Source organism: Cytobacillus horneckiae (assembly GCF_002835735.1).
Classification (GTDB): domain Bacteria; phylum Bacillota; class Bacilli; order Bacillales; family Cytobacillaceae; genus Cytobacillus; species Cytobacillus horneckiae.
In genome coordinates this window covers 1-57671 of the sequence record NZ_PISD01000019.1, presented here as the reverse complement: position 1 = coordinate 57671, position 57671 = coordinate 1, and the positions used below count along the sequence as shown (strand labels likewise).

Below are 57671 nucleotides of genomic sequence, written 5' to 3'. Positions count from 1 at the left end.
ACAGCCTAATTCTTCATTTTTTTATCATGATGATTATCCCATTAGTAAAGATTATTATTCCAAAAAATCAGTATCCTTTAAAATCTGAATTAATTTTTTCATTCTTTATTGTCGTTTCATTGATATTAACTATAACTTATCCAGTTGAAATCTCTGATACTACCTCTTTTGATTTAAAGTTTATCCCTGTTTTTATTGCTTTTTTTTATATTAACAATAAGACCGGTATTTTTACTGTTTGTTTATTGATTTTACTAAGAGTTCATGATGTCCACAGTTTTTTAGTTCTGTTGATTAACTATTCAATCATCGTTGTTCTCTTACTTGCAATTAAAAGATACTATGTGAATGGTTCCCTTTATACAAAACTAATGATCGGCCTTCTGTTTTATGTACCGATTTCTATTACTAGAATGGTGACATTTATTAGCAATCATCAATATGTTAATATCCAAAACCTTGCCATTTTTTCTTTTATGTCCATTATTGCATTAACGGTTATTATATATTTAATTGAGCTTGATGAAATGCAAAGAGAAATGAGAAGAAAGCTGCAATCTGCAGACAAGATGAATGCGATAAGCCAACTGGCAGCTTCAGTCGCCCATGAAATTCGCAATCCAATGACGACTGTAAAAGGATTTATGCAATTAATGCAGAAAGATCAAAATTTAACAGAGTCACAAATGCAGTACATAAAAATTTCTTTAAAGGAATTAGAAAGAACAAATCAAATTATCGGAGATTTTCTTTCTTTATCAAAACCTACCTACATACTAAACGAAAAAATTCATTTAGACCCATTAATTGATGAAGTGACAAATTTCATGAAATCGTATGCACATTTTTCCAATGTAAGCTTAGATTATCAATCCGCACCGAACCTTTATATAGATGGCAACCCTAATGAATTAAAACAAGTATTAATTAACTTAATTAAGAACGCTATTGAATCGATGGAAAATGGCGGACAAGTGGAAGTGACGGTGCTACAAGAAGAAGACATTGCTATTATTAGCATTAAGGATAATGGGATAGGCATACCTGAAAAACAATTAAAAGAACTTGGCCAGCCTTATTACTCAACGAAGTCCAGAGGTACTGGATTAGGTCTAATGATTGCGTTTGATATTATTAAAAGAATGGAAGGTACATATCAAATAACTAGTAAAGAAAATACTGGGACGACTATTTCCCTTCATTTCCCTGTTTCCACCTAATGTCACAATTTGTTTAAGTTCAGGTAAAAAAATTAGGAAAAAATGTCTATTTTTGCGCTTTCCCAAGAAATATTTCCACCTATTATATAGTCAGAATCACCTCCGAAACCTTCGAAAGGTGATTCTGACTTGCCTGTTATCCACTCCCTGCCATGGATTAAAGCAGATAACGGGACAATATTTACTTTAGAGTGATATTGTGGCAAATAAGATTTTAATACTGACACCATCATTGGTCCTGTAATGCCAACATGTCCAATCGCAATCGTTTCTTTATTATTATCCAGCTCAGAAAACAGAAGTCTTGCCTGTTTATCTATATGTGCTCTTGTATATACATCATCAAAAAATAAGTTATTTTCAATGTATGGCAGTTGCAATTCCTCTGCAACCTTTGGTATCACACTATTTTCGGTTGTTTTACTGTCTAAATAATAAAGTCCTTTCTCTGCGCATACTTGCAGAACAATCCTCATAATTCTCTCATCTTCAGTAATTTTTGAACCCATATGATGATTCATCCCTACAGCATGAGGAACATTGTCAATTGCAGCTTCCACGCGTTTTCTTACTTCCTTGTCACTTAAATCAGCTGTTATTGCACCTGGCCCGAGCCAGCTTTTCTTACCCTTCTTCGGTTCCATGGGCATATGAACGATGACTTCATGCCCTTTCTTCCAAGCAGTTTCTGCATCAATTACAGTAGAAGGCATGAACGGCATCACTGCCACTGTTAAATGTACAGGCAGATTCAACATTTCCTCCGTGCCTTTCATGTAATTGCCAAAATCATCAATTACAATTGCAAGATCATGATTTTCAGAAGCAGCATATGTGTGACTTCTTACCAGATTGCTTAACACCATTAAACTAATCAATATCATCGCTATTTTTGATTTCATCTTTTTCACTCCTCCTAGTTAAGTTTCCCTAACAAGCGGAATTTTACAAAAGATGAATGATTAAGCGGATAATTTTTTTTCAGTCGTTCGATTTTTTCTTTTACTTCTCATCCATGCAATAATTATTGCTCCTATCAATAGAAATCCAAGATATCCGGTGATTGGATACAAAGTGCCGACCAGCGTCGTAAAGCCTACAAAACTTAAAGCAAAGCCTACTAAGCCAACAATTGTCACTAAACCTTTAAATTTTTTACCTTCCGGCTTCATCCACCTTGCCGAGAAGCTATAAATCATTCCAACAGCAGTGTTAAATATCATTGCTAATAATACAATCGACATAATTATGCCAGCGACAGGAGATATTTCATTTGCAATATATAACATTGGAATATCAAGGGTACCCACATCTTCGATTCGTGTAAACATGCCAACATTAATTAAAATGAGCATTAATCCTAAACCAAGCCCTCCTATAATACCGCCCCAGCCGGCATGTTTTTCGTTCTTTGTTGTGCCTCCCATAACAGCAAGCATAGCCACACCGCATGTAATATTAAATGAAACATATAAAACTGATCCAAGCAGCCAATTTGACGCAGCAGAACTTCCTTGCTGAGCAATGCCATCCAGATTTGAAAAACTCGCCTCTGTAGTGAATAAAGCATAACCGGATAGTATCATTACCAAAATAAGTAAGAACGGAGTGATACTACCAATAATTGTCATTACACGGTCAACATTAAAATAACAAGTGAGAATTGTCATCGCGACCATAATAAAGCTCCCAAATGCCTGAGGAATTCCGAACTGCTGTTCAAATGTTGACCCTGCGCCGGCAAACATAATCACTGCTACGCCGAATAAGAAGAAAGTGATAATGAAATCAACAACCAGACCGAGATATTTTCCACAAATATGATTGACAACTTCTTTATGAGACTGTGTTTGAAGCCGGCTTCCGATTTGCGTAATATTCATGCCTAAAAAGGCGAATAAAAATGTTGCAACAATTGTTCCTATAAACCCCGGCCAGCCAAATGTAGTGAAAAACTGCAAAACCTCTTGCCCGGAAGCAAATCCGGCACCAATGATGATTCCTACATAAGCACCTGCTATTTGAATAACTTTTTTCATCGCTGCACCTCTAATTGATAGAATTTTCTGATTTTTATTTTTGAAAAGTAATCAGCTGCTTTTTTTCATATTTGCAGCTGAGCTACTTCTATCTTTTAACAATAACGTTTTTCATTTACTGTAAATTGTTTAATTGTCTCCATATCTGGCTTATATCCGATTCCTGGCTCTTCTGGAATATAAATATAACCATCGTTAACGACTACTTCAGGAGTAATGATGTCCTTTTCCCAATAGCGGGATGATCCGGCTGTGTCACCAGGCAGAATAAAGTTATCAAGCGTTGTTATAGCCACATTATGAGCTCGTCCAATTCCAGATTCAAGCATGCCTCCACACCATACCGGAATGTCTCTTTCCATGCAGTAATCATGGATTTTCTTTGCTTCGGTTAAGCCGCCGACTCTGCCGATTTTAATATTAATAATTTTACAGCTTCCAAGCTCTAGTGCTTTTCTCGTATCCTCCAAGGAATGGATGCTTTCATCCAAACATACTGGCGTTTTCATTTCCCTTTGTAGCTTTGCATGATCAACAATATCATCTGATGCTAATGGCTGTTCAATCATCATTAAATTAAATTCATCCAGTTGTTTTAAATGGTCAATATCTGTCAAACGATAAGCTGAATTTGCATCTGCCATTAGTGGGATATTAGGGAATCTTTCTCTTACTTGTCTGATTACATCTACATCCCAGCCTGGTTTGATCTTAATCTTCATTCGCTTATAGCCTTCAGAAACATAGCGTTCAATTAATTGCATTAAGTCTTCTACTGTTTCTTGAATACCAATGCTAATACCTACTTCAATTTTGTCATTTTTGCCGCCTAAAGCTTCAGCAAGAGTGATGCCTTGACGTTTAGCAAAAATATCCCATACTGCCCCCTCAACGGTCGATTTAGCCATATTATTTTTTCTATAAGCGGAAAATAGTGCTGATACCTCATCTGGATGTTCAATCTCCTTATTTAGTAAAGCAGGAATAAGATAATCTTCGAGCATATGCCAATTTGTTTTGAACGTTTCCTCATTGTACCAAGGTGTATCGAATGCTACAGATTCTCCCCAGCCAATATTACCTTGTTCATCTTTTGCTTCCAATAAAATAAACTCTTTATCTTGGAAAGAACCGAAGCTTGTTGTAAACGGTGCTTTCATTCTCATTTTAAGATGTCTAAGTGTTACTTCTGTCAGTCTCATGTTCATCCCTCTTTTTCAAGTTTTAATCTATCTCTTTTAATTAAATTCATATAGATAATTTCATTCTCTTTCGTCATCGAAAATGCTGTGTATCCTTTACTGAATAATGTTTGGAAGATGGCCCTTGTATTTTTTCTCCATTGTAATGCAAGTGCAGGATTTGCGACCTTTAGTTCATTGAATTGTAAAGGAATCGGTATAGATACTACATCATCACTATCATCGATATGACGCATATCCCCATCTATATTTGTAAGTATAGGGAACCCTGCTTCCGTTAACTCCCACCGGAACGGCCTGACAGGTTCTGAATAATTATGGAGATTGTCGTTTACATGTTGACTGCGAATCCACCACTCGATATTAAAGCGGTCACTCGGTAATCCTTTATTTATTCCATCTTCCATTTCACCATAGCAATTAACAGCGTAATCATTGCAAATGCCTTTTAGTTTCGATAGATTTAAATAGCCGTTCCTGCTTTGCAGAGGATCAAAAGTCCAGCGGATTAATTCGTATCCAAGCCTTATCGCTTCCTCCTTTTGCGCTTCTTTAAGCAATGCACCTATTCCTTTATCGCGATGGTTTTTATGGATGCCCAGCATATGCGAGCACAGGAAGCTTTTCCCTCTATCAAATCCAGGAAAACCATAACTAAAGCCTACAAGTTCACCGTTGTAAAAAGCGCCGAGCATGATGCCGCCATTTTTTACCGCTGTAATTGTTTGATGAATGGGAATAGGCTCCATTTCCCATACCTCAGCTTCTAATTTCTGTACGACTTTCATGTCTTCTATTGTTGTTAGAGATTTCACTTCAAGACCTTGTTGCATTGGTTACTCACCTTCTTTTGCTTGTGTGTTTAAAATGGTCTTTACTAAAATTTCAATGCCTGAAAAAATTGCTTCTGAATTAAAGGTCATTTGCGGATGGTGGAGACCTGGAGCTAATCCACAGCCTAACCCGAGCATGGTTGCTTTTAATTGCGGTCGCTTTAATGTATAAAAATGAAAGTCTTCTCCGCCTGTTGTTATAATTGGCTCGCTTAATTTTTCTTCTCCAAGCGTATCAGCAATAGCTGTTGCCATAAATTGAACCGCTTCGTTATCCACTTCTGCTGCAGCGATATTAGCTGCTACATTCCAATTTATTTCGACATCATGCAGGTTTGATAAATAGTTAAAAATAGTTTCTACTTTCGCAGACAAAGCATCCATCGTTTGATTATTTTGCGCTCTTAAATCAAGGCTGAAAGCCGCTTTACCAGGGATAATATTTCCGGATTCCCCTCCAGATAAAAATTTGGTCATTTTAGCTGAATAAGGAATCATTGGGTCCAGCTTGATTCGATTTATTTCTTGTACCATTGCTGCGCCGACTTCGATTGCACTATGTCCTAAATGAGGCCTTGCTCCATGTGCATCTTCTCCAATAATCTCTCCATCAATGAACTTGCTAGCACCGTGATAAATGGCGGGAGCTGAATATCCGTCCTCTAGCTCTTGAATAGGTCTTAAATGAACACCATAAAGGAAGTGAACATCATCAACCACACCTTTTTCTACTAGTTTTAGTGCGCCTGTTCCTTTTTCCTCAGCAGGTTGGAAAATGAATTTAATTCTCCCTCGATCTGCTGCACCGATTCTTTTTAGAACAAGCATCGCTCCAATGGCCATTGTCATATGGGCATCGTGTCCGCAGGAATGATTCGCCCTAAACTCTCCATTTACCTCCTGCCACAATGCATCCATATCAGTTCTTAAACCGATAGCAGTCTCGCCTTTACCAATCTCAGCCACAAGGCCGGTACAATCATCAAACCTTTCGAAATTTATTCCTTCTTTATGCAAAATGCTTGCGATATAATTTGTCGTTTCATACTCTTTCCAGCTCACTTCAGGGTGAGTATGTAAATGCTGAAATACCGTCTGAATCACCGGTTTTAATTCATCTAGCTCTTTCATCCTTATCACCTCATTAGAATTACAAGTTAATATGGCTCAAAATAATCACCGTATAGCTGATCATAAAGATGATTCCTTTCCTTAAAGCCACTTTGATTTTTTAAAGTTGCACCTGCGACGATCGCATTTAAGAATGAAAATAACACAGGTGTTGAATCTATTGTTGATTTTCCTGCAGGATATATAGGAAAAAGTAAATTTGCAGATTTTTGCAATGGAGATAAAGCCGAATCAGTTATTCCTACAATAAATGCACCCTGCTTCTTCGCAGCTTCAGTAAATTTAATTGTTTCTTTCACATATCGATGAAAGGAAATGGAAATAACCGTTGTTTTATCGTTCATAGAATGAAGAATATGCAATAAATCATCTGTATCAGAACGAATTAATCTTACTTTCTTCCTTGTTAGCCCTAAAGTAAATGAAAGCCAGCTTGCAGCAGCAAATGAGGTGCGTGCGCCAGTAATAAACACTTCTTCCGCTGAATCAATTGCCTCAATCATTTCCTGAAAATCTGCTTCATTTATTAAATCAATGGCAAGAGAGATTTTTTCACAATCATTATTCATTATTTTTGCATGAAGATGCGGATCATCTGCCAATGGTTGTTTCGCTTTTACATAGGATTGCAATGAGCTTTTCTCTGTCAAAAGTTGCTCCCTGACACCCTTTTGCAATTCTGTAAATCCCGATAATCCGAGTGCATAACAGAACCGAATCACTGTTGTTTCACTCACTCCAGCTTTTTCACCAATCTCACTAGCTGATAAAACGGCGATGTCTTTTGGTGAATCAAGCAGGTATTTCGCAACCTTTTGCTGACTTTTGGAAAGATGATTATATGCTGAAGTAATAACTTCTTTTAAAATCATGATTATCACCTTATTTTTTGAAGTGTAAACTGAATATGCAATATATTTGAAGTGTAAACTTCTTATTTTACTTAAATTATCACAATATTAAAGAAAGTTCAACGCTTTATTGCGAAAAAATATATTCCTGGTTAAACTATTGGTTCAAAAAAATTAAAATAAGCCTGTTTTTCTAATAAAAAAAGGCTATCCTGAATAAATCAGATAGCCTAACGATGTGACAACTCATTTCAATAATAAATGAAGAGTTTGGGAATTCTATTTTCACTATATTTTTACTCTAGATAAGCCTGTTTCTATCCCATTATTTTCTATGCATTTTAAATTCTAAAAATAGATCATTATAAAACGCGAGCATTCTTTTGCCGAGATTTTCATATACTTCAAGGTTATCTGTCGTTTCTTCATCAGGATAAAAACGTTCATCATTTACTGTCTCTTCATCGAGATGCTTTAAAGCTTCGCGATTAGGGGTCGAGTAACCAACATAATCGGCGTTTTGGGCAGCGATTTCTGGATCAAGCATAAAATTGATAAATTGATGAGCTGCTTCTGGGTTTTTCGAAGTTTTTGGAATGACCATATTATCAAACCAAAGGTTAGAGCCTTGCTCAGGAACAACATATTCAAGTTTATCATTTTCCCAAATTGCATCCTGGGCAATGCCGGACCACAATACCGCTACAGCTGCCTCTTCATTTTGCATTAGCAGCCGTATTTCATCGCCTACAATGGCCTTTATATTAGGGGTTAATAAATCAAGCTTTTCCTTTGCTTCCACTAAACGTGCCTTATTCGTTTCATTTAATGAATAATTCATGCTGTTTAAGCTGAAGCCGATAACTTCCCTCGCACCATCGACAAGCAAAATATCATTTTTCAAGGATGGATCCCAAAGATCATCCCATTCTGAAAATGAAATATCACCAACTTCATCAGGATTATAAAGAATCCCTACTGTTCCCCAAAAATATGGAATAGAATATTTATTATTTTCGTCAAATGACAAATCAAGAAATCTTGAGTCGATATATTGCAAATTCGGGATCTTCACATGATCAATTGGCAGCAATAAATCCTCTTCTTCCATTTTTTCAATTGCATATTCTGAAGGAACGGCAATATCATAAGAAGTTCCACCTTGTTGAATCTTCGTAAGCATCGCTTCATTTGAATCAAAGGTTTCATAAATCACTTTAATGCCTGTCTCTTCCTCAAATTGATCGAGAATATCCATATCGATATAATCGCCCCAGTTATACACCGTTAACGTATTATCTCCAGTATAGCCTTGAGCGGTGTTGAGCCGATTAACAATATATAATAATCCAAAGGATACGACAAAAACAATGATTAATGCACGTACAAGCTGTTTCATTGTCTTACCCCCATCCCATTCGGTTTATTTGCCTTTTTTGTAATAAAGTAATAACCAATCACGAGCAGCATAGTAAATAAGAATAACAGTGCAGATAAAGCATTAATGCTTAAAGATACACCTTGTCTAGCAAGCGAATATATTTCTACTGACAATGTAGAGAAACCATTACCTGTAACAAAGAATGTAACTGCAAAGTCATCTAGAGAATAAGTTAAAGCCATAAAAAACCCTGCAAATATCCCAGGAGTAATATAAGGCAGGATGACCTTCGTCAACACATCAAACCGGCTCGCACCTAAATCGAGGGCTGCATAAATCATACTGGTACTCATTTCTTCTAATTTAGGAAGCACCATTAACACAACTATTGGCACACTGAAAGCTATATGTGCTAACAATACTGAAATAAAGCCTAATTTAATTCCGATCATCGTAAAGAAAATTAAAAACGATGCACCAATAATAACATCTGGGCTGACAATCAATACATTATTTAATGAAAGGAGTGCATTCTTCGTTTGCCTTCTTCGTGCATAATAAATCGCTAAAGCACCAGCTACACCAAGAATAGTAGAAATGGCTGCGGATAATAGTGCAACAACAACTGTATTTAATACAATTATTAGTAATCGTGTATCCTGAAAAATCTCCGTATACCATTCTAGAGTAAATCCTTCAAAGTTATACATATCTCCGCCGCTGTTAAATGAGTAAAATATCAAATAAAATATTGGCGCATATAAAATAATGAAAACAGCGATCAAGTAAAGAGAGGAGAGTTTAAATTTGGTCATTACATCACCCCGCCCTTTCTCTTACCAGTAATAAGCATAATAATAACCATTGCAATGATTAAGAATACCGCAATTGTTGCCCCCATGCCCCAATCCTGCGTAACGAGGAAATGCTGTTCTATCGCAGTTCCGAGCGTAATTACTCGGTTTCCGGCAATTAACCTCGTAAGCATAAATAACGATAAGGCAGGTATAAAGACAATTTGACATCCAGCTTTTACGCCATCAAGTGTTAAAGGGAAAGTGACTCTTTTAAATGTTGTCCACCCAGAAGCACCAAGGTCCTTGGCTGCGTCCACAAGGGATGGATTGAGTTTATCCAAGGCGTTAAAAATCGGCAAAATCATAAATGGAAGAAAGATATACACGGAAACAAACACAAAACTAAAGTCCGTAAATAGAATTTGCTTGCCGCCAACACCCATGACCTCTAAGAAATTATTTGCTGCACCATAAGTGCCAAAAATACCGATAAAAGCATAGGCTTTAAGCAATAAGTTAATCCATGATGGCACAATGATTAATAATAGCCAGAGCTGCTTATGCTTTGTCTTTGTCAATAAATAGGCTGTCGGATAGGCAATGATAAAAGTAAAAAACGTTATTAGGAATGCATACCAAAACGAACTGAATGTCATTTTTAAATAAACGGGGGTAAAGAATTTTTGATAATTTTCAAATGTAAATTCACCTTCAATATTAAAGAATGAATAATACACAACTAGTAAAATCGGTGTAATGACAAATAAGGCAATCCATAAAATATAAGGAATTAAATAATAATTACGTGATTTAGCTTTCATAGCTGCCCTCTTCATATGCCTCTAATCGCTTATCAAATTCTTCTTCTGTTTCACCGTATCTCATGACATGGATTGCTTCAGGTTCGAAGAATAAGCCAATTTCCTCGCCAACAATCGCTTTTTTAGTAGAATGGACAAGCCACTCATTTCCGTCTTCATCATAGCAGCTGATCTCATAATGGACGCCTCTAAATAATTGCGAATCTACTTTTACACGTAGTTTTCCATCTACAGGACTTGAAATTTCAAGGTCCTCTGGTCTAATAACGATTTCGACCTCTTCGTTCTTATTAAATCCTCCATCAACACATTCAAACGTTTTTCCTGTGAAATTCACCACATAATCATCAATCATAGTCCCGCTTACAATATTCGATTCTCCGATAAAGTCTGCAACAAATCGATTGATTGGTTCATCATAAATATCATTTGGACTCCCACTCTGCTCAATATTCCCATTATTTAGGACGAAAATTTCATCTGACATCGCAAGTGCTTCCTCTTGGTCATGTGTGACAAAAATGAATGTAATACCGAGATTTCTTTGCAGTTCTCGAAGCTCATATTGCATTTCAGTGCGAAGTTTTAAATCGAGCGCAGATAATGGTTCATCGAGGAGAATTAATTCTGGTTCATTTACGATTGCTCTCGCAATGGCAACACGCTGTCTTTGCCCTCCTGACATTTCCTTAATCTCACGGTTTTCATAGCCTTCCAAATTAACAAATCTCAACGCTTCTTTTACTTTTTGCTCAACTGTTTGGTTTTTCATTTTTTTAATTCTCAAACCAAACGCAACATTTTCAAATACATTTAAATGAGGAAATAAAGCATAATCCTGAAAAACAGTATTTACCTGTCTTTTGTTTGCTGGCACATGGTTTACGTTTTTGCCATTAAAGGATATCGTTCCTTTAGATGGTTCTATGAAACCTGCAATAAGCCGCAAAATTGTTGTCTTTCCGCACCCGGAAGGACCAAGCAATGTATAAAATTTTCCCCGCTCAATTTCAAAAGATACATCATTTAAAACTGCTGGGTCATTGTCATATTGTTTCGTTACATGCTCAAAACGAATAATTGGTTGTTCAGTCATTCGAGTCTCCTTTAAATAAGTTATCAATAAGTAATTCTAGTTTAAAAAACCAACATTATCAATATAGCATCACATAAATTCTACAAATTATTCTCCTATTGCCTTCAGTGCATATTTATTGATTCTATTGAAATAATAAGGAAAAAACAGGTGACTTGCTTTGATGTATAAAATGAAATTTATTAGTATCGCCTATATTTTCCTTTTGGGAATCGGCTTATTTGCCCATGTGGAAATTATCCCAGCCGTATTATCAACTGCTGGCAGAGATGCTTGGATTAGCATGCTACTAGCTGTCTTCCCATTAATGCTTATCATACCGATTGTTTATAAACTAGGGTCTGTTATCCAGAATAAACATTTTATACAAATTTTTTATCAACAATTAGGGACTTTTAGGTTCTATGCATTATTCAGTCCTATCATCATATACCTTATTATTTCCGCGTTTGTTTCCGCTAAGGAAATTATTTACTGGTCGCAATTAAGCTTTATGCAAAATTTCTCAAGCTTTGTCATCGCTGCTGTGCTTCTTATTGCATGCCTCTATTGTGCAAGATCAGGACTTGAAACTATGGCAATAATTAGCAGCATTTTATTGCCTTTAGTTGCATTTTTAGGTTTTTTTGTCTCATTTGCCAATATGAAAAAGAAGCATTATGAATTGTTGCTGCCAATTTTGCAAGAGGATTTATCAGCTATTTTTCACGGTTTAGTATATACCGCTCTTCCGATTATCGAGTTAGGGCTGCTGCTTTTTTTCTTGCCTGTATTAAAAAAAAGAATAAGTAAAAAACAGATTGCTGTTTTAGGTTTTATCATCATTGGATTAATGTGCGGACCTACCATTGGAGCTATTGTAGAATTTGGACCTGAACATGCAGCAAATTTTCGCTATCCGGCGTTTGAAGAGTGGAGAATTATTTCTATTGGGAGATATATTTCGCACACTGACTTTTTTGCTATTTTCCAATGGCTTTCCGGTGGAATTATAAGAATTAGTTTATTTATATATATTGCAACTAGATTAATTAATAAGGGTGAAAATAAAAAACTTGCCATCGATATCATTTTCATCCTTCTTCTTATCGCGTGCGTTGTACCATTAGACCAAGATCATTTTTATAATTTTGTTTATCATTACTTTTTACCAATCTCTTGCTTTGCTGTTTCATTGCAATTTTTAATCGTCACAATTTACGTATTGAAAAATAAAAACAGATGGAAAAGTGGGTGAGCATATTGAACAGGAAAGAATCGATTTACACAATTGAATCATTAAAAAAACTTTTCAATTACTCATCTGATATTATGATTAAATCGATACCGGTCAAACATGTACCTCATGGACAAATCACGATTGTTTTTTGCAAGTCAATTGCTGATACGAAAATGGTGCAATCGCTTGTTCTTCCCTATTTATCCGAACAGCGATTAAAGGATGACGATGCATTATATAACTTTATCCAAAGCGATTATTGCTTTAAAAAGGACATGGATGAAAAGAAAATTACTGAGGAAGTATTTGAAGGTAAGCTTATCGTAATTTCAAGCTTCAGAGAAAAAGTATATATTTATGATGTGAGAAATCCTCCTTCGAGACAGCCTGAGGAATCCGTTGTAGAAGTGTCTATTACAGGTCCGAAGGATGGATTTACTGAGGATTTGAGCACGAATATCGGTTTGATTAGAAAAAGGCTAAAATCCACTTCATTTGTAACTGAAGAATTCACAATCGGGACAAGATCAAACACTAAAGTATCCCTTATTTATTTAAAAGATGTCATGAATCAGGAAATTTTAAATCAAGTCCGCAGCAAGCTTGGGTCAATAGATGTTGATATTCTACAGAGCAGAGACGAACTGGCAGATTTAATCATCGATCAGAAATCTTCGCTTATGCCGCTAACCAATTTTACGGGCAGACCTGACTTTGTAGCAGAGTCACTAACCCAAGGAAGATTTTCCATCGTTATGGATGGCGCGCCAACTGTGATTATCGCTCCCATTAATCTCACTTTTTTAATGAAAACTGCTGAAGACAGTAATGTCAGTTTTTACTATTCTTCAGTCGAAAGATTAATTAGAATAATGGGCCTGTTTGTTAGCATATTTTTGCCAGGATTCTATACTGCATTGGTCACTCATAATGTGGGACAGCTCCCATTGCCTCTCATTGCAACAATTACAATTTCAAAAATGGGGCTTCCGTTCTCGACACTGTTAGAAATGATAACTATGTTTATTATGTTTGAGTTGTTTAAAGAAGCTGGCGCCCGTTTGCCAAAAGGTATTGGACAAACAGTGGCCGTGATTGGCGGTTTAATTATTGGAGATGCAGCCATCCGGGCTGGTATTACTTCTCCTACCTTATTGATTGTTGTAGGTATTACCGCAGTAGCTGGATTTACACTTGTTAATGTTAGTTTAAGTGGAAATGTGTTTTTTCTTCGGATGGGTGTACTCCTAATCAGTTACTTCTTCGGGATTTTTGGATTCATATTATCCATCATTTCCTTATTGATTCATCTATCCACATTAAAGTCATTCGGAATGCCATTTTTAGCGATTGTTAAAGATCAAAACTGGTTTGAAATTTTGAAATCAATCATTAGATTTCCCATTTCCCTATACAGAAAAAGAAATCAAACATATGAAGTAACGGATGATACGAGAACTGGTGATGAAAAATGAGAAGAAAGAAGTTTGTCATTCTATTTGCAATATTGTTGTTATCCGGCTGTGGGCATATGGTGGAAATTCAATATCAGGCATATGCTGTTGGAATTGGAGTTGATTATAAAGAAGAAAAGTTTCATGTTTATCTGCAATTTATGGACTTTTCTAATTTGGCAAAAACAGAAGGCAGCTCGATCAACATAGAAAAGCCTGTATGGATAGGCGCCGGTAAAGGAAATACAATAGACGAGGCATTAATAGATATTTACAAAGGAATGCAAATAAAAGTCAATTATGATCAAATGCAAATATTTCTATTCTCAAAAAATGCAATTGATCACAAATTGAATGATATCATAGAGTCCCTTGATACAAACTTTAACTTTCGCTTAAGCGGGTATGTTTATGGAACAGAAGAAAACCTACAGGAAATCCTTACTTCAAAAATGCCTTTTTATTACCCGTATATTACTTCACATCTAGCGCAGCCGCTTGATACCCATTCTTTGGCTTCAGATTTACCACCACTGGAAACCGAAGAAATGATTATTAGATCAACTGAAAAAACGAAAATGTTAATCATACCAAAGGTAGTAATGAATAAGAATATCATTCATAAAGATACTCATATACTCCCGGTTCCAGTCATAAAAGGTGCTTATTTTAATAGAGGGTATGACTATCTCGGCAGCATAAATAAAGAAGATTTAACTGGATATATAAAATTTAATTCAAATTCAGAAAGAAGCTTAATTCATTTATATTATGATGAAAGTGACTCTACGCCCATCAGCATCGAAGTACGCGATCCAAAGGATAAAAAATCAGTTAAAAAAGAAGACGGTCAAGAACGCTATCAATTAACAATAAAAGTGTCTGTCATTTTAAGAGAAGGCGCTGAGAATAGAGATCCATTAAAAGTAGAAAAAAGATTCATTGAAGAAGTAAAAAAAGATGTAATGGCATCAATTAATAAAGCGAAGAACATCGGTGCTGATATTTACCAATTTGAAGATTATTTATATAGGCATGAACATAAATTATGGGAAGAAAATAAACATGACTCTATGTTAGAGTCTTTCATAATTGATGATATCACTGTTGATATTACCTATGTAAAAAGCATAAGTAAAATATATGGAAAGTAAGAAGCTAACAGACTTCCTGTTAGCTTAAGTTGTAAAGAAACTCGTTTTTTAAAATGTTGAACTGGAACCATTTTAAGCGGAGTTAAGCAGATAATGGTCTTAGTTTGCGGATTTGGAACCGAAATTGAGCGTAGTTAAGCAGAACATGGTCTATTCATATAATCGTACCCCGTTTCACCACCGATTTTCTATTAGTTACTTTTCTTATCTAAATTGGGGTACAGTTCACGCTAGGCGTCTCCAGACTCTCGACAACCTCACCTCTCTCCCCCAGGGATCGAACGGACACCGTTTCAAATCCATTTGAATTTTATTCGCATCACTTTCTCAACACACTGAGCTAACATACCTCCTGTTAGCTCATTACTTTATTTCACTAAATTTTTTTACATTTAAATGGTCCTTCATCATGAGCTTTTCCAATTCTGTATCTCTTCCAGTAACGGGAATCTTCTTGTTTTTTATTGTCCGATAAATCGTTTGAATAGAGGAAGTGCTCTTTTCTACTTTCCATTTCCCGTTCTTGTTAACAAGTTTAAGATCAATAATGCCTAAGTGGTTACCCCAATATCCCGCTTGAACAATCGCTGGTCTACTAGTATTTACTAAATTTAGACCAGGTCTTGAAGGATAGACAGAATGTGTATGTCCATAAAGGATGGCATCGATGCCACTCACTTGACTAAGGTCTGATACAGAATTTCCTTCTTTTTCTTGCAATCCTTTATCAGCATCCATGCCCACATGAGCTAGGGCAACGATAATATCTGCGCCTTCCTCCTTCATAAGGGGCACATAATGCCTGGCTGTTTCTGATATATTCTTTACTATTAATTTATCGCGAAAATACTCTTTATCCCACTCTGCAACGATTGGGGTAACAAATCCGATGATGCCTATTTTCAGCTTTTGTTTTACGCCTGATTCGTCTGTCCATTCTTTGTCTTGAATGATATATGGCGGCAGCAAATTAATATCATCTATTGGATTGGTATTATGGTCATCAATATAAATATTTGCATTAACAAATGGAAACGCCGCTCCTTGCAAGCTTTGCATCAAAAAATTCAGGCCATAATTAAATTCATGATTACCAACTGTTGCACCATCATAATTTAAATAGTTCATTGCTTTAATTACTGGGTGCACCCTCCCTAAATTAAAAAATCTGCTTCGATAAGCATACTCACCTAGCGCGTTTCCTTCTAAAATATCACCTGTATCAAACAGTAAAGTATTCTCATATTCCTCCCTTATTTTTTTTATAAGCGATGCCGTCCTTACTAAACCAAAATCTACTGTTTTCTCAGCTGACTGGTATTTATAATCAAGAATATTTCCATGCATATCTGTTGTCTGCATTATTTTGATATTGATTACGGACGCATCATCACCCGCAAAAACCGTTAGATGCCAGGAAGATGGCATGACAATATAAAAAAAAATCATGAACCAAATGAACATTGTCTTAACCTTCTCCACACTCTCACCCCATGCATAATAATGAATCATTATTTTGCCACACTTTTGCATAATTCATGCTAAAAAGAAGTGTGCTTAGGTTAAATAGCATCAAAATTAATCTAGAACAAAAGTAGAATATTCTGTCCCCTTCTATCATAGTTAGCTTATAAAAGGTAAGAAATTTTTGAAGAATACATTTTGAGATATGAAAAAGGAATAAAATATTATAAAATATACATTAGGGTCTTGTGAAAGGATGTATAAATTGCTCAAAGTGTTGTTTTCAATCATCATATTGACTGTAACCGTTTACCCTTCGTTAAATCACCAAGTCGATCTAAGCGGTTTCACACAAAGTAACACAAGTGAAGAAATTCATGGAGAAGAATTGCCTTTGTTGTATCACTCATCATATATCGCAGCAAGTTTAAGTGAAGCGGTTGAACTGCAGGTTACGGCTTATATTGAAGGCCCTAAATTATCAATAAAGCCTCCTCTTACTGTGGATCAATATGTGCAAATACCTGGCAAACAGCCATTCAACATTCCTGTACAATTTCAATCCAGCTATCTTTGATACCCTCTATTAAGTACAATCGTACTTGATTTCAGTACATATGGGGGGAAAGAAAATGGAGAATGTTAAAAGCTTCTTTTATAATAGCGGAATAAAAAGAGTCTTAATCTTTGCTATACTCGTATTTGTGTTATTTTTAATGAAAAGTATGATAAATGTAATTTTAATTACCTTTATTATCTCTTTTTTAATGGACAGATTAGTGAATCTCGTGCTTAAACGGATGAACATCAATCGGAAATTTACAGTTATTGGGCTTTTCTTACTTATCATTGGTTTATTGTCCATAGGTATAAGCAGATATTTGCCAATGATTATTTTTGAAATCTCGCAATTAATTGGACAAATGCAGTCTTTCTTTAGTCAAAAACACGACAATATCATTTTGAATTATATAACCGAAATGTATGAACGCAATGATATTTCGTCCTATTTGGAGCAAGGCGTCACAGTGCTCTTAAAATATTTCTCTGACATTAGTTCATTTGGCGTCCAGTTATTGATTTCATTAATATTAAGTATATTTTTTGTACTAGAAAAACCAAAATTGATTGAATTTACAAGCAAGTTTAAGGATAGTAAGGTTGCACCTTTTTATAATGAGATTGCCTATTTCGGATCAAAATTCGTGCAAACATTTGGAAAAGTCATTGAAGCGCAATTTATCATTGCCCTTGTCAATTGTACATTGACAACTTTTGCTTTATGGATAATGGACTTCCCTCACCTCATGGGGCTATCCATTCTAATTTTCTTCTTAGGATTAATTCCGGTTGCTGGTGTCATCATATCCTTGTTTCCATTAAGTTTAATCGCCTATACGATTGGCGGCATTATGCTCGTTGTCTATCTTCTTATCGTTATTATGATTATCCATGCTATCGAAGCATATATATTAAACCCTAAACTAATGTCATCAAAAACTAATTTACCAGTATTCTATACATTTATCGTGTTAATATTTGGTGAACATTTCTTTGGTGTCTGGGGATTAATTGTCGGAATACCTGTGTTCGTATTTCTTCTTGACGTTCTAGGCGTCCAAGGAAATGAACCTCTTAAGAAAAAGCTTAAAAAAGCTTAAAAACAGGACTGCAGCAATGCAGTCCTGTTTGTTTCTATTCCATTTCATACTCGTTTTATCGATGTTAATTCTTCATTTTTAAATGTTAACTGATACACATCAGGCATTGTTAATCGTTGCCAAAAATGAAAGTCAAAAGAGGAATCAAATTCGTTGAGGATTAACGCCATTAAATTGCCATGGGTTCCGATTATTATATTCTTACCAGCATACTTTCTTATTATTTGTTGGAGTGCTGTCACACCTCTTGTTTGTGCTTCCTTGTTTGATTCCCCGCCAGCTAGTTTATAGTGAGGATTGACCCATGCTTTAAGTACCTCACCATGAAAATCATCTGCTTTTTTCAATGAAATGGTTCTTTCTTTGAAATCTTCAATTAATATAACCTCTAAATTTCGGTTAATTCCCTCAACTGTTTCAACTGCTCTTCTATAAGGACTTGATATTACTACATTTATGGCAATCTTACTAAAAATCTTAAGCAGAGCTTCAATCGCCAATCTTCCTTTTTCAGATAACGGTCTGTTCCATTCATCTGTTGAATAATTTGAATGTGCATGGCGAACAAGGAATACATTTGTAATCGTCATTCTTCCTATTGCCTCATTTCTTCTTAATTAAAGTAGGATTTCTTCAATTCATATTGAATCGGATTTGCATGCGTCACATAAGTACCTGCAGCTAAATCATGAATACCGTGCTTATCATTACGAATGATCATCATCATTATGCTAGCAACATTGACGAGTCCAAAAGTTAAAATGGCGAATGCGTATTTTATTAACACTTCTCGAATCAACATTTGGAAGAATATCAATCTTTGACCATTATTGTTGCATACACGTATTCGGCAAATTCTTTTCCCTATGATATATCCGCTCCAAAATATAGGCAAAATTGTTAAATAGCTATAATATAATAATTCCCAGTACCATTGACTAGCCCATTCTATATTAAAATCACCCGTTAAATAAAATATAATAATAGCAAAAGGGATGTGAAACAGAATGAAGTCTAAAAAATTCGCTGCTAATCTAATCCAAAAACCGGCATAATTTGCTTCTTCTCGTTGTACTGTCATTATTATCCTTCAGCTACTTTAAGTTCTTCTATAATCGATTGTCCTTTTGCTTTTTCATCATCTGTCCATTGCCACTCTTCATATAAGCGGACCCTGCCATCCTCCAATATTTCAGGAGAAGATTCACAAGAACCACCGCGAATTTCCCCTGCTACATTGACATGATTATATCTAAAAGATAATTTGCCATTCTCATGTACTAGGCCAATGAGTGTCCCCTTAATAATTTCTCCGCCCTCATAAGCGCCTAACAAGATATTGCCTTCTTGCTTATAATGAAAAAATGTTTGTGAAGAGACTTCCCCATTATCGGAATTTTGTACAGCTGTAAATGTTTTATCATTATAATTCATCGTTGTTCTTCCCCCATATTCTTTTTAATCTTACGTTTGCCTCTTTATATTGCAATTGATAAACATCAGGATTAGATAAACCCTTCCATTTTCCATAACCTATATTATGATCGTATGTTTTTAATAGTAGCGAGAGTAAGTTGCCATGGGTTACAACAAGAATATGCTCACTATCACTTGCTAACGCTTCATCAATCACGGCACCTATTCTTTTCATTGCTTCCCTGCTGGATTCTCCGCCTTCTAATTTCAAATCTAAATCTCTAAATGAATGCTCCAGAAGCTCCTGCCAATTTGTTAACGGAGAAGCGCTTAATATTCTCTCCGATAGCCTTGAATCTATTTCAATATTGATTCCACTAACATTGCTAAAATGCTCGATTGTTTTTATTGCGCGCTTAAATGGGCTGGAGATAATTTTATCGACTTTATGTTCGCTTAACAACTTACTCAATAATAATGACTGGTTTTCCCCATTCCTAGTTAATGGTGCATGTGGCTCCTGTCCTTCTGCTTCGCAGTGCCTAATTAATATAATTTGTTTTTCCATATTTCCTCTCCAATTAATGTATTTATATGTAAATTCCTTCATCATCAATCATACACAATTCAGACAGAACTTTCAGTTATTATAGTCAAAAAAATAAAAATCACGCTCTATATTTCAACGTGATTTTTAAACAGTCTTCTCATCTGATTTCATTTCCTTTGTTTTTTTATCGATTTCCCTCAATCCTTGATATATTGAAACGCCCGCATAAAAGAGTAAAAACACACCTGGAAGGATAAGCAGCAACGCACTGCCTTCTTTAGATTGGGCAAAATCAATAAAATAACCTGCATAAGGTATCGTAAATCCTGAATAAACAGCCGTTACATTTTCTGCGAGTACCGGTTCAATATCTGCTGTATTATTATTATCACCCTTTGTTTCATACATGACGTGGCTTCCATTATTCTGCACGTCCGTAATTCTATGTGTAACAAGAATATCATCCTTCGTCTGGAAGGTGATTACATCACCAGCTTTCAGATTTTTCTTTTCATCACCCTCTAATGGACTTACTGCAATAATAGATCCAGTTTGAAAAGTGGGCTCCATTGAACCGGATAGCACTGATTTAAGCTGATGGCCAAAAATGAGCGGCTCACCGCCTGAAGCTTTTGAAGAAATGACAATGAATGACAACGCGAGCACATTGATAAATAATACTGCGGTGATAATTGAACTGAATATTTTTAAAATCTTTTTCATTGTCCCTCTCCTTCTGAAGATTGCTCATCTACTTTTTCATCTTCCTGATTTATTTCTTCATTCTCTTTTTCATCCGTTTCTTCTTCAACAGGTTTTTTTGCCTCTACCGCTTCGTCTAATTCTTCGTCTGGATTTTGAGGCTGTTCAGTACCAGCTTCCTTTTCATCAGGTTTTACTGTATTAGGCTCTTCAGTTTTCACTTCCTCTTCAGAGCTCTCTTCGTCTTTTACAGTTTCTTCTTTTTCTTCCTCTTCGGCTAATTCATCTCCCGCCTCTTCCTCTATCTCCCATTCTCCTGCTTGTACTGCAACTGCAACGGTACTAGAGGTAGTATATAAGGCATTGGTCTCTCCTTTAAGATAGTTAGTCATCGCAAGGAATAAGAACCATACAGCACCAAGTTTCACTATCAGCTGTAATCGCTTGTTATTTTTCCATAATTGCAGGAATCGATTTGAACTCATTTTGGTGCCACCCTCTTTATCTAGACTTTCAAAGTCAATGCTATTTATTTATGTATTTTTAAAATATAATAGGGAAACTAGCTGCTTACTTTTCCCCAAAAAATTAGCAGCTAGTTTCTATCATTCTAGTATACGCCTACTGCGTTATATGCCTGCTGGACAGCTTTGACAGCGTCAGAATTGCTTCCATATAAATCAGTGGCTGCCTGAATAGCCGCTTGTCTCATCATTGCGAAATTTGAGCTTGCAGTGAGGTAATGAGAGAGCGCTCTGTAATAAATTTGTTCAGTTGCCTCTCGCCCTACTCCTGTAACTTGTACGCCATAATGCTCCCCGCCTTCAGAAACTAGATATGCCGCTTTATTATTTATACTGCTGTTAATATGAACACCGCCGTTATCCAATGTTCCAGTATACCGCTTGCTCCAATGATCAGGGTATGGCTCTTGTGTTCTGTTTTCAATGAGGGCGGCAGGATCTTCTAGAGAACGCAGTCCAATTGCTCCATTTGCCATGATATCTTCACCAATGATCCAATCATCACGATCAACCATTGCACCGAAAATATCTGCAAATGATTCATTTAATGCCCCAGACTCATTGCGATAAATTAAGCTTGCCGTGTGCTGTATAACGCCGTGTGACATTTCATGAGCGGCAACATCTAATCCGCCAGCTAAAGGATGGAAGCGAATGCCGTCCCCATCTCCATAAGACATATACACACCGTTCCAGGAAGCATTGTTCCAGTTATCGCCGACATGTACTCTCGAAAGCAGACGCTGGCCGTTATCATCTACAGAGTTGCGGTTAAAGGTATTTTTAAAATAATCATATGTTTTTTGAGAGTTCGCATGAGCATCAACAGCTGCGCCATCACGGAACATCTTGCTTACACTTGTCACGTCCTCATTCACATTATTATCATAATCGTAAGTGATGACACCTTGGCCTCGTGTTTGGTCGTGGAGTCTGAATAATCCGTCAATATAGCTTGCTTCAAACATCTGCTTCCCGCCGAATACACCATATCCAAATGCAGTTACTTCATGTGCGGCATTAAAGCTGTCTATAACTTTACCAGTAGCTGTGTCAATAAAATAATGCCAGAAGCCGACTTCTGGACTGCTAGTAGAAGCAGTTACAAGGAAAGTACTGTAAAATTCATCTTTGTATTCATAAATATATGGTTCTAGATTAATTTCACCATCGTAACTAGATACTTCGCCAATCTCCGCCTCAATTCCTGCCTTTGCTATATCAATTGCTTCTTTTTTTGTAATTGAGACTTTAGTATCAATTTTCTCTTGCTCTAAATTGGGTACGACTTTTCCAAAATAAGCCGTCACTTTATTGTCATGATCCAGCGCCAATGTTTGGTCGGCACCATATACAGGGATTCCTTTATATAACTGGTTCACCTTGAAATGATGAGTCCCCGTTTCGTTATCACTAATCTCATCTTTAATCTCGAAGCTTTCTACTGCTTCAGACTTCATCATTTGGAACTTTTCACTATTTTTTGCTAAATACGCCTTCGCTGCTTCCTTTTTGCTTAACCCGGCAGGTGCCTTCCAATCTTCAATGATATATGAAGGTGTTTGTACATCATCATGATATTTTATATGATTTGACTCCGCATTTGCAGTGACTCCACTCAATGCACTTAAAGCCATCGATAAAGCAAATGCAGTTGAAACCACCTTTATTTTTATATTCATACTATAACCCTCCTATTCTATTAATAGTGATTAAAGGTCTTCCCCGTCACCTTGAGTTGCATTGAATGTCCATTGGAGTGATAGATTGTCTCCTTGAAATTGGTTTTGATCTTCACCGTTATCAATAAATTCGAACTGTACCCAAAGTTCATTAGTATCCCCCGGAGCTAAACCGCTGTTTTGCTGCCAAAACGGATCCCATAAATCCTTTTTCACTACATCCGGATCCATATTTTTCAAATCATATAAGGTTGTTTCGAAAATTGGCTCGCTCTCTTTGTCCCAATTCCATAAGAAATTAACCCTGATATGCTTTCCGAAATCATCTACATTATTATTAGCTGCGTCTGCAACGGTATAGTCAGTAATCAGGTTTATGTTAGCAATATTTAAGCTTCCATTATTCCCAAGGACAAATTCCTTTGTCACAGAGTCGCCCGGCTTAATATTTTCAATATGAACGATTGCTTCCGGATTTACCGACAAATCTAAAGTTCCAGCTGCAAAAGTATTTTGCGTTGTGACACTATCACTAAAATAAGCAAAAGTTCCTCCACCGATTAATGCAATTCCTAGAGCTGCTGATGCAACACCCATTCCAAGTTTTTTCTTGATACCCAACTGTATTTCCCCCTTTTCTTTTAACTTTCATTCAATCTAAGAAACTAGCCAGCCCATCTCCCTTCATTTCATTATTATCTATGTAATATGACATTGGTGAATAATGGTATTAAATACATATTTAGCGACTAATAGGTTTATATGTAAAAGGTTACTTTGTTTTGAATTTTCAGATAAGTGAAGGATGTCCCATATTAATCTAGTAATATTACTCTATTTACTATGCAAGATTAGGAGGATAGGTACTATAGACTAAACAGGATAGACTAATGACAGAGTGGGATTGCTTATATGATAATAGTCTATTTGTATTTATTCCAATATGAGTCGATTGAACGAGGATTATTTATGGAAGAAAAAAGTGTGTAATGGTTTTTATGATTTAATGTCAGTTCCACGTTCTGACACTGGCTTTCTTTTTCCCTCCTACTGTGCCATCAATCAGTTTTCGATTTTTTCATTCAATGGATACTAAAATAAAAAACTGACAGAAAAGTGTTCTTTTCTGTCAATCCCATTTACTTTCCGGTAAATTCAGGCTTTCTTTTGTCTAGAAATGCTTTTACTCCTTCTTTTACATCGTCAGCTAAAAACAGCTCTTGAAATAATTCGGCTTCTCTTTGAATGGCTTTTTCAAATGGCAGCTCTATGCCTTCATCTACGGCTTTCTTTATGTTTCTAATTGCGGCAGGGGAATTTCGAGCAATTTTACGTGCCAGCTTTAGTCCAGCTTCCAACCCTTCTCCTCTTGGCACGACTCTGTTTACAAGTCCGATTGTTACAGCCTCTTCTGCACTGATATGTTCTCCTGTAAACATTAATTCTTTCGCTTTTGCTTCACCTATTAGCCTTGGAAGCCTCTGTGTGCCTCCAGCACCAGGCAATAGTCCCAATGTGCATTCTGGAACCCCGAGTAGTGCTTGCTCTTCTGATATTCGGATATCGCAAGCGATAGCCAACTCGCAGCCTCCGCCTAAGGCATAGCCATTAATGACCGCGATTACAGGCTTCGGGGAAAAGTCGATGCGGTTAAACATGCCATGTGTTTTTAAAAACTGCGGCACGAGGTTCGGATTACCTATTTTGTGAGGAAAGCCTTTAATATCTCCCCCCGCCATAAATGCCTTTTCGCCGGCACCTGTCAGAAGTATGACTAATACTTCATCGTCCATGTTCAAGTTAGCAAACGCTTCATCTAATCCTTGAATGACCTCAGGTGATAATGTATTCATTGGTGGATTATCAATGGTAACGATTGCAATTTTATCGTCTTTTTCAATATTGATGACTGACAATAAATTCACCTCTTCTTATTGTTATTTAGGCTGCATGCGAATGGCGCCGTCTAAACGAATCACTTCGCCATTAAGCATTGGATTTGTAAAAATAGATTCTACTAAATGAGCATATTCGGACGGCTGTCCTAGCCTTTGCGGAAACGGAACCATTGCCCCTAGCGCATTTTTTACTTTCTCTGGTGCATTTCCTAATAGCGGCGTTTCAAACAAGCCAGGTGCAATGGTACATACCCTTATTCCCAGCTCTGCAAGGTCCCTTGCGATCGGAAGAGTCATTCCGACGATTCCACCTTTTGATGCACTGTATGCAGCTTGGCCGATTTGCCCTTCAAATGCTGCAACTGATGCAGTATTGATGATTACACCTCTCTCACCATTTGCATCAGGATCGTTTTGTGCGATTTTTTCAGCTGCCAGGCGAATAACATTAAATGTACCAAGTAAATTGACATTGATGACTTTTTTAAAGCCTTCATATTCAAATGGCCCTTTTTTACCGAAGGTCTTTTGTGCATTGCCAATCCCTGCACAGTTGACAGCAGCAGTAATCTTCCCAAATTTACTTGCAGCTTGTTCAAGCGCTGACTTTACGTCATCCTCCTCATAAACGTTCGTATGGATAAATAATGCATTTTCCTCACCTAATTCGTTGACAAGATTTGTGCCGCGATCATCATTTAAATCCAGTATGACAACTTTCCCGCCTTTGGCTGTTACATTTCTTGCAGTTGCCTCTCCTAAACCTGATGCGCCCCCTGTAATGACGACCGTACTGTTTTTTAATTCCATTACTCTCTCTCCCTTTATGATGGTATTCTTTCTATAATTGTTGCATTTGACATGCCATGACCTTCACAAACAGTCATTAAGCCAAATCTGCCTTCAGTACGCTCAAGTTCGTGTAATAGCGTAGTCAATATTCGTGCACCGCTGCATCCTAATGGATGACCAAGTGCAATCGCACCGCCATTTGGATTGAGCTTATTAAAATCGGCGCCTGTTTCTTCCGCCCAAATAAGCGGCACAGGAGCAAACGCTTCATTCACTTCATAAACATCCATATCCTTTAAAGAAAGCTTTGCTTTATTTAATACTTTCTTTGTTGCTGCGATTGGGCCAGTCAGCATGAGCGTTGGGTCTGAGCCTACTACCGACCTTGCTGTGATTCGAGCGCGCGGCTTTAAGCCTAACGCCTCCGCCCTTTCTCTAGACATGATCAGTACTGCAGCTGCTCCATCACTTATTTGACTGGAATTGCCGGCATGTATCTTGCCATTTTCTTTAAACACTGTTTTTAAACTGCCTAGCTTTTCCATGCTCGTATCGGCTCTCGGTCCTTCATCTTTTGCAATGATTGTTTTACTACCATCCTGTAAAGTCACCTCTACAGGAACGATTTCTCTTTCAAAGCGACCCTCCGCTATAGCATTTACAGCACGCTTATGGCTTTCTAATGAAAATTCGTCGAGCTGCTCTCTTGAGTAGCCCCACTTATCAGCAATTCTTTCAGCCGATACACCTTGATGAATAACCTCATATTTTTCATAATAGCCGCTGCTATGTTTTGCACCTTGTGAAACCGTTCCAATTGGAATTCTGGACATACTTTCTACACCGCCAGCGACAACAATATCCATGTCACCAGCTAAAATGGCTTGAGCAGCAAAATGAATTGCCTGCTGGCCAGAACCGCATTGCCTTTCTACAGTCACACCAGGCACCTCAATTGGATAACCGGCAACTAACGAAGCAACTCTTGCAATGTCAAACGCCTGTTCACCGATTTGCTGTACACACCCGAATATAACGTCCTCTACTAAACTGGCAGAAATACCGGCACGCTTTACGACTTCTTTAAGAACTCCCGCAGCAAGATCCTGCGGATGCACCCCGCTCAAGCCGCCATTTCTTTTACCTATTGGTGTCCTGACAGCTTCAATAATGACTGCCTCCCGCATACTCTTCACCTCTTTTTTTATAGATTAAAGGCCTATATTTTTAGCAATAATATTCTTCATTATTTCGTTTGAACCAGCATAAATCGGCATGACAGCAACATCGCGATAACGGCGCGCAATCTCATATTCTTCCATGTAGCCATATCCTCCATGCAATTGAAGGCAACGCGATGACATTCTTCTCGCCATATCGGTAATCCACCATTTTGCCATTGAAACTTCTGTTGCAATATCCTCCCCGTTCATATGGCGGCTGGCTAAGCTATCAAGGAATGTTCTGCCGATTGTCAATTCTGTCGTCATTTCGGCAATTTCAAATTGGGTGTTTTGAAATTTGCTGATCGGCTGTCCAAAAGCTTCCCGTTCTTTCACATAATCAATTGTTGAACTCAGCATCTCCTGCGCCAGTGCGAGCGCACCTTCTGCACAAATGATCCTTTCCTGCTGCAATTTTTCCATTAAGTAATAGAACCCTTTGCCCTCTTCACCTAATAAATTTTCTGCAGGCACTCTTACATCTTCAAATATAAGCTCGGCAGTATCCTGCGAATGTCCGCCTAATTTCTTAAGCTTTCTGCCTTTTGAAAAACCTGGCGTATCCGCTTCTACCATAATCATGCTTATGCCGCGGTGTGCAGGTTGAATTTTTGTATCCGTTTTCACAGCAACAAATATTAAATCAGCATTGATTCCATTGGTAATGAACGTTTTTTGCCCGTTGATGACATAATGATCTCCGTCTTTAACTGCTGTTGTATTAAGCCCCGATAAATCTGAACCTGTTCCTGGCTCGGTCATCGCTACTGCAGTCAGCATTTCACCACTAACGAACTTAGGCAAATATTTCTTCTTTTGCTCCTCTGAACCGAATATTTCCAAATAAGGGACAACAACTGTACTATGTAGACTTGCTGTTCCTAAACCTGATCCGACTCGTGCAGTTTCTTCTGCTAATATTCTATTAAATCCAAAATCTAGTCCTAATCCACCATAGGCGGGGTCCACTTGAGGGCAAAGAAACCCCTGTTCTCCCATTTTGTTAAATAATTCACGCGGGGTATAATGATCTTCCTCCCATTGTTGAAAATAAGGTGTAACCTCTTTTTCAATAAATTTGCGCAGTGAAGTTCTAAACATTTCATGATCTTCATTATAGATTTCTTTATTGTGCTTAAATGGATTAAATGCAGTTCTTCCCTTTTTATCACCTGTTTTTGTCGCCATGCTTTTTCTCCCTTCTTTCTGCTGATTGTCATTTCATTTTTATAAAATAATATAAATCTATACATTTTTTTATATGCAAAAACTATGCCATATATAAAGATGAATTTTAAGTTGGCAAAACAATCTATTTGTGCACAAAAAAACACAAAAGGATACACAACTGTTTCATTGTGTATCCTTTTGCGGACATTTTATTCTCATACTTCATAATGCCATATCCCTGTTTTTTTAGTTTTATAAATTAATTGTTTTTCTTCGATATAATCCAAGTAGCCAATAATTTCTGACATAACCAAGCTGAATTCTGCCTCGTATTTGTCGCGATAAAAAGTCTGCGCAATCTCACTTGCTGTTGCAACACCACTCCTAATGATTGAAACAATTTTTTCGGCCTTTTCATCCATCCCTTCCAGCCGGCTGTTTATCAGCTCATATGGATGATGAATGGTCCGGCCATGCCCCGTATAAACTTTATTAAAATCGTAGTTTAAACATTTTTTTAACGAGGAATGATACTCAATTAAGGTTTTTCTCCTATTGCCGTCGCGATCCGGTTCAACTAAAGCATTGCTTGAAATATGTCCGATTAAATGATCTCCGCCAAATAAAACTTTTCTATCTTCATCAAGAAGAACGATATGATCAGGCGAGTGCCCAGGCGTTTCTATTACACGCATGCCTAGGATATAATCATCTTCTCCTAAAGTTCGGATTTCACCAACGATTTTTTCATTCTTCTTCGCTTCGCCTAGCTTGCGAGTTTCCTCCACTCTTCTTTTGCCAACAGCTCCACATCCCATTTCATCATAGAGCTGAGAATAAAATTCAATTCGTTTTTGAAAAAATTCTTCCTCGCGCTGAAGGCGGTATACTGCATCCTTATGGGCAAAAATCGGAACAGTATGGACATCTAATATTCTTTGAATCAGTCCTATATGATCTTCATGTGAATGCGTAAGAATTATCTGGCTAATATCTCCAAGTGAAAAATTATGTGTTTTAAGTGTTTGCAAAAGCAAATCCCAACAGGCATCATGATTAATTCCGGCATCAATTAAAGTCAAATTCTGATGGTTCTCTACTAAATAGAAATTAAAACTTTTAAGGCTCCCTCGGTTTGGTAAAATCATTTCATGAATAACCGGATCATTATTTATTCTAATCAGAATAATCCCTTCTCTCTTTAAAAAATCATTTTCTCTGTTGTCATTAAATAAGCAAGAATGATGCCATTGTTATTACTTAAGTTTTTTTATACATTATAGTATAATAAGTTTAAATAAACTTGAACAAAAAGTAATAAAATTTTTCACAATGTTTATAAACTATGAACCCTGAGGTGAGGTTATGGAAGTGCAAAACAGCTCTACAAAAGATAAAGTACTGCATTTATTAAAAAAAGAAACGTCCATGACTGTCAACGACCTTAAGGATAGGCTAAACATTACACATATGGCGGTAAGAAAACATTTAACAGTTCTTGAAAATAATGGTTTTGTTTGCTCGAGAGAAAATAAACAAGCACTTGGGAGACCGACACAAATCTATTACTTAACAGAAAAAGGTGAGAAGTTTTTCCCTAAAAATTATGAAGGGCTATCACTGGAATTTTTGCATGATATAAATGAACTGTACGGCAGTACTGCAATCGAACAGTTATTTAAAAAAAGAGAACAGCGGTTAACCGAAGAATATTCGAAAAGAATGGATCATAAAACGAATGAAGAGAAGATATCAGAATTGGTTAGTATCCAAAATGAAAAAGGCTATATGGCAACTGCCATGAAAACAGCTGATTCATCATATGAATTAACCGAGTATAACTGTCCTATTCTCGCAGTTGCCCATTCTTACAAGACTGCATGCCACTGTGAAACACAGTTATTAAAAACTGTTTTAGAAACAGAAAAGATAAAAAGAGTCAATTGTAAAACAGATGGAAACGAGCATTGCAAATTTCAAATCCATTTTAATTAATAAAAAAAACACTTTTGGAAAAATCCAAAAGTGTTTTTTATTATTATTTTGTAGCAGCGAAAAGCTTGTTTACTTCATCCCAATTTACTATGTTAAAGAAAGCTTGAACATAGTCAGGACGTTTGTTTTGATAGTTAAGGTAATAAGCATGCTCCCAAACATCCAGGCCAAGCACAGGAGTTTTTCCTTCCATTACAGGGCTATCTTGGTTTGGTGTGCTAGTGATAGAAAGCTGGCCGCCTTCTGAAACAAGCCATGCCCAGCCAGAGCCAAACCGACCTGCAGCAGCTTTAGCAAATTCGTCTTTGAAAGCATCAAAGCTTCCGAATGCTTCATCAATTGCAGATGCGATATCCCCAGTTGGAGCGCCTCCGCCATTTGGAGAAAGAAGTGTCCAGAATAAGCTGTGATTAGCGTGCCCGCCACCGTTATTGCGAACGGCAGTACGAATGCTTTCAGGTACAGCATCCAAGTTAGCAATTAATTCTTCAACTGATTTGCTTGCAAGTTCGTCATGACCTTCAAGTGCTGCATTTAAGTTATTGACATATGTTGCATGATGACGATCATGGTGAATCATCATAGTTTGTTCATCGATATGTGGTTCTAATGCATTATTTGCGTATGGTAACGCAGGAAGTTCGTGTTTTGCCATTGGTAATTCCTCCTAATATGTAAGATTTGATTACAATTTTATTTTAATAGAGTTCAAAGACTTTTTCAACTAATAAGTATAAAAAGTAATCAAAACAAAACATTTTTTAACCATGTCGATGATATTAAGCTGCTAACTATTCATCACGGATATGTTTAAACCAAATAACAAAAAAATCCTGAAGGCACAATGGCCTTCAAGATTTTTTAGTTCAATTTTGCTGATCGCTCCTGTTCAAGCGTTTCTAAACGACCTTTCACTTGTTCAGGGCTTAGCTGATGTTCCTTCACATACAGATTTTCTGGATGTACACGGCACTCGTGCGAGCAGCTTCGTAAATATTTAAATTCATTCTCGACTGTTGTCATAAAGCGTTTATCACATTCAGGGTTTGCACAATTGACATAACGCTCGCAAGCTTCGCCTGTGAAATGGTCTTTTCCGACAATGACATGTTCTTTCTGATTAATCGGCACACTTATCCGATCATCAAAGACATAGCATTGGCCATCCCATAGCTCTCCTTTAACTTCCGGATCCTTACCATAGGTAACGATGCCGCCATGAAGCTGACTTACATCTTCATAGCCCTCTTTAACGAGCCAGCCTGAAAATTTTTCACAGCGAATTCCACCAGTACAATAAGTGAGGATTTTTTTTCCTTCCAGCAGTTTATTATTTTCACGAATCCAATTTGGCAAATCACGGAACGCTTCAACTTCAGGTTTTATCGCCCCTCTAAAATGGCCAATGTCATATTCATAATCATTGCGCGCATCGATAATCACTGTATCTTCCTGCTGCATTGCCTCAAAAAATTGTTGCGGCTCAAGATATTTGCCTGTTGTTTCATTAGGATTTACATCATCTTTTAAGCTTAATGTAACAATCTCTTTTCGAGGACGAACATGCATCTTTTTAAAAGCATGCAGATCTGTTTCATCAATTTTGAATACCATATTTGCAAAGCGTTTATCCGCTTTCATTATTTTCATATATTCATTAGTTTGCTCAACTGTGCCTGAAACAGTGCCGTTAATCCCTTCTTCAGCAACAAGAATTCTGCCTTTTAGCCCGATTTCTTTACATTGCCGTAAATGATGCTTAGCAAATGCTTCAGGGTTATCTATTTTTACATACATATAATATAATAATACTCGATAAGGCTTTTTCACTGACATGCTTTCTTCCACCTGCTTATTTTATTTCTTTGACTTTTTCCAATAGCTCGGCCGGGCTATCCGCCTGGATAAACTCTCCGTTAACCAATGCATACGGTGCCTTCTTGCAATCTTTACATTTGCTTTGACATTCATATTGCTTATATTGAACCCCTTTACTATTGAGAAAAGGGCCGAATTCGGAAAAATCATTTTCCGAGTAAAAACGGTCTAAGTTTTTTTCACAAAACTCAATCATTAATTGCTTTTCTTTTGAAAATAATTTTTTTAATAGGCTCATTTTATTAACATCCTTTTTAGATGTTTTTCTACCATAAGGTATCATTAATCCGTATATAAATATATCATGTTATTACAGAAATAATCAAACACGATTAGTGCCTACTATTATGGAATTGCCTTCATGATTAATGACCTGAAAATCTGTCATTCCCCAAGACTGTACGGCTAATGGCGAAATTATTTTATCTGGAAAAAGTCCATTCATTCTATTAACGCCTGCCCCTTTATTACCATAGCCACTTCCTTTTAAATAGTGGTCACTCTGCTGATATTCAATTTCGTAAGATAAGCAATGCTATGTAAATCCTCATAAAATCTCATAGATGATGTTAAATTCTGACGAAAAATTCAATCTAAAGTTCATTCTCCCCTCCTTATCTATATCCTACAATATTGTGCATGCATTGTCGGGCTGAATGAATGCAAACTTGATAATCTTTTATTGAAGGGAGGTCATTATATTATGGAATTGCTGTCACATATGAATCGGGCGATGCAATATATTGAAGAACACTTGACAGAGGAAATTGAATACAAAGAAGTCGCAAAAATTGCGTTATGCTCAGAGTACCATTTTAAAAGAATGTTTTCATTTTTAGCCGGTATGACTTTATCTGAATATATTAGAAAAAGGAGGCTTACACTTGCAGCGGTTGAAATACTCAGCACAAGCAACCGCATTATAGATATTAGCTTGAAATATCAATATTCATCACCCGACTCCTTTACTCGTGCATTTCAGCTCTTACACGGATTTACACCTACTGATGTAAGAGTAAAGCGTCCAAGCTTAAAAGCTTTTCCGCCTATGACCTTTCAATTAACTATAAAAGGCGGGATAGAAATGAATTATCGCATAATAGATAAAGAACCTTTTAAAATCGTAGGAATTGGAAAAAGGGTGCCCATTCAATTTGAAGGTGTTAATCCTGAGATAAATAAAATGTGGCAAGCTTTAAAAGCAGAAGATATACATTATTTAAAGGGACTATCAAATATTGAACCGACTGGACTTGTTAGCGCTTCGACCGATTTCTCTGAAGGTAGAATGGAGGAAAAAGGTGACCTCTATCACATGATTGGCGTGGCAACGACGGAGGATTCACCATCACATTATGATTGTCTTGAAATCCCTGCATTGACATGGGCTGTATTTGAAAGCGTCGGTCCGTTTCCACAAACTTTACAGCATACATGGGGCCGAATCTACTCAGAATGGTTCCCATCCACAACGTACGAACAGGTTGATGGTCCAGAAATATTGTGGAATGAAAGCAAGGATTTAACTTCAGCTACGTTTAGAAGTGAGCTATGGATACCTGTGAAAAAATAAATTCTAGTAGGGCTTTCTTCTAAGAGAAAGCCCTTTTTTCCTCATGGGATGATTAATGTTCGGCAGGCTGGTTCTCGTTCATTAAGAAAAATAGCGAAACGTTAGCCAGATCACGAAACCTATTCTACGTCTCCAAGGACCCCTAGTCATGACATTATGGTTACCAAAGCAATATCGTCATGTCTTGACTATTATTCATAGAATCATCTTAAAAGTAAGATAATTGGATTATTGCAATATTTAATGAAAAATATACTCTGGAAAATTCTGTTTAGTTAGCTGTGGAGTTGTTAAGTATATATTTACTATGTAATAACTGTTAGTGATTTTTTATATTTTCAGATTTCCACAAACAATCCAAAGAAGTCAGATTTGACAAAGATTTTCACGCCAATATTTTTGCCAAAGTTAAGTTAAATTTACCATTTTCACCTCTTTACTTTAAAGGCAGTACATTTCACCTACTAAAGCAATGTTTTATTGTAAAATTATGAACATTCTACTAATATGTATAAAAAAGGAGAAAAAAAGATAAGGGGGCAACATTATGATATTACATACAGAAATTAATGGAAATGGCCAGCCGATTGTACTTATTCATTCTGGAGGCATGACGGGAGAGACAGAGTATATCGAACAAAGTCAGTATTTCGAAAAGAGGAATTATATGGTCATTCGGCCGGATTTGCGCGGGCATGGGCAATCGGTTGGATCCCTACAAAATTATCATACAAAGCTAGCGGAAGATCTTAAAGAAACTTTGGATTCGCTACATATAGATAAATGTCATATTGCTGGGGTCTCTTTAGGTGGGCAGGCGGCATTATTGTACGCAAAAAAATATCCTGATAGAGTGAAATCCTTGACGTTTTCGGGAATTTTTCCAGTGCAACCTGACAATTGGGCAGAGATATTGACTGAGGATGCTAGACGCTTTGAGGAATCTTTGTTTTCAAATAAAGAAGCTGTCTCCTACTTAAATCAAATACATGGAGATAATGATTGGATTTCACTCCTAAGGTCTTTCCATGAAACTGGAGATGTAAAGGAGATACAATTACCAACTATGTGCATTGCTGGCGGTGATGTCGATAGAGAGTTTGAAGCTGCATTAAAATATAAGGAATTTAATCAGCGCATTAACATGGCAATCATCCCTTTCGCCGGCCATTTGGTTCATCGTGATCAGCCACAGATTTACAGCAGTACTTTGGAAGCTTTTTTGAAACAAGTAGAATCATAGAAACAAATCCAGCCTGAAAAGCTGGATTTGAATTTCTATATTCCAGTGATCTCGTCTAATAATACATCTAAGCCATTGTTTAATGGTGATTGGTCCATCATTGATTTTATTTTTGGCGCTTGGTTTTCAAGGTCATTAAGAGCAAGGATAAAAGAACTTGCATCAAGCCCTTCCTCTTCCTGCACGACGGCAAACCCATTATGCTTAAATGCATTTGCATTTAAAATTTGATCGCCTCTGCTTTGTTTTTTTGATAATGGAATAATAAGCATAGGGATATTCAACGCTAAAAATTCAAATAAAGCATTGGAGCCTCCACGAGTAATTACATATTGTGTGGCCGCCAATATATGAGCAAGCTCCTCATGAATATATTCGAACTGTTTGTATCCAGGATAATCGTCAAAGTCCGGATCACTTTGCCCTTTTCCACAAAGATGAACAATCTGATAGCGTTTCGTTAATTCTCCAAGAGATTCCCTGACCACTTCGTTTATTCTTTTCGCACCTAAGCTGCCGCCCATAATCGTAAGTATTGGTCGATTTCGTTGAAAGCCGAGAAAAGAAAGGCCTTCGTTTACAGAACCGTTTAATATCTCTTTCCTTATTGGTGAACCAATTGCCCTCACCTTCTCTATTGGAAAATATTGTGCAGCTTCTTCAAAGGAGGTGAATATTTTTGATGCAAACCGCATGGATATCCTGTTGGCCAGCCCTGGAGTAATATCACTTTCATGAATATAGATTGGTATTTTCAAAGAACTGGCGGCAACAATAACAGGTACTGAAACAAATCCGCCTTTTGAGAATAATAAATCAGGCTTAATTTTTTTTAATATTTTTCGTGCTTCTACAGTTCCCTTTAACACGCGAAATGCGTCGATTATATTTTCCATATCAATATATCTTCTTAATTTCCCGCTGCTAATACTATAGTACGATAGGTTTGTTTTTTGAATGATTTCTTTTTCTATTCCTTTATGAGAGCCGATATAATAAAGCGCAAAGTCTTCTTTTAGCTCATTGATAATGGCAAGGTTTGGCGTTACATGTCCCGCTGATCCTCCGCCTGTAAATACAATCTTCTTATTTTTCATAAGCACTGCCCCTGTATTTTCTTTTATTATTAACTGTGTTAAATTTGACTGTTGATTTCACTGTTCCGAAGCATCGCTTCTTTCGCTCATAAAAATCAACTTTAACATAGCCTCATTATATAGAAAATACGCCGCAATGAGGAGGATTATTTTCTGCACTCTCAGGCCAAGCATTATATGTTGGTTAATTGAGTAAATACAAAGGGCAAAGAAAACAAAATGCGCTCTATCAATTGATGAACAACACGGTAGTACGTTAATAGCGGCAAGATTATTGTGAGAATTTTCCGCAACAATTTCCTGCTATAGTTTTTAAAAAATTGTTTCATCACTTCCCAAGCCCTTCCCACGTAAATTTTATTTCCTCTAATTCAGCTTTTGCTCCTCCAACATCTCGTGCAGAGACGAAGCCGATCGCCCGATTAATGCTTGATTCCATCTCGTAAAGCTCGTTTCTTTCAACTGAGAACTGAATGCGTTTTTTGACAATTTCAAAAGCATCCTTTACATTGCTGATATTGGTTTTTGCTTCACTCCAATGGCCGTTATCAATCTCTGTACTGACAAGCTCTACATAATACATGACATCATCTTCCTCTGTGAATGACTGCTTTAAATATTCTCCAGATTTCATCACACAAATAAATATTGCCAATATGAATAGTGGAATCACTTTATAGAGGATAAATTCCTTCATATCACTTTAATCCCTTAAAATCTGTTATATCGATTGGGTTTTCCATTTTGTCATCAAAACCGTCTATGAATAGCGAACCATTAGGTGCAATGACTGCCAGGAATACCTCAGCAAATTCGTTAAATCCCTTCGCTGCAATTTGCTCTTTCAGCCAAGCTTCATCCTTGTTCAATTGCTTCAAATTGCTTTTTACGATCTCGCCGTCATAAATTAACTCTGTTGCTATCCCCTTATACTCCGGCCTCACATTTATATCTTTTGGTGTAAGAGGTAAATATTCCGCCTTTTTTAATATTGATAATTGACCATCTTTTTCTACTACGGCATATTCCACTTCATTAATATCAAACACGCCCTTTTCTCTTAGCTGTTCCTGTAAATCAGATAATCGAAAGCGCAATTTCTTCATCACTTCATCCATAATTTCACCATTCATAATCACAATCACTGGCTCGCCATCAATATAAACAGATGCCTGCCTCGACTTAACTGTCACCTTTTGAAATATGTATACCATTACAGTCCAAGAAAGTAATCCGACCCAATTAGGCCATGCATCCGTTGCAATATCCGTGGATAAATTAGCCGCCATCGAGCCAATTGTAATCCCAAGAATATAATCAAAGAATGTAATCTGACTTACTTGCTGCTTTCCTAAGAAGCGGGTAAAAATAAGCAAGGTACCGAACGCAATAATAGATCTGACAAGCACAATTGCAGTCTCATTCACATAACCCACTCCTAGAAAAATTATTTTTAGTATTTACCTTTAGTGGAAAAATATCCAAAATAAATAATAAAGATAATGCGACCGATATTGTGCTCAAGCGTCTAAATAGTAAAAATGATTTTGAAAGGGGGAAATGTAAATGTACTCGAAGAGAGAAAAAGAACAAATAGTAATGGAGCTGTATGAAGCGCATAGTGAAGCTTTAGTTAAATACATAGGATTATTAATCAATGACTTTCATAGAGCTGAAGATATTACACAAGAAACTTTTTTAAAAGCCTATCGGGGAATGAATACATTCAATCATAAGTCTTCATTTAAAACATGGCTTTTTACGATTGCCCGTAATTTAGCCTATGACTACTTACCAAAACAGCAGCGTAATCATATTTTGCTGAAACTTTTATCAAAGCCACCACAGCTTACAGTGTCTATTGAACAGGCTGTTGAAATGAGTGAAGAAATAAAAGGACTATATCATACACTGACACATCTAAAAATCACCTACCGTGAAGTCATCATCTTACGAAAAATCAAGGAGTTTTCGACAAAGGAAACTGCGGTAATTTTAGGATGGTCGGAAAGTAAAGTGAAATCGACATTATCGAGAGGGTTGAGAGAATTAGAGAAAATGATATGTGAGGAGGAGCACTATGAAGAGCTCTCATAAAACGGATCATCTTTATTTAAGTCATGAGCTTAAAACAATTGATAAAAATATTGAATGGCATCAGCACCGAAAAAAGCGGCTGGAAGAAAAATTAAGAACAAAGCTGGCTCAACAAAGAAAAACAAGCTTTGTTCAAAAATCGATTCCTGCAGGAATAGCATTGGGATTTGTTTTGTTCACGTATGTTTTCATTGTGAACCTGTTAAATCCCTCATCATCATTGCCTTCTTCGGCGTCATTAATAGAAGGAGTTCACTATACTTATGAAATGGAAAAAAGTAAAAAATTACCGGTGTTAACACAAGAAGGAAGGGAAAATTCAGTTTATCCTCTTGATGCGTCCCAATCAATAAAGTCGCTTTCTGGTGAGCCGGAGATTTTTTTATACTTATCTAATATTGGAGGTAAACAGACGATTTATTCACAAGCTTTTTATAGCACTACTATTGCAGGACAAACTATATCCATTCATACAACTCCACACAGTGAGACTGTAGATGAGCTAGTTACAAGTCATTTACCTCATAAAAAATTTCCAGCTGAATCATATACAGCTGAAGAAGTAGATATTGCAGGACATCGCGGTGTCCTGCAAATAAACAACGATCGTTCACTTCCGCGATTAACAGTCATTACTGATAAAAATGTATATTATTTTTATTACACAGCTGATAACGGCCATCCAGATACTTTAATAGAATTAGCCAAAAAATTTAAATTTGAGAATGATTGGTAAATAAAAAACTGCTGTGCTTATTCAGCCAGCAGTTAAAGTAATAGATGCAATGAGCTCGTTCTTTAAACAGTTTGATCATTCTTGATTTCCTATATATTGTAAAAACGTGACTGTTAAAATAATCATTTTAAATGGATAAAAGAAGTAAAAGATACTCCTTTTTTTTACTAAAATTAACAATTTAATAAAGTACTGAATAACCCTGTGATTCTATCGCTTCTACCCTACTGCATTTTATTAAGAATTCCTTATATAATTAATTAAAAAATGTCATGAAAGCCAGATATTTCAGCTTTCATGACACCTGAGCCTTATTAAAAATCCATCTCGAGCATAACTGGGCAATGATCGCTTCCCATAACATTGCAATGAATGTCAGCTTCGATAATTTTGTCCTTTAATTTTTCAGAAACAATAAAGTAATCAATTCTCCAGCCAATATTTCTTTCTCTCACTTTAGCCATATAGGACCACCAGGAATAAACATCTTTCCTGTCTGGATAAAGATATCTAAAAGAATCAACGAAACCGGACTGAAGCAGCTCATTCATTTTACCTCTTTCTTCAAAAGTAAAACCAGAATTACCTATGTTTGAACGTGCATTCTTTATATCGATTTCTTCTTTTGCAACATTTAAATCGCCGCAATAAATCACCGGTTTAATTTTATCAAGCTGCAATAAATAGGCTTTTAGCTCATCTTCCCATTGCAATCGATAGGAAAGTCTTGAGAGATCTCGTTTAGAGTTTGGCGTGTACACATTTACAAGATAAAACTGTTCAAATTCTAAAGTAAGAATGCGGCCTTCCTCTTCTGTTTCGTTATCGCCAACTCCGTATTTGACAGATAAAGGCTGCTTCTTTGTAAAAACTGCCGTCCCTGAATAGCCTTTTCTAACTGCGTAATTCCAATATTGATGATATTTTGGTAAATCCAGCTGTATTTGGCCTTCTTGCAGCTTAGATTCTTGTATACAAAATATATCTGCATCGACTTCATTAAAATAGTCGAGAAAGCCTTTTTTTACACAGGCTCTTATACCATTTACATTCCAGGAAATGAGTTTCATGTTGCTGCCGCTCCTTGTCATAACTTAATAGAATCATAGCGTAACATAGAATATATGTTCTTGCAAAAGCTTATGTGCCAAAAAGAATATAAGAAAAAATTGCTAGCACTGGAAAAATGATAGCCATAACAAAATAGTTATTTTTAGAAAGCTTTCTATCTCTGTCACCAAGAATTTTCGCTAAAACCCATTCCAAACCGCGCATAAAAATAAAAATGAGGATGATGGCAACGATGATCTCTGTCCGGGCTAAATTCAATATATTCGGCAAAAAGATTGCTGCAACGAAGCCTATACAAAAGGCTAAAAATTCAGATAATGTACTTTTCGTTTTAATAAACCAATCTAGTATACTCACCTTTTCCCCCTATGTAGTGTTTTACTATTATTTTACATGATTATGTTTTTTGATGAAAGCCAATCTGTTTGATATAGTTCTTATATAAGTGGGTGAACACAGTTTCTCGTTTACCATTTTCAAAAGTTAAATCATGCTGGAGGTAGTATATTGTTACTTAATTCGTGACCCTACTGCCAGTCAGTTAGAAAAGGAGGTCATCATATGGCAGATCATCAATTTCATTTGAAAGCACATTGGCCAGGTTTAAGAAATGACGTAGGTGAAATTGAAAGCGGCCAATTAAAAACAAAGGTTTCTATTCCACCAGAGATGAATGGTCCAGGAGTCGGTACAAATCCTGATGAAATGCTGCTTGGAGCAGCAGCAACTTGTTATATCATCACTTTAGCAGCCATGATGGAAAGAAGCGGTCTCGAGAAAAAAGACTTATCGATGGATTCTATTGCAATAGTAAATGATTCGAATGGAGTAATTACATATAAAAAAATAATCCATAAACCAAAAATTGTGCTTTTAGATGGAGCAAGCGACAGGGAACATTCACTTGCGCTTAAGCTCGCCAGAAAAGCAGAAAGTTCGTGTATGATTTCCAGAGCCATACAAGGTAATGTTGAAATGGAGCTTCACGTAGAAATTATTTAAGGTAAACCATCAAGCCGATTGAAATGATTTCAATCGGCTTACTTGATTTTATGATACGGAAGTCTCTTGAATCCAGCGCTTTGTGACATCGACAAATTGTTTCGCTGCCGGCGATAGATTAAATCGAGCAGCAAGACCTAGCACCCTAAAGCTATCTTCTGTAAGCGGAATGGCGCTGCACCCTGAAGGCATTGATTCAAGCAGCATTTCCGGTAATATACTTACTCCGAGATTATGTGCAACCATAGATTTTATTGAATCCTCGGCCATCAGCTCAAACCGTATATTGGGCTCAATCCCCTTGCTCTCAAATAGGAATTTGACTTCATGATAGCCTCCATAGGTAGGCATAATAAAAGGAACGTTTTTTAATTGTTCTAATTCAATCATCGATTGCCGTGATAACGCATTTTCTTCCGACACAATACATAGTAAGCGGTCCTTTTTTAAGGGAATAATCTCAAAGTGATTAGAATGATCCACATTAATAAAACCACAATCGATTTTTCCGTTTAATAGCCAAGTTTCAATTTCAAAATAATCACCTTCTATAAGTTCAATTCTTATATGAGGGAACTCCTTCTCCATTTTATTAATGATTTCTGGCAACCATTTTGAAGAAACACTTGTAAATGTACCGATTTTAACCGTACCTTTTGTCAACCCTGTTATTTTCGCTGCTTCCTGCCTCAATTGCTCATCAAAATGCAATACCTTTCTAATATTTACTAAAATGACATAGCCATCATTTGTTAATGAGATGCCCCCTCTATTCCTATGTACAAGCGGAAAACCAAATTCCTTTTCAAGGTTAGCGATTGCATGACTGACGGCAGACTGTGTTAAACCAAGGCTTTCTGCAGTTTTAGTAAAGCTTCCAACTTCAGCTACTTTGCTAAATATTTCATATTTCACTAAGCTCATATTCTCTCCCCTTATATGAATTTTATTAATGTAAATTATGAAAAAGATTCGTTTTATTAATACTATGTTCTTGATTATAATACAAATGAAATAGATAAGGAATGGAGAATGACGAAATGAGTATGCGAGGAAAAGCAACGATATTACTAGTGATTGTCAATTTTTTTTGGGGGCTTTCCTATATATTTATGAAAATGGGTTTAGACACGCTGCAAACCTTTAATCTAGTAGCCTTACGATGCAGTATTGCATTTTTTGTTGCCGGATTCATTTTTTATAAATATCTATTTAACATAAACTTAAAAACTCTTATATCCTCGGCAATATTAGGATTTCTCTTGTTTTCAGTCTTCTCTTTTGTCACTTTTGGCTTAAGCATGACAAAAGCTTCCAATGCAGGATTCTTATTAAGCTTAACGATTGTCTTCGTGCCAATTATTCAAAGCATTCTTTTGCGTTCACTCCCTTCTTTACCGATTAGAGTTGGATTATTAATTACCATATCTGGAATTGGTGTAATGACATTGAATCGTACTTTCAGTTTAAATCCTGGCGACCTATTATGTATTTTATCAGCGCTAGCTTATGCCATTCATATTCTGGTTATAGAAAAAGTTACGAAACGCCATGAAGCACTAACTATCGGGATTCTTCAGTTGGGATTTGCCGGGGTGATTGCCTTCATTATGAGTTTTATATTCGAAACCCCATCATTGCCTTCCACTGCTCATTCATGGCTAGCTATTTTAGGGCTTGCTATTTTATGCAGTGCATTTGGTTTTATATGTCAGGCTGTCGCACAAAAGTATACATCACCTACACAAACAAGCCTTATGTTTTCGTTAGAGCCTATCTTCGCCGCACTCCTTGCCGTTATCATTCTCGGTGAAAGTTTTGGATTAAGAGATACCATAGGCGCAATGATTATTATCTCTGGTGTGCTGATTGCTACCTTGGCAAGCCAGCATCCTTATAAAGAAACAACATGATCGAATGATAAAAAGCTTGAAATACATAGCTTTTATGGCTAACTAATTTAATACTTTTCATTTAATACTCAAGCTATTAATTTTTGGTAAGATTCATTCCTGATACGCTATAGATAAACAGGCGATAAACCTTGCTATGTAAGAGTTTTTCGGCTGTTTTTTTATCATTATCTAAACTCAATAATGATTTTAGAATAATATGGAAATGCGTAAAGAAAATCAATTCTTTTTCAGTATTGTAGTTGTAAATCCCTTTGCTATTGATATTAATAATTTGTTTTTGTTTACATATTTTATACTAAAACAAATTTAAAAACTTACCTTAAGAAAACATAAACAAATTCCCCTTTGAAGCAGGAATTATGCAAAAGCTAGTGAAAAGAAATTTTTTGATTATGGAGGAAAATAATACTTGACTCATAAGAAAAGAAATTACAAAGTCTATAAATGCTCAAAAGAGCAAGAAAAAAGTTGCAGAGGGTGAAAATGATTATGAAAAACAATGTTCAAATATTGCCGATAATTGCTTCTATAGGGATTGGCGCAGCTGCCTATAGTATGATGACAGGACGAAGTGGGCAACTTCAAAATATGATGCCTCAGCTATCCAATTTAAACACTCAGAACGAAAATAGCAAAAATCCCCCATCTCAAACAGGACCAACAAGTCAATGATAACTTGATAAGGATAAAGCTGAGAAAGGAATGTTTCTTAGCTTTATCGCCAGTTTAGAATTAAAACAAATGACAAAACCATGAAAATCCTCTTTAAATGATTAACTACACTATTTGCCATTATGCTTTTCACAGGGATACAGCCGATCAAAAACGGCCCCCTGAAGACACACCTTATGATCAGCACAATGAGAATAACTGGAATGAAATGAAAATGATAACTTTAGTAATTCTGACCTTGAAGATCCAATAGAAAACACAATTGTTAAGATTGACAAGAACAATCAAGATGAAGAAAATTTGATGCAATTAATGAGTTTATCATAATGATTATGGTGAAGCTTAATGAAGAATATTTTGTAGCTATGGAGGAAAGTTAAGGATAAAAGGATGTTATCCAATTGATAGGACTTCTAATTGCCTGTCTTGCCTTTAATGCTATAGCTTTCACCACAAATAAGCGATTAACAAAAAACCAAATTATCCATATTTGGATGTTTACTATGGCTTTTCAATTAATTGTTGATCTGTTTATGGAACAAAAATATCAGGGCTATTGGTATTTTAGCAAGGATGTTGAATGGAAATCGATACCTGCTTTTACATTATTGATTCCTCCAGTGAATATAATTTTTATTAATTGGTATCCGTTTGACGCATCTTTTTATAAGCGAATACTATATGTCTCATTATGGGCTATAGCAATTACCTTTTATGAAAGCATCACCACATTGCCAGAACCATGGGGTTATTTTAATCATGGATGGTGGAAATTATGGTACTCAGCAGCGATTAACCCCTTTTTGCTCATGATTGTTGTTCTTTATTATAATTGGATAAGGAAAATGGAAAAAAACAATATATAAATCTTATTGGTATGTCCATCGGAAAACATCAAAGGTGATTTATCAAAGTTAGATAAGAGCGCCTCTAGGAGAAATCCCGGCCGCTTATTAGGTAATCTAATCCTACTTTTAATTTCCTTCTTAAATTTTTACATTTTTAAAAAGTGTAAAAGATTTGCAAATAATAAAAACACTGACTCAAAAAATAAAGGACTTGACCTTTTTTCTTTTGTTTTCAGGCACTGCTATTACTAAGCAACCCCCTTTGATCCACTTATTTCTTCTACACGAAATGAATCATAGAGCTGCATTAGTTAAGTTTGCAATAATAAGCACTTTGTGTGTGCTCTACAAGCTTATACGATTTACACAATGAATTTTTGTAAACAGACCTGCGCATTTTTTAAGCTGTGAATAGCTTAAGTTAGGAACGCGGGAGAAATGATTCTCTTTTATTTTCATAGATTATAGATTTTCTACTAGTTTGATGAAAGTATCCTTGTGATGAAGTGTAAAATTGTTCATGCAGGATACATCCTACATTTTAATTTTGTCACCTGTGTATTATAAGATGATTTTTCACCTGCATAGTCTTTTTCAAGATTTAAATAATATAGCTGCCCCTTTGCTGATAATTCTATTCTCTTTTCTAACTGCCTATAAATTAAAAGTTCGTTACTTGGAAATCATTTTCCACACGCTTTATAGAGGAGATTTTTTAATAGAAGAGAATTTATCATTATACAAAAAAAGGAGGCGATTTTGTGCTTGACCCTTCTGCACTGCCTGAATGGATTCAACCGCATTCTGTTAAGTGGTATGATCAATTAAGTCATTTGAATGGCCGGTATGCTTACCCTTGGCAATCTACTTATGAACTTCCTAATGGTGAAACGATATTTGACAGCAAAGTAAAAAAATTAATTGTTAACAAAGAGGTGATTGATATTGGCTGTGGCGACGGTTTTTACACCATTCAAAATGGTTTGTACGCAAAAAAAATAATCGGATTTGATATTACAAATACTTTTATTGAAAAAGCAGCTGAAAATAAAAGCGACCATATATCATTTATTCAAGGTGATTCAAAAGATGGGTTTCCTTTCAAAGACAGCTCATTTGATTTTGCCTATAACAGGAAGGGACCTACCTCATCCTATCCATTTCTAAAAAGGATATTAAGAGAGGGCGGAACTGTTTTAGGCCTACATCCAGGCGATGATTTGGGCAAAGAACTACCAAATATATTCCCTGGTTTTTTCCCTAAACTTTCAGGAACACCAATACTTGATAAACTAAATAAAGTGCTTTCTAAAAGTAAATTTCTAGATTACTCAATCCACACACACCATTCATTAGAATTTTTACATACGCCCATCGACGTAATCAAATATCGCTGCTTTGGCCAATCACCGCAAATGATTCAAGCTGTCATTGCGGAAAGCTTTCAGGAAGTTACTCATCTATTCGACCGTTATTCATCAAAAAAAGGCTTAGCAGTAACTTTTTCGCGATACATTGTCAATATTAAGGTGTAGCCTCCGTACTTTTTTAATGGCTCACCATAGACTACATGCCAATGAAGATGCTTAGAATCTTGATAGTTTCCGAGGTTAGTGAGGACGCGGGCTGCTCCATGCTCCTCGCTTACTTTTCATGCTACATATTTAATAACAGTAAATATTTCTAATAGCAGATTATCCTCCTGTATGGTTAGCAGAGAATCGATATGTTTTTTAGGAATGGTGACAATATGCACCGGATAGAACGGTTTTGTGTGGTAATAAGCCAATACATTCTCGGTCTCATATACTTTTTCTACTTCTGTTTTGCCACTCAGCACTTGTTCACAATAAAAATCCTCACTCATCATCTTGTTCCTCCTTTAATAATTCATTTAAATACCTTTCTCTATTTTCTAAAAAATAGCGTGTAATTTGATAATGATCACTTTCTTCATATCTTATAGAAGATATTTTTCCATGATCAAAACTTAATATATCTGCTCCAGGATAACCTAAAAGAATAGGTGAATGGGTGGCAATAATAAACTGGCATTCTTCTTTTTCTGCTAAATCATATAGCACACGTAAAAACGCAAGCTGTCTTGCAGGTGATAAAGCTGCTTCTGGCTCATCTAATAAATAGATGGCTTGTCCTTTAAAGCGATGTAAAAAAAGTGACAAAAAGGATTCGCCATGTGATTGATGATGCAATGACTTACCACCATAATCCCGAAAGCCCGTGGTATCTACCTCGTCTAAATGCGAAGAAAACTGGTAGAAAGATTCAGCACGCAAAAAGAAGCCATTTGTCACTTTTGGCATCCAAGATAATCGGATATAATCTCCTAGTGCCGAATCGGAAGCATGTACTTCATATGTATTATTCCGCCCGCCGCCAGCTGTATTAAATTCGCATTTATCAGCAATCGCTTCTAGCAAGGTGGATTTGCCTGATCCGTTTTCACCTACAAAAAAAGTAACGTTAGCAGCTATTTCTATTTCATCCATTGTCCTAATTGCAGGAATTGAAAATGGGTAGTCTTGCTGAGAAGGAATACGGTCATGCAGCTTTGTTACACGATTTAAAAACATATGCAATCACCTCTTAAACTGAATATTTGGATTGATTTCTACTAAAGATTGAATAAATTGCCCTTTGTTTATTGGAGATATGGCAGTAGTTTCATATTTTTGATAAATAATTTCAATTTTATTAATGGATAATGCAGGATCAATAAATGGATTTTTTGTTTCTCTTAAACTGTGAATTTCTATTATATTTATTTCCTTTTTGAATGGTCCGTAATGAATATGAAGCTTTTCTCCATTTATCGTGTATCCTGTTTTAAACCATATCCAAATAAGTATGCCTGATAAGGCAAGAGTAATGATTAATGAAAATATATGAGTTTGAAGAAAGAAAATTGGCGGCACGGACATCAATAAAATCATCATCCAATATACAGCAAAAAAGCCTGGTCCTTTTTTAGATCGGTAATACATATAATCCCTCCACTTATGCATATATTACCACTTATTACACTTCTACACTAAAATTAATGTCACTTTATATGGTAATATAAACATATCTTTCATCAATCGAAATAATAAAGTTAAAAGAAGGTCTTCATATGAATAAACAAAAGCTGCTAAGTCTTGTATTTGCTTTCTTGCTGGCTGCAACTGGCGGGCTTATTTTTCACCTATTACATATCCCGGTAGCCTGGCTCCTTGGCTCAATTGCGAGTATCATGATTTTTTCACTAATCACTAAGAAAGAATTGTATTGGCCACCTTTCCTTAGAAATTTAGGAATTGTCATTATAGGCTACTCAATGGGGCTATCTTTAACTAAAGAAGCGTTGATTTTTATCAGCCATCAGCTTCCTTCAATGTTTATCATGACGGTTCTCATTATTTTATTCAGTGCAATGACAGCTTTGCTCATCTCAAAATTTACTGGAATAAACTATCCATCTGTATTAATCGGCAGCATACCTGGCGGCCTCTCGCAAATGATGATTCTTGCAGAGGAAACAAAGGGTGTAAATGTCACTGTTGTTACTTTTCTGCAGGTGATTCGTTTAATTATGATTATCTTTCTCGTTCCAGTTCTTATTTTTGGACCGATTTTTGGAGAAAGTCAATCTTATGTGACAGAAGCCGCTGCACCCACTTGGAATGGGTTGTATCCAAATATTATACTCTTTATAATGACAGCCATTTTCCTTTCGATTATTTTTAAGAAGATGCAGGCGCCTACTCCCTTCTTGCTTGGACCTATTATTGGTACTGCTATCCTTGGGTTAATCGGATTCAATGGACCGGAACTGCCAATTGGATTGCTAGATCTATCACAAATTTTAATTGGGGTAAATATCGGCTTAATGATGCACCCAGAAAACTTAGATCATAAAGTAAGATTAATTGGCCTTGCCACTTTATTCAGTACACTGTTAATTTTTGGCTCTTTATTATTAAGTTACCTTTTAAGCACCTTCTTCCACTTCTCAGCAGCGACCAGCTTTCTAAGTTTGTCGCCTGGCGGAATGGATCAAATGGCAATTATTGCTCATGAAGTTGGTGCTGATTTATCTGTTATTACCGGATATCAATTATTTCGCCTTTTCTTTATTTTCTTTGCAGTACCTCCTCTCTTAAAATGGGTGTTTAAAACGACGAGTAAAGTAAGTCGTTCAAGTGAATAAATACCTTTCATTACTGTAAAGCTGTTATATTTATAATAAATCTTTTCAATAGGGGTGTATTTTTAATGAAAGTGATAGAAACTGAGAGATTAATCCTTCGTTGGTTATCAAATGATGATGCAGATTTTATTCTCAGCTTATTGAATGAACCTTCTTGGCTGCGATTCATTGGTGATAAAGGTGTGAGAACTTTAGAAGATGCTGAAGACTATATTTCAACAGGACCGATGGACATGTACACTCGATTAGGCTTTGGTTTGTACTTGATTGAATTAAAGGACGAAAGGATCCCAATTGGCATTTGCGGATTAATAAAAAGAGATTCTTTAGAGGATGTCGATATAGGCTTTGCTATGTTATCTAGCTTTCAATCGAAAGGTTACGGCTATGAGGCAGCATCTGCTACGTTGACGTATGGAATCGAACAGCTAAGTCTTAAACGGATAGTAGCTATCACATCTATGGACAATCATGCTTCTTCCAAGCTTCTTGAAAAGATTGGAATGAAATTCGAAGGAAACATTCTACTCGATAATGATTCTGAGGAGCTTAAATTATATGCTTATGATTGTTAATAAATGAATATATAGTCCATAAATACTTTAACTCTTTAAAACAGTATCCTGTGAGGATGCTGTTTTTTAGTTATGAGGCTTAAAATTCACTTGATGCTTACTCTAACAACATAATTACATTTATCCCATGTCTAATTTCACAGTCAGGCTGCTCTTCTATTTTCCGACGCATTTTTCAAAATTCGTTATAAAGTGCATGTTTTTGCGGAATAACGTCTTGTTTTGAGAGCTTTTGTCAGTTGGCAGGAAAATGAATGTAGTCTTGCTGAATAGCTATTTATAGAGATTTGTTAGTAGTTCGGAATCCCCTTCCGAAACATGAAAAATTACACTATGATGAAAGGGAGTTAATCATGAATCAATTTATGCAAGCATATACCATTAATGAGGTATCAAAAAAATTAAATGTTCCACCTGGCACGCTGAGACAATGGGAAAAAGATTTAAAAGGGATTCTCATTATTCCACGATCAAAAAATGGGGCCAGATTTTATACAGACGAAGAAATAAACCTCTTAAACACAGTCAAGGAAATGCGTAGTCAGAACTTAAGCCAAAAAATGATCCGCAATCTTCTTAAGCAGCATCTAGACACGCAAACGAACGATGTGGAAACAGATGGTACAAACGATTCCTCACTAGATCCTATACAGCAGAAGCAATCCCTTCAGCTGCAAGACAACAACTCAAGTTTGGAACAGATGATGGCTGCAATGGAAGCATTCAAAGAAAATCTACTTCATGAGATTAAAGAAGAAATAAGAACAGGTATCAAAAAAGAAGTGATTGAGGAAATGAAGAAAGAGATTTCGAAAAGTTCTGTTCATACTGTAAAAAGTTTATCAGACTCTATCTATAAATCCAATGAAAAAACGAAAGCAGAATTAAAAGAAATGACAGATGAATTTCAAAAATCTTCAAAACAAAGCTCCGATGCATTCGAAACGTTAGCAAAGCGGGTTGCGAAACAATCGAAGCGTACGACAGATCAAATTCATTATATTTCTAATAAAATTGAAGAATCTTCAGAAGCTTCATCCGAGGAATTCAAAACGATGATTCATTATATTTCCAGTTCTGCTGAATTAACAGGCACAGAGTTTAATGCAGAAATTAGTTCTTTAAAAGAAAGCATCAACGCAGATCGTAATATTTATTTTGAAACGTTGAAGAAAGAACACGAGGAATATTTACATCGTTTAAATGACCGGGAAGATGCCTTTCAAGATATGATTGTGTCATTCCGAAATGCAGCAGCTGCTAGTGAGAAAACTAAAATATGGTGGCAGTTTTGGAGATGATTATACACCTTGCTAAAGGGGCACTCTAAAGAGAGTGCGCCCGCTGCACGGTATCCTACAAATGATAAGGAGACATTTATAATGAAATCACAAAAGGATGTACATTCATTAAACGAATTGCTAATTATGATGGACTTAGATTATGACCGTGTGGACTTTCGACTGGATGAGCTTGAGTTGCAAATGGAGCACCTCCGTCGAAAGCTTGAAAAATTCGAAAACAAGATCCAAAAATTAGGTAATGATTTCGCAAAATAACTTGTAAGCAAAATGATCTGCCAGTTCAAATTGAATATACTCTATCCTGTTTCCACTGGATGTACTATTTCCATTTTTTTTGAGTATGCTCTGAAAAAAATATTTTCCGTTTTCATCTTTTGTTTGCCAACTATAGGTGATTGGGTTTGCATAAAGCCTATCAAACGGATCAATAGGTTTCTGTGTTTCTGCTGCTGCTGAATCAGCCAAAAACCTTATCCATTCATCAGGAACTGCTGCCAAATTCAGGACTATGATTATCAATTTCTGTTGTTAAAACAATTTGTGGATCGTATCTGACTTCCTTGTCGGATTGTGAAAAATACCGACCTGTTCTTTAGGGCGAATTCAATTGATTCGACCTTGTCCTTTGGTGACAAGTTCCAGACAAAAAATGCGGATGAAGCATCCGTCTTCCATAAAACGACGCCCCCTCCCTGCTGCCTATGGACAATATCCCAATTTCCAGTCAGCCAATTCCAATGTAATAACAGCATACTATATTCTTCATCAGTTGTTATGAAAGGTGTGAATAAATTTTTATTCTCTATGATGATTCGGTCTTGATTAATTTTTACATCTGTCATATTAATCGTTTCTGCCATCTCTCTTGTTAATTATGCTTCACTGGGTATCTTATTTTTCCCGATTTGAATATATGCGTAATAAGAAGAAATACCGATTATTAATCGTCCCGCAACAATGAAAAAAATAGTCCTTGGTCTCATTTTTTTCTCACCTCATCAAAAATCGACTCTTCTCCTGCTAAATAATACTGTTTTCCATTTGCCATCATAAGCAAACCTTTCTCATTATTCTCAACATAAATCATCATTTTAAGATTAGACCCCATTTTAGGTTCCGTACCACTTACTATGTAAGTAAACTGTTCACCCTCTGTGTCCTCATTTAAAGCAGGTGCGTAATACCAAGACTCTAAATCATGATTTTCGAGTTCAAAATTTTTTATCACTGCTGAAACATTGCTTTTTAACTTTCTTTTGTCCAAAAGGTGACCGGTGATGTTTTAGGATAAATGAATGCAGGCCAATATTAAGCAGTAATAATGCTGCAAACAAATAAGTAGAAAAAAAATCCCAGCCGTGCGAAATACCGATAAGTTGACCAATTTCCTTTTCTCGTAAAAATATAGATAAGCCACACTCCTAGTGGAAGAATAGCAATTTTAAACTCCTCATTAAAAATGAAAAAGTCCCCACTCACAATACGATGATAATTTTGAATAATCTTGGTTTAATCTTCAACTTTTTATTGCGTTTTGTACTTAGTAACCCCATCACGAATCATCCGATGCAGACGAGAAAAACATGTATGAAATCAATAGAATTTAACAATTGATTGCCTGCTCCCTTTCGCAGTTTAGCATGGAATGTTAAGGTATTTTAGGATAAAATATGGTTATATATGATTGAAGGGATGAAATAACTTGTTAAACATCGGTGATATTATTTTTCAGCTACTGTCTCTCGTAATCCTTGTCGGCGTTATTTATTTTTTCGTGAGCATGATACGTACACAAAAGCGTTCACGGCGCAGCAACCAATCGCTTGATAAAAAGCTTGATAAAATTATAGACTTATTGGAAGAACAGCAAAAGAGATAACATAATGGAGAGTAAGAAATGCGGCAGACAATAATTATAATCATTGGAATTTGTTTTCTCTTAACTGGGTGTACTGGAGATACAACAAACCAGTCTATAAAACCTCGTTCACTAGAAAATAATAGTAATTTGCAAGCTCACTTTATTAATGTCGGACAAGCTGATAGCACACTTCTTCAGTTCTCAGATAGCGAAAAAGAATATAATATTCTAATAGATGCGGGTGATTTTAACAGCAATGAGGTCATAGAATACTTACAGGAGCAGAACATTCAACACTTAGATCTCGCCATCGGTACACACCCGGATGCAGACCACATTGGCCAACTCGATAAAGTAATTGAGTTTGTAGACGTTTATGAGGTTTGGTTATCAGGAAACTTAAGCACTTCTAAAGTTTTTCAGCGCGTTTTAGAAGCAATTGATCATTACGAAGTGGATTATTATGAGCCCCGTGCTGGAGAAGAGTTCGAGATTGGCCCACTTAGGATTGAAGTACTTTATCCAGAAAAAATAACGGGTAATACTAATGAAGAGTCTATTTCCATGAAGCTTTCCTATGATGAGATCAATTTCATATTTACAGGAGATGCCAGTAAAAGCAATGAAATGGAAATGATTCAGGCCGGATTTGATTTAAACGCCGAAATTCTTCATCTTGGCCACCATGGTTCTGCCACTTCAACGAGCGAGGATTTTCTCAATCACGTAAATCCCGAGGTTGCAATTTATAGTGCTGGAAAAGATAATTCTTATGGTCATCCTGATAAGGAAGTCATATCTGCAGTTAAAAACAGAGACATTTCTTTATACGGAACTGACGTTGATGGGACAATCATTATTCACACAAATGGAAATACATTTGAAGTCGAAACTATGCCAAGTGATACTGACTCTGAAACTCAAGTTGAAGAGGCAAGCAGTTGTATCAATATTAATAGAGCGAGTGTAGATGAACTTCAAAATATTATTCATATTGGTAAAGACCGGGCAAAACAGCTCATTGAACAGCGTCCATACGTTTCGTTAAATGACTTAGAGAAAATAAACGGCATTGGCGAGGCAAGAATGGCAGATATACTTGATGAAGGTCTAGCCTGCTTAGGAGGTTGATTAACTTTGTACAGCGCTTATTTTGATCGCAAAGAAGGAAATCAAGCAGTTATTTTAATAGAATCCTTAAAAAAGCAAATTACAGTTCATGCGGAAAAATTACCAGAAGATTGTTTCCCTGGTACTTGGCTTAAGATTGAATTGCAAGATGGTCAGCCTTCTCACATCCATATTGACAAAGATAAAACAGAGAAAGAGCAAGCGAAAACCGCCGGCCTGCTTGCAAAGCTGCAATCAAAAAAAGGAAAAAGCAACTATAAAAAATAAAGCTTTGTTTAAGCCTTCAAACTAATATAAGCGTATTCAATTGTCATTTCGAATACGCTTATTTTTTTCGATATGAAAATAAATTTTAATTTATTTTTGCAAAAGCTACAAGTGTTCCTTTATCACAAGAGATAAAACCGTTCTTTTCGTAAAAATGGCGTACATCCGGGGCTTCTTCTGTTAATAATACTTTTTGACGAACATCCTTATATTTCTTTACAACAAGTTGCATCATTTCCGTCGCAATGCCGCGATTTTGATAACTATTTAACACTAAAATGTCCTGTATATACAAAATAGTTAAACCATCGCCAACAACACGGATTAACCCAATCAGTTGATCGCCTTCCCATGCAGTTAGGACAAATAAAGAGTTTACTAACGCTTGCTGTAATTGACTTAAATCTTTGGTGTAGGCATTCCATTGCACATCTTCATACAGCGCTTTTAAAAGTTGTTTATCAATTTTCTTTCCTTCCTTGAACGCAACATTCATTATTTCCCCCTCCCTCTGCAATAAATCTCCTATATGGACTTTTAATTCTATCATTATCACTAAATACCTTGTTCTCGCTATACAGATTTAAAAATTAAAAACGGATCACATGTGATCCGTTATAATTAAATATCTATATTTTTCCCATAATATATCTCATCAATTTCCTTTTGTATGCGTTCAGCAATTTCCTTTGCCTCTTCATGAGTTAGTGAATCTTTCGTATAGCCGAATAAATATTGATCTAAGTCAAATTCTTTAATTTTACACTTCGTATGGAATGTATGAGCCTGATATATATTCACATCTATCATATCGTATTCATCCTGCACTTCTTCAGGAATGTAATTTTGAATCGAGCTGATATCATGATCGATATAGAGCTTTTTTCCTTCCTTATCGCGCGTAAAACCGCGAACGCGGTAATCAATCGTCATAATATCCGTATCAAAGGAATGGATTAAATAGTTTAATGCTTTTAATGGAGAAATCTCTCCACAAGTTGACACATCAATATCAGCGCGAAATGTACTTATCCCTTCAGAAGGATGGTATTCCGGATAAGTATGAACGGTAATATGGCTTTTATCCAGCTGCATAACAACGGATTCCGGCAACGGACCGGGACTTTCCTCAAATGATTCCGTAGGCACCTCAACAATAGGGCCTTCAGATATTAGATAAGTAACACTAGCTCCTTGCGGTACATAATCTTGTTGAGCAACATTCAATACATGTGCACCGATAATATCAGTGACCGCCTTTAAAATTTTCGTTAGCCGTTCTGCGCTATATTCCTCATCAATATATTCTATATATGCCTCCCTTTCCTCTTTCGTTTTTGTGTAGCAAATATCATACATATTAAAGCTCAGCGATTTTGTCAGATTATTAAAGCCATGCAATTCAATTGTATTTTCTGATGTAGAACTCATCTATATTCCCCCTTGTAAACAATCATCTTCTCATTATCATACCCTTCCTTTTCTGCAAAAAAACAAGCGCTTTTTTTATTGGGTAAAAAAGGATGATGCAAAAGGATTGTCCCTAATGTTTAACAATCCTATAATGTAGGAAATAAAGAGTAATATAAAAGGTATGAAAGGAACCAACAATTGAAAAAGTTTCTATTATTGATACTCATCGGTTTTGTCGTTTATATTTCTTGGCCAACAATTAATGAAGCAATTAATGAAAAAGCAGAAGGAACAGCTATACAGCAATTCAAATCAGACATACAAGACACAGATTTCCAATCTATTGCACAAACGATTGCGACTGGATTTAACAGTTTCATTATGGACGTGGAGCAGTTGATTAAAGATCGCCCTGCTAATGAAACAGAAACAGAGCGCATTGAGAAACCTGAATTAACTACGCCTGATGAAAAATCAATATCTGTATATAATTTAGAAATTGGTGATAAACGTTCAGACGTTGAAGAAACGATTGGTCACCCGCAGCGTTCTACGCGAAATGAATACGGGACTACATGGCATGCCTATCATGAAAATTATCAGCGTTTCATTATGGTTTCTTATGACGAGAATGAGATAGTCAATGGATTATATACAAACCAAGATTTAATTTCTTCTAGCAATGGCATCAAGTATGGATTAACTAAAGCTGAAGTCGCAAATATCCTTGGCGAGCCGCTGGCCAGTATCCGAAAAGGATTAACCTATTATCAGTTTGCGTCAGATAGCGATTATGATGTATTTGAATTAGATGGCAGCTATGTGACTGTTTTTTATGATGTTCACAAGAACAATACGATCACATCCATTCAAATACTTGCCGAAGAAATGGAACAGAATAAAGCAGGTTTTTATGGAGAGCCAACACAAGAATTAAAAGAAGGGTTCGAATTTCAGTTATTCGACTTAGCCAACGCAGAACGAGTCAATCATCAAATTCCTGTAATGACATGGGATGATCCTGTTAGAGAAACAGCCCGTGAACATAGTGCCGATATGGCGGCCTATAATTATTTCAGCCATGACAATCTTGAGGGCCAGTCACCTTTTGACCGGATGAAAAGCGATGATATTCGCTTCAGAACTGCTGGAGAAAATCTAGCATATGGTCAATTCAGCAGCATTTTTGCCCATGAAGGTTTAATGAATTCTGAAGGGCACAGAAAAAATATTCTCAAAAAAGACTATCAATTATTAGGCGTTGGCGTCGCATTTAATGATACGAACCAGCCATATTTCACACAAAACTTTTATACAAAATAAGAATGCGGAGACAATCGTCTCCGCATTTTTTTTATAAACGAAAATTAATTAATAGGCTAATCATTTTTATCTTCGTGAGTTAATTGCTAAAATAAACAAAGAGTATAAGAAATTTTTTAGAAAGTAGCTGATCGCAAATGTCAAATATTAAATATTCAGTTTTAGATTTATCCCCGATATTACAAGGTGGTTCACCAGCAGAATCATTGCAAAATACATTAGATTTGGCGAAACATGTTGAAAAATTGGGCTATACTCGCTTTTGGCTGGCTGAGCATCATAATATGCCCGGTATTGCAAGTTCTGCAACATCAGTTGTCATCGGTCATGTTGCAGCAGGTACGACTTCGATTCGTGTTGGTTCAGGAGGAGTCATGCTGCCAAACCACTCCTCTTTGGTGATTGCAGAACAATTCGGTACTTTGGAATCGTTATTCCCTGGCCGCATCGATCTCGGTCTTGGACGTGCGCCTGGAACTGACCAATTAACAGCAATGGCTTTAAGAAGAACACGAAGAACAGATGCGCAAGATTTCCCTGAACAATTGGAAGAATTGCGCACATATTTTGATCCATCACGAGCGGAAAATCCACTTCCTGTCCGAGCGATTCCAGGTGAGGGATTAACTATACCGATATGGCTATTAGGTTCCAGCGGCTATAGTGCACAATTAGCTGGCGAGCTCGGCCTTCCATTCTCATTTGCCAGCCATTTTTCACCAGATAATACGCTGCCTGCGATTGATTTGTATCACCGTAGTTTTCGCCCTTCTGAAGTGTTAAGTGAGCCTTATGTAATGGTCGGTGTCAATGTAATTGCTGCTGACACGGATGAACGCGCTAAATACCTTGCAACATCTATGCAGCAATCATTTTTAGGCATGATTCGCAACAAAAGAGACGGTTTAAAACCGCCTGTAAATAATATGGATGAGTTATGGACGCCATATGAGAAAACAATGCTTCAACAACAGCTTGGGTCTTCTATTATTGGCGGCCGGAAAATCGTTAAAGACAAACTGGAAGAATTTATTGCAGAAACAGGCGCAAATGAATTGATTGTAAATGGTCAAATATATGATCATGAAGAACGCAAGCATTCCTTTGAAATTGTATCTGAAGTAATAACAGAATGTTAAACCTAACCGAATGCCGGTCATGAACTGCACCCCAATTGTT

General features: G+C 36.3%; 65 protein-coding genes and 1 pseudogene (1 of these 66 running past the window's edge). 25 read left to right on the top strand and 41 right to left on the bottom strand.

What is annotated here, in order from left to right; translation table 11 throughout:
- Nucleotides 1-1220 carry the 3' portion of an ATP-binding protein gene (locus tag CWS20_RS10045; protein ID WP_066198712.1) on the top strand. 16 nt of this gene lie to the left of the window's left edge, so 1220 of the gene's 1236 nt are visible here — the last part of the coding sequence; the start codon falls outside the window, past its left edge; its stop codon occupies nucleotides 1218-1220.
- A 32-nt stretch (nucleotides 1221-1252) separates the two neighbouring features.
- Here the strand turns inward: CWS20_RS10045 and CWS20_RS10040 are convergent, their stop codons facing one another.
- The 10 genes from CWS20_RS10040 to CWS20_RS09995 all read right to left on the bottom strand — a co-directional run bounded on the left by CWS20_RS10040 (nucleotide 1253) and on the right by CWS20_RS09995 (nucleotide 11371).
- Nucleotides 1253-2122, bottom strand: coding sequence for a divergent polysaccharide deacetylase family protein (locus CWS20_RS10040; protein ID WP_066198715.1), 870 nt, complete (start codon nucleotides 2120-2122; stop codon nucleotides 1253-1255).
- 60 nt (nucleotides 2123-2182) lie between these two features.
- Nucleotides 2183-3259 carry a YkvI family membrane protein gene (locus CWS20_RS10035; protein WP_066198718.1) on the bottom strand — a complete coding sequence of 359 codons (1077 nt, stop codon included), beginning with the start codon at nucleotides 3257-3259 and terminating at the stop codon, nucleotides 2183-2185.
- A gap of 95 nt (nucleotides 3260-3354) precedes the next feature.
- Nucleotides 3355-4461: an o-succinylbenzoate synthase gene (gene menC, locus CWS20_RS10030; protein WP_066198721.1), complete on the bottom strand. Its 1107-nt coding sequence runs from the start codon at nucleotides 4459-4461 to the stop codon at nucleotides 3355-3357.
- Nucleotides 4462-4463: 2 nt separating this feature from the next.
- Nucleotides 4464-5294, bottom strand: coding sequence for a GNAT family N-acetyltransferase (locus tag CWS20_RS10025; protein ID WP_066198724.1), 831 nt, complete (start codon nucleotides 5292-5294; stop codon nucleotides 4464-4466).
- Between the two features lie 3 nt (nucleotides 5295-5297).
- Entirely contained in the window at nucleotides 5298-6425 is a 1128-nt protein-coding gene (locus CWS20_RS10020; RefSeq protein WP_066198729.1) for a M20 peptidase aminoacylase family protein, read from the bottom strand.
- A 26-nt stretch (nucleotides 6426-6451) separates the two neighbouring features.
- Nucleotides 6452-7297, bottom strand: coding sequence for a MurR/RpiR family transcriptional regulator (locus tag CWS20_RS10015; RefSeq protein WP_066198734.1), 846 nt, complete (start codon nucleotides 7295-7297; stop codon nucleotides 6452-6454).
- Between the two features lie 304 nt (nucleotides 7298-7601).
- Entirely contained in the window at nucleotides 7602-8675 is a 1074-nt protein-coding gene (locus CWS20_RS10010; protein WP_066198736.1) for an ABC transporter substrate-binding protein, read from the bottom strand.
- A complete protein-coding gene (locus CWS20_RS10005) occupies nucleotides 8672-9472 on the bottom strand; it encodes an ABC transporter permease (RefSeq protein WP_066198739.1) in 801 nt (266 codons plus the stop codon). The genes CWS20_RS10010 and CWS20_RS10005 overlap by 4 nt, the downstream gene beginning before the upstream one ends.
- On the bottom strand, nucleotides 9472-10275 hold the full coding sequence (locus CWS20_RS10000) for an ABC transporter permease (RefSeq protein ID WP_066198742.1): 804 nt from the start codon (nucleotides 10273-10275) through the stop codon (nucleotides 9472-9474). The genes CWS20_RS10005 and CWS20_RS10000 overlap by 1 nt, the downstream gene beginning before the upstream one ends.
- Nucleotides 10265-11371: an ABC transporter ATP-binding protein gene (locus tag CWS20_RS09995; RefSeq protein ID WP_066198747.1), complete on the bottom strand. Its 1107-nt coding sequence runs from the start codon at nucleotides 11369-11371 to the stop codon at nucleotides 10265-10267. Before CWS20_RS09995 ends, CWS20_RS10000 begins: the two co-directional genes overlap by 11 nt.
- A gap of 163 nt (nucleotides 11372-11534) precedes the next feature.
- Between CWS20_RS09995 and CWS20_RS09990 the strand changes: the two genes are divergently transcribed.
- The 3 genes from CWS20_RS09990 to CWS20_RS09980 are packed head-to-tail and all read left to right on the top strand — an operon-like array spanning nucleotide 11535 to nucleotide 15198.
- On the top strand, nucleotides 11535-12608 hold the full coding sequence (locus CWS20_RS09990) for a GerAB/ArcD/ProY family transporter (protein ID WP_066198750.1): 1074 nt from the start codon (nucleotides 11535-11537) through the stop codon (nucleotides 12606-12608).
- A 5-nt stretch (nucleotides 12609-12613) separates the two neighbouring features.
- Complete coding sequence (locus tag CWS20_RS09985; protein ID WP_158237000.1) at nucleotides 12614-14065, top strand: spore germination protein; 1452 nt, start codon at nucleotides 12614-12616, stop codon at nucleotides 14063-14065.
- Nucleotides 14062-15198, top strand: coding sequence for a Ger(x)C family spore germination protein (locus tag CWS20_RS09980; RefSeq protein ID WP_066198755.1), 1137 nt, complete (start codon nucleotides 14062-14064; stop codon nucleotides 15196-15198). Before CWS20_RS09985 ends, CWS20_RS09980 begins: the two co-directional genes overlap by 4 nt.
- A 363-nt stretch (nucleotides 15199-15561) precedes the next feature.
- Here CWS20_RS09980 and CWS20_RS09975 read toward each other — a convergent pair whose 3' ends face one another.
- Nucleotides 15562-16680, bottom strand: a complete 1119-nt coding sequence (locus CWS20_RS09975; protein WP_241504164.1) for a metallophosphoesterase — start codon at nucleotides 16678-16680, stop codon at nucleotides 15562-15564.
- 247 nt (nucleotides 16681-16927) lie between these two features.
- Here CWS20_RS09975 and CWS20_RS09970 point away from each other — a divergent pair, with 247 nt between their 5' ends.
- Both CWS20_RS09970 and CWS20_RS09965 read left to right on the top strand, forming a co-directional pair.
- The gene (locus tag CWS20_RS09970) at nucleotides 16928-17239 is read left to right on the top strand and encodes a hypothetical protein (RefSeq protein WP_066198760.1); all 312 of its coding nucleotides are present in this window, start codon (nucleotides 16928-16930) and stop codon (nucleotides 17237-17239) included.
- Between the two features lie 55 nt (nucleotides 17240-17294).
- Nucleotides 17295-18323: an AI-2E family transporter gene (locus CWS20_RS09965; protein WP_066198763.1), complete on the top strand. Its 1029-nt coding sequence runs from the start codon at nucleotides 17295-17297 to the stop codon at nucleotides 18321-18323.
- A 44-nt stretch (nucleotides 18324-18367) separates the two neighbouring features.
- Here CWS20_RS09965 and CWS20_RS09960 read toward each other — a convergent pair whose 3' ends face one another.
- The 13 genes from CWS20_RS09960 to CWS20_RS09900 form a co-directional block, all read right to left on the bottom strand.
- Nucleotides 18368-18913 carry a histidine phosphatase family protein gene (locus CWS20_RS09960; protein ID WP_241198716.1) on the bottom strand — a complete coding sequence of 182 codons (546 nt, stop codon included), beginning with the start codon at nucleotides 18911-18913 and terminating at the stop codon, nucleotides 18368-18370.
- A gap of 23 nt (nucleotides 18914-18936) precedes the next feature.
- Nucleotides 18937-19404, bottom strand: coding sequence for an RDD family protein (locus CWS20_RS09955; protein ID WP_066198766.1), 468 nt, complete (start codon nucleotides 19402-19404; stop codon nucleotides 18937-18939).
- A 2-nt stretch (nucleotides 19405-19406) separates the two neighbouring features.
- Nucleotides 19407-19757, bottom strand: coding sequence for an avidin-fold protein (locus CWS20_RS09950; RefSeq protein ID WP_066198769.1), 351 nt, complete (start codon nucleotides 19755-19757; stop codon nucleotides 19407-19409).
- A complete protein-coding gene (locus CWS20_RS09945) occupies nucleotides 19747-20307 on the bottom strand; it encodes a histidine phosphatase family protein (RefSeq protein WP_066198772.1) in 561 nt (186 codons plus the stop codon). The genes CWS20_RS09950 and CWS20_RS09945 overlap by 11 nt, the downstream gene beginning before the upstream one ends.
- Nucleotides 20308-20433: 126 nt before the next feature.
- The gene (gene sipW, locus CWS20_RS09940; RefSeq protein WP_066198775.1) at nucleotides 20434-21012 is read right to left on the bottom strand and encodes a signal peptidase I SipW; all 579 of its coding nucleotides are present in this window, start codon (nucleotides 21010-21012) and stop codon (nucleotides 20434-20436) included.
- Nucleotides 21009-21476 (bottom strand): hypothetical protein, encoded by a 468-nt coding sequence (locus CWS20_RS27955; RefSeq protein ID WP_066198778.1) that lies wholly within the window; start codon nucleotides 21474-21476, stop codon nucleotides 21009-21011. Before CWS20_RS27955 ends, sipW begins: the two co-directional genes overlap by 4 nt.
- Nucleotides 21477-21601: 125 nt before the next feature.
- Nucleotides 21602-23191 (bottom strand): M4 family metallopeptidase, encoded by a 1590-nt coding sequence (locus tag CWS20_RS09930; protein ID WP_180321537.1) that lies wholly within the window; start codon nucleotides 23189-23191, stop codon nucleotides 21602-21604.
- A 36-nt stretch (nucleotides 23192-23227) separates the two neighbouring features.
- Entirely contained in the window at nucleotides 23228-23818 is a 591-nt protein-coding gene (locus CWS20_RS09925; protein ID WP_066198789.1) for a CalY family protein, read from the bottom strand.
- Between the two features lie 518 nt (nucleotides 23819-24336).
- Nucleotides 24337-25113 carry an enoyl-CoA hydratase/isomerase family protein gene (locus CWS20_RS09920; protein WP_066198791.1) on the bottom strand — a complete coding sequence of 259 codons (777 nt, stop codon included), beginning with the start codon at nucleotides 25111-25113 and terminating at the stop codon, nucleotides 24337-24339.
- 21 nt (nucleotides 25114-25134) lie between these two features.
- Nucleotides 25135-25905, bottom strand: a complete 771-nt coding sequence (locus tag CWS20_RS09915; protein WP_066198792.1) for a 3-hydroxyacyl-CoA dehydrogenase — start codon at nucleotides 25903-25905, stop codon at nucleotides 25135-25137.
- A 14-nt stretch (nucleotides 25906-25919) separates the two neighbouring features.
- Nucleotides 25920-27074, bottom strand: coding sequence for a thiolase family protein (locus CWS20_RS09910; RefSeq protein WP_066198794.1), 1155 nt, complete (start codon nucleotides 27072-27074; stop codon nucleotides 25920-25922).
- Between the two features lie 24 nt (nucleotides 27075-27098).
- Complete coding sequence (locus CWS20_RS09905) at nucleotides 27099-28298, bottom strand: acyl-CoA dehydrogenase family protein (RefSeq protein WP_066198797.1); 1200 nt, start codon at nucleotides 28296-28298, stop codon at nucleotides 27099-27101.
- A 197-nt stretch (nucleotides 28299-28495) separates the two neighbouring features.
- The gene (locus CWS20_RS09900) at nucleotides 28496-29428 is read right to left on the bottom strand and encodes an MBL fold metallo-hydrolase (protein ID WP_066198800.1); all 933 of its coding nucleotides are present in this window, start codon (nucleotides 29426-29428) and stop codon (nucleotides 28496-28498) included.
- Nucleotides 29429-29645: 217 nt separating this feature from the next.
- Here CWS20_RS09900 and CWS20_RS09895 point away from each other — a divergent pair, with 217 nt between their 5' ends.
- Nucleotides 29646-30275, top strand: a complete 630-nt coding sequence (locus CWS20_RS09895) for a helix-turn-helix transcriptional regulator (RefSeq protein ID WP_066198802.1) — start codon at nucleotides 29646-29648, stop codon at nucleotides 30273-30275.
- 43 nt (nucleotides 30276-30318) lie between these two features.
- Here the strand turns inward: CWS20_RS09895 and CWS20_RS09890 are convergent, their stop codons facing one another.
- From CWS20_RS09890 to CWS20_RS09880, 3 genes are all read right to left on the bottom strand, one after another.
- Nucleotides 30319-30930: a superoxide dismutase gene (locus tag CWS20_RS09890; protein WP_066198804.1), complete on the bottom strand. Its 612-nt coding sequence runs from the start codon at nucleotides 30928-30930 to the stop codon at nucleotides 30319-30321.
- Between the two features lie 206 nt (nucleotides 30931-31136).
- Nucleotides 31137-32111 carry an oxygen-dependent tRNA uridine(34) hydroxylase TrhO gene (gene trhO, locus CWS20_RS09885; RefSeq protein ID WP_066198808.1) on the bottom strand — a complete coding sequence of 325 codons (975 nt, stop codon included), beginning with the start codon at nucleotides 32109-32111 and terminating at the stop codon, nucleotides 31137-31139.
- A 16-nt stretch (nucleotides 32112-32127) separates the two neighbouring features.
- Complete coding sequence (locus tag CWS20_RS09880) at nucleotides 32128-32391, bottom strand: DUF1450 domain-containing protein (RefSeq protein ID WP_066198810.1); 264 nt, start codon at nucleotides 32389-32391, stop codon at nucleotides 32128-32130.
- Between the two features lie 465 nt (nucleotides 32392-32856).
- Here CWS20_RS09880 and CWS20_RS09875 point away from each other — a divergent pair, with 465 nt between their 5' ends.
- Complete coding sequence (locus tag CWS20_RS09875) at nucleotides 32857-33726, top strand: AraC family transcriptional regulator (RefSeq protein WP_066198813.1); 870 nt, start codon at nucleotides 32857-32859, stop codon at nucleotides 33724-33726.
- A gap of 547 nt (nucleotides 33727-34273) precedes the next feature.
- Complete coding sequence (locus tag CWS20_RS09870) at nucleotides 34274-34969, top strand: alpha/beta fold hydrolase (protein WP_066198816.1); 696 nt, start codon at nucleotides 34274-34276, stop codon at nucleotides 34967-34969.
- 35 nt (nucleotides 34970-35004) lie between these two features.
- Here the strand turns inward: CWS20_RS09870 and murG are convergent, their stop codons facing one another.
- The 3 genes from murG to CWS20_RS09855 form a co-directional block, all read right to left on the bottom strand.
- Nucleotides 35005-36066: an undecaprenyldiphospho-muramoylpentapeptide beta-N-acetylglucosaminyltransferase gene (murG, locus tag CWS20_RS09865; RefSeq protein WP_066198818.1), complete on the bottom strand. Its 1062-nt coding sequence runs from the start codon at nucleotides 36064-36066 to the stop codon at nucleotides 35005-35007.
- A 328-nt stretch (nucleotides 36067-36394) separates the two neighbouring features.
- Nucleotides 36395-36763, bottom strand: coding sequence for a DUF4363 family protein (locus tag CWS20_RS09860; protein ID WP_066198820.1), 369 nt, complete (start codon nucleotides 36761-36763; stop codon nucleotides 36395-36397).
- A gap of 1 nt (nucleotide 36764) precedes the next feature.
- The gene (locus CWS20_RS09855; RefSeq protein ID WP_066198823.1) at nucleotides 36765-37493 is read right to left on the bottom strand and encodes a DUF421 domain-containing protein; all 729 of its coding nucleotides are present in this window, start codon (nucleotides 37491-37493) and stop codon (nucleotides 36765-36767) included.
- 139 nt (nucleotides 37494-37632) lie between these two features.
- Here CWS20_RS09855 and CWS20_RS09850 point away from each other — a divergent pair, with 139 nt between their 5' ends.
- A complete protein-coding gene (locus CWS20_RS09850; RefSeq protein ID WP_083957407.1) occupies nucleotides 37633-38163 on the top strand; it encodes an RNA polymerase sigma factor in 531 nt (176 codons plus the stop codon).
- On the top strand, nucleotides 38147-38899 hold the full coding sequence (locus CWS20_RS09845; protein WP_066198826.1) for a hypothetical protein: 753 nt from the start codon (nucleotides 38147-38149) through the stop codon (nucleotides 38897-38899). Before CWS20_RS09850 ends, CWS20_RS09845 begins: the two co-directional genes overlap by 17 nt.
- Before the next feature lie 314 nt (nucleotides 38900-39213).
- Here the strand turns inward: CWS20_RS09845 and CWS20_RS09840 are convergent, their stop codons facing one another.
- Nucleotides 39214-39969: an exodeoxyribonuclease III gene (locus CWS20_RS09840; protein WP_066198827.1), complete on the bottom strand. Its 756-nt coding sequence runs from the start codon at nucleotides 39967-39969 to the stop codon at nucleotides 39214-39216.
- 70 nt (nucleotides 39970-40039) lie between these two features.
- Nucleotides 40040-40327 (bottom strand): hypothetical protein, encoded by a 288-nt coding sequence (locus CWS20_RS09835; RefSeq protein ID WP_066198830.1) that lies wholly within the window; start codon nucleotides 40325-40327, stop codon nucleotides 40040-40042.
- A 204-nt stretch (nucleotides 40328-40531) separates the two neighbouring features.
- On the opposite strand from CWS20_RS09835, the gene CWS20_RS09830 reads away from it, so the two are divergent.
- Complete coding sequence (locus CWS20_RS09830) at nucleotides 40532-40972, top strand: OsmC family protein (protein ID WP_066198833.1); 441 nt, start codon at nucleotides 40532-40534, stop codon at nucleotides 40970-40972.
- Nucleotides 40973-41020: 48 nt separating this feature from the next.
- Here CWS20_RS09830 and CWS20_RS09825 read toward each other — a convergent pair whose 3' ends face one another.
- A complete protein-coding gene (locus CWS20_RS09825; protein WP_066198837.1) occupies nucleotides 41021-41896 on the bottom strand; it encodes a LysR family transcriptional regulator in 876 nt (291 codons plus the stop codon).
- 116 nt (nucleotides 41897-42012) lie between these two features.
- Between CWS20_RS09825 and CWS20_RS09820 the strand changes: the two genes are divergently transcribed.
- The 4 genes from CWS20_RS09820 to CWS20_RS09805 all read left to right on the top strand — a co-directional run bounded on the left by CWS20_RS09820 (nucleotide 42013) and on the right by CWS20_RS09805 (nucleotide 45943).
- Nucleotides 42013-42885, top strand: a complete 873-nt coding sequence (locus tag CWS20_RS09820; RefSeq protein ID WP_066198840.1) for a DMT family transporter — start codon at nucleotides 42013-42015, stop codon at nucleotides 42883-42885.
- 492 nt (nucleotides 42886-43377) lie between these two features.
- Nucleotides 43378-43560 (top strand): hypothetical protein, encoded by a 183-nt coding sequence (locus CWS20_RS09815; RefSeq protein ID WP_066198843.1) that lies wholly within the window; start codon nucleotides 43378-43380, stop codon nucleotides 43558-43560.
- Between the two features lie 401 nt (nucleotides 43561-43961).
- The gene (locus tag CWS20_RS09810) at nucleotides 43962-44426 is read left to right on the top strand and encodes a hypothetical protein (RefSeq protein WP_066198846.1); all 465 of its coding nucleotides are present in this window, start codon (nucleotides 43962-43964) and stop codon (nucleotides 44424-44426) included.
- A 743-nt stretch (nucleotides 44427-45169) separates the two neighbouring features.
- The gene (locus tag CWS20_RS09805; protein ID WP_066198849.1) at nucleotides 45170-45943 is read left to right on the top strand and encodes a class I SAM-dependent methyltransferase; all 774 of its coding nucleotides are present in this window, start codon (nucleotides 45170-45172) and stop codon (nucleotides 45941-45943) included.
- An 11-nt stretch (nucleotides 45944-45954) separates the two neighbouring features.
- Here the strand turns inward: CWS20_RS09805 and CWS20_RS09800 are convergent.
- The 3 genes and pseudogenes from CWS20_RS09800 to CWS20_RS09790 form a co-directional block, all read right to left on the bottom strand.
- Nucleotides 45955-46278: pseudogene (locus CWS20_RS09800) on the bottom strand (HIT family protein); the annotation flags it as partial.
- Nucleotides 46268-47002 carry an AAA family ATPase gene (locus tag CWS20_RS09795; RefSeq protein WP_066198852.1) on the bottom strand — a complete coding sequence of 245 codons (735 nt, stop codon included), beginning with the start codon at nucleotides 47000-47002 and terminating at the stop codon, nucleotides 46268-46270. The pseudogene CWS20_RS09800 and the gene CWS20_RS09795, both read right to left, overlap by 11 nt.
- Before the next feature lie 6 nt (nucleotides 47003-47008).
- Complete coding sequence (locus CWS20_RS09790; RefSeq protein ID WP_066198855.1) at nucleotides 47009-47413, bottom strand: PH domain-containing protein; 405 nt, start codon at nucleotides 47411-47413, stop codon at nucleotides 47009-47011.
- Nucleotides 47414-47541: 128 nt separating this feature from the next.
- On the opposite strand from CWS20_RS09790, the gene CWS20_RS09785 reads away from it, so the two are divergent.
- From CWS20_RS09785 to CWS20_RS27950, 4 genes are all read left to right on the top strand, one after another.
- On the top strand, nucleotides 47542-48618 hold the full coding sequence (locus CWS20_RS09785) for an AbrB family transcriptional regulator (RefSeq protein WP_066198861.1): 1077 nt from the start codon (nucleotides 47542-47544) through the stop codon (nucleotides 48616-48618).
- Between the two features lie 65 nt (nucleotides 48619-48683).
- The gene (locus CWS20_RS09780; RefSeq protein ID WP_066198864.1) at nucleotides 48684-49193 is read left to right on the top strand and encodes a GNAT family N-acetyltransferase; all 510 of its coding nucleotides are present in this window, start codon (nucleotides 48684-48686) and stop codon (nucleotides 49191-49193) included.
- Between the two features lie 353 nt (nucleotides 49194-49546).
- Nucleotides 49547-50494, top strand: a complete 948-nt coding sequence (locus CWS20_RS09775; protein ID WP_241504162.1) for a MerR family transcriptional regulator — start codon at nucleotides 49547-49549, stop codon at nucleotides 50492-50494.
- Nucleotides 50495-50575: 81 nt separating this feature from the next.
- Nucleotides 50576-50752, top strand: coding sequence for a hypothetical protein (locus CWS20_RS27950; protein ID WP_157090544.1), 177 nt, complete (start codon nucleotides 50576-50578; stop codon nucleotides 50750-50752).
- Here CWS20_RS27950 and CWS20_RS09770 read toward each other — a convergent pair.
- The 3 genes from CWS20_RS09770 to CWS20_RS09760 form a co-directional block, all read right to left on the bottom strand.
- Nucleotides 50729-50962 (bottom strand): hypothetical protein, encoded by a 234-nt coding sequence (locus CWS20_RS09770; protein ID WP_066198867.1) that lies wholly within the window; start codon nucleotides 50960-50962, stop codon nucleotides 50729-50731. The genes CWS20_RS27950 and CWS20_RS09770 overlap by 24 nt on opposite strands.
- Nucleotides 50963-51012: 50 nt before the next feature.
- A complete protein-coding gene (locus CWS20_RS09765; protein WP_066198870.1) occupies nucleotides 51013-51357 on the bottom strand; it encodes a hypothetical protein in 345 nt (114 codons plus the stop codon).
- 119 nt (nucleotides 51358-51476) lie between these two features.
- Nucleotides 51477-51761: a hypothetical protein gene (locus CWS20_RS09760; RefSeq protein ID WP_066198872.1), complete on the bottom strand. Its 285-nt coding sequence runs from the start codon at nucleotides 51759-51761 to the stop codon at nucleotides 51477-51479.
- Between the two features lie 438 nt (nucleotides 51762-52199).
- Here CWS20_RS09760 and CWS20_RS09755 point away from each other — a divergent pair, with 438 nt between their 5' ends.
- Genes CWS20_RS09755 through CWS20_RS09745 form a run of 3 tightly spaced genes read left to right on the top strand, consistent with a single transcriptional unit; the run spans nucleotide 52200 to nucleotide 53756 of the window.
- Nucleotides 52200-52376 carry a DUF4083 family protein gene (locus tag CWS20_RS09755; RefSeq protein ID WP_083957410.1) on the top strand — a complete coding sequence of 59 codons (177 nt, stop codon included), beginning with the start codon at nucleotides 52200-52202 and terminating at the stop codon, nucleotides 52374-52376.
- A gap of 18 nt (nucleotides 52377-52394) precedes the next feature.
- The gene (locus CWS20_RS09750) at nucleotides 52395-53489 is read left to right on the top strand and encodes an MBL fold metallo-hydrolase (RefSeq protein ID WP_066198877.1); all 1095 of its coding nucleotides are present in this window, start codon (nucleotides 52395-52397) and stop codon (nucleotides 53487-53489) included.
- 6 nt (nucleotides 53490-53495) lie between these two features.
- Entirely contained in the window at nucleotides 53496-53756 is a 261-nt protein-coding gene (locus tag CWS20_RS09745) for a DUF3006 domain-containing protein (protein ID WP_066198879.1), read from the top strand.
- Between the two features lie 85 nt (nucleotides 53757-53841).
- Here CWS20_RS09745 and CWS20_RS09740 read toward each other — a convergent pair whose 3' ends face one another.
- The gene (locus tag CWS20_RS09740; RefSeq protein ID WP_066198882.1) at nucleotides 53842-54252 is read right to left on the bottom strand and encodes a GNAT family N-acetyltransferase; all 411 of its coding nucleotides are present in this window, start codon (nucleotides 54250-54252) and stop codon (nucleotides 53842-53844) included.
- A gap of 125 nt (nucleotides 54253-54377) precedes the next feature.
- Entirely contained in the window at nucleotides 54378-55187 is an 810-nt protein-coding gene (gene speD / locus CWS20_RS09735; protein WP_066198889.1) for an adenosylmethionine decarboxylase, read from the bottom strand.
- Between the two features lie 180 nt (nucleotides 55188-55367).
- Here speD and CWS20_RS09730 point away from each other — a divergent pair, with 180 nt between their 5' ends.
- Both CWS20_RS09730 and CWS20_RS09725 read left to right on the top strand, forming a co-directional pair.
- Entirely contained in the window at nucleotides 55368-56492 is a 1125-nt protein-coding gene (locus tag CWS20_RS09730) for a CAP domain-containing protein (protein ID WP_066198891.1), read from the top strand.
- Nucleotides 56493-56629: 137 nt separating this feature from the next.
- Nucleotides 56630-57631 (top strand): LLM class flavin-dependent oxidoreductase, encoded by a 1002-nt coding sequence (locus tag CWS20_RS09725; protein ID WP_066198893.1) that lies wholly within the window; start codon nucleotides 56630-56632, stop codon nucleotides 57629-57631.
- Nucleotides 57632-57671: the final 40 nt, after the last annotated feature.

Bases quoted from the DNA above. Each gene is read 5' to 3' on its own strand.
- CWS20_RS10040 (WP_066198715.1), bottom strand. From the start codon at position 2,122: ATGAAATCAAAAATAGCGATGATATTGATTAGTTTAATGGTGTTAAGC.
- CWS20_RS10035 (WP_066198718.1), bottom strand. From the start codon at position 3,259: ATGAAAAAAGTTATTCAAATAGCAGGTGCTTATGTAGGAATCATCATT.
- menC (WP_066198721.1), bottom strand. From the start codon at position 4,461: ATGAGACTGACAGAAGTAACACTTAGACATCTTAAAATGAGAATGAAA.
- CWS20_RS10025 (WP_066198724.1), bottom strand. From the start codon at position 5,294: ATGCAACAAGGTCTTGAAGTGAAATCTCTAACAACAATAGAAGACATG.
- CWS20_RS10020 (WP_066198729.1), bottom strand. From the start codon at position 6,425: ATGAAAGAGCTAGATGAATTAAAACCGGTGATTCAGACGGTATTTCAG.
- CWS20_RS10015 (WP_066198734.1), bottom strand. From the start codon at position 7,297: ATGATTTTAAAAGAAGTTATTACTTCAGCATATAATCATCTTTCCAAA.
- CWS20_RS10010 (WP_066198736.1), bottom strand. From the start codon at position 8,675: ATGAAACAGCTTGTACGTGCATTAATCATTGTTTTTGTCGTATCCTTT.
- CWS20_RS10005 (WP_066198739.1), bottom strand. From the start codon at position 9,472: ATGACCAAATTTAAACTCTCCTCTCTTTACTTGATCGCTGTTTTCATT.
- CWS20_RS10000 (WP_066198742.1), bottom strand. From the start codon at position 10,275: ATGAAAGCTAAATCACGTAATTATTATTTAATTCCTTATATTTTATGG.
- CWS20_RS09995 (WP_066198747.1), bottom strand. From the start codon at position 11,371: ATGACTGAACAACCAATTATTCGTTTTGAGCATGTAACGAAACAATAT.
- CWS20_RS09990 (WP_066198750.1), top strand. From the start codon at position 11,535: ATGTATAAAATGAAATTTATTAGTATCGCCTATATTTTCCTTTTGGGA.
- CWS20_RS09980 (WP_066198755.1), top strand. From the start codon at position 14,062: ATGAGAAGAAAGAAGTTTGTCATTCTATTTGCAATATTGTTGTTATCC.
- CWS20_RS09965 (WP_066198763.1), top strand. From the start codon at position 17,295: ATGGAGAATGTTAAAAGCTTCTTTTATAATAGCGGAATAAAAAGAGTC.
- CWS20_RS09960 (WP_241198716.1), bottom strand. From the start codon at position 18,913: ATGACGATTACAAATGTATTCCTTGTTCGCCATGCACATTCAAATTAT.
- CWS20_RS09955 (WP_066198766.1), bottom strand. From the start codon at position 19,404: ATGACAGTACAACGAGAAGAAGCAAATTATGCCGGTTTTTGGATTAGA.
- CWS20_RS09950 (WP_066198769.1), bottom strand. From the start codon at position 19,757: ATGAATTATAATGATAAAACATTTACAGCTGTACAAAATTCCGATAAT.
- CWS20_RS09945 (WP_066198772.1), bottom strand. From the start codon at position 20,307: ATGGAAAAACAAATTATATTAATTAGGCACTGCGAAGCAGAAGGACAG.
- sipW (WP_066198775.1), bottom strand. From the start codon at position 21,012: ATGAAAAAGATTTTAAAAATATTCAGTTCAATTATCACCGCAGTATTA.
- CWS20_RS27955 (WP_066198778.1), bottom strand. From the start codon at position 21,476: ATGAGTTCAAATCGATTCCTGCAATTATGGAAAAATAACAAGCGATTA.
- CWS20_RS09915 (WP_066198792.1), bottom strand. From the start codon at position 25,905: ATGGAATTAAAAAACAGTACGGTCGTCATTACAGGGGGCGCATCAGGT.
- CWS20_RS09910 (WP_066198794.1), bottom strand. From the start codon at position 27,074: ATGCGGGAGGCAGTCATTATTGAAGCTGTCAGGACACCAATAGGTAAA.
- CWS20_RS09905 (WP_066198797.1), bottom strand. From the start codon at position 28,298: ATGGCGACAAAAACAGGTGATAAAAAGGGAAGAACTGCATTTAATCCA.
- CWS20_RS09900 (WP_066198800.1), bottom strand. From the start codon at position 29,428: ATGATTTTACCAAACCGAGGGAGCCTTAAAAGTTTTAATTTCTATTTA.
- CWS20_RS09895 (WP_066198802.1), top strand. From the start codon at position 29,646: ATGGAAGTGCAAAACAGCTCTACAAAAGATAAAGTACTGCATTTATTA.
- CWS20_RS09890 (WP_066198804.1), bottom strand. From the start codon at position 30,930: ATGGCAAAACACGAACTTCCTGCGTTACCATACGCAAATAATGCATTA.
- trhO (WP_066198808.1), bottom strand. From the start codon at position 32,111: ATGTCAGTGAAAAAGCCTTATCGAGTATTATTATATTATATGTATGTA.
- CWS20_RS09880 (WP_066198810.1), bottom strand. From the start codon at position 32,391: ATGAGCCTATTAAAAAAATTATTTTCAAAAGAAAAGCAATTAATGATT.
- CWS20_RS09875 (WP_066198813.1), top strand. From the start codon at position 32,857: ATGGAATTGCTGTCACATATGAATCGGGCGATGCAATATATTGAAGAA.
- CWS20_RS09870 (WP_066198816.1), top strand. From the start codon at position 34,274: ATGATATTACATACAGAAATTAATGGAAATGGCCAGCCGATTGTACTT.
- murG (WP_066198818.1), bottom strand. From the start codon at position 36,066: ATGAAAAATAAGAAGATTGTATTTACAGGCGGAGGATCAGCGGGACAT.
- CWS20_RS09860 (WP_066198820.1), bottom strand. From the start codon at position 36,763: ATGAAGGAATTTATCCTCTATAAAGTGATTCCACTATTCATATTGGCA.
- CWS20_RS09850 (WP_083957407.1), top strand. From the start codon at position 37,633: ATGTACTCGAAGAGAGAAAAAGAACAAATAGTAATGGAGCTGTATGAA.
- CWS20_RS09845 (WP_066198826.1), top strand. From the start codon at position 38,147: ATGAAGAGCTCTCATAAAACGGATCATCTTTATTTAAGTCATGAGCTT.
- CWS20_RS09840 (WP_066198827.1), bottom strand. From the start codon at position 39,969: ATGAAACTCATTTCCTGGAATGTAAATGGTATAAGAGCCTGTGTAAAA.
- CWS20_RS09830 (WP_066198833.1), top strand. From the start codon at position 40,532: ATGGCAGATCATCAATTTCATTTGAAAGCACATTGGCCAGGTTTAAGA.
- CWS20_RS09825 (WP_066198837.1), bottom strand. From the start codon at position 41,896: ATGAGCTTAGTGAAATATGAAATATTTAGCAAAGTAGCTGAAGTTGGA.
- CWS20_RS09820 (WP_066198840.1), top strand. From the start codon at position 42,013: ATGAGTATGCGAGGAAAAGCAACGATATTACTAGTGATTGTCAATTTT.
- CWS20_RS09815 (WP_066198843.1), top strand. From the start codon at position 43,378: ATGAAAAACAATGTTCAAATATTGCCGATAATTGCTTCTATAGGGATT.
- CWS20_RS09795 (WP_066198852.1), bottom strand. From the start codon at position 47,002: ATGTTTTTAAATCGTGTAACAAAGCTGCATGACCGTATTCCTTCTCAG.
- CWS20_RS09790 (WP_066198855.1), bottom strand. From the start codon at position 47,413: ATGTATTACCGATCTAAAAAAGGACCAGGCTTTTTTGCTGTATATTGG.
- CWS20_RS09785 (WP_066198861.1), top strand. From the start codon at position 47,542: ATGAATAAACAAAAGCTGCTAAGTCTTGTATTTGCTTTCTTGCTGGCT.
- CWS20_RS09780 (WP_066198864.1), top strand. From the start codon at position 48,684: ATGAAAGTGATAGAAACTGAGAGATTAATCCTTCGTTGGTTATCAAAT.
- CWS20_RS09775 (WP_241504162.1), top strand. From the start codon at position 49,547: ATGAATCAATTTATGCAAGCATATACCATTAATGAGGTATCAAAAAAA.
- CWS20_RS27950 (WP_157090544.1), top strand. From the start codon at position 50,576: ATGAAATCACAAAAGGATGTACATTCATTAAACGAATTGCTAATTATG.
- CWS20_RS09765 (WP_066198870.1), bottom strand. From the start codon at position 51,357: ATGGCAGAAACGATTAATATGACAGATGTAAAAATTAATCAAGACCGA.
- CWS20_RS09750 (WP_066198877.1), top strand. From the start codon at position 52,395: ATGCGGCAGACAATAATTATAATCATTGGAATTTGTTTTCTCTTAACT.
- CWS20_RS09740 (WP_066198882.1), bottom strand. From the start codon at position 54,252: ATGAATGTTGCGTTCAAGGAAGGAAAGAAAATTGATAAACAACTTTTA.
- speD (WP_066198889.1), bottom strand. From the start codon at position 55,187: ATGAGTTCTACATCAGAAAATACAATTGAATTGCATGGCTTTAATAAT.
- CWS20_RS09725 (WP_066198893.1), top strand. From the start codon at position 56,630: ATGTCAAATATTAAATATTCAGTTTTAGATTTATCCCCGATATTACAA.